Origin of the sequence: Bradyrhizobium sp. AS23.2, assembly GCF_001908185.1 — a bacterium.
Taxonomy (GTDB): domain Bacteria; phylum Pseudomonadota; class Alphaproteobacteria; order Rhizobiales; family Xanthobacteraceae; genus Bradyrhizobium.
The window spans coordinates 1-56,846 of the sequence record NZ_LGHM01000092.1; the positions used below are offsets into that span (position 1 = coordinate 1).

Genomic DNA, 56,846 nt, shown 5'->3' on the forward strand with positions numbered 1-56,846 from the left:
CGTTGCTGCGGCGGGGGAGGGCCGGCATCACGGCGGCCGGCGTCGGTGCGGAGGTCCTCCCGGGGCAGAGCCACGCGGATCAGCCGCTCGATATCGCGGAGATAGCTGAGCTCCTCGCCGCCGGCGACCAGCGAAATCGCGGTGCCGTCGGCGCCGGCGCGCGCGGTGCGGCCGATGCGGTGCACATAGGTCTCGGGCACGTTGGGCAGGTCGAAATTGATGACGTGGCTGATGCCGTCGACGTCGATGCCGCGGGCGGCGATGTCGGTGGCGACCAGGGTGCGGATCTCGCCGGAGCGGAACTGGGCGAGCGTGCGTTCGCGATGGTTCTGCGACTTGTTCCCATGGATGGCATTCGCGGCGATCCCGGCCTTGGCCAGCGTCTTCACCACCTTGTCGGCGCCGTGCTTGGTGCGGGTGAAGACCAGCGCGCGGTTGATCGGCTCGTCCTGCAGCAGCTTGGTCAGGAAGGCGGGCTTGGCCGAGAAGTCGACCTGGAGGATGCGCTGGTTGATGCGCTCGGCGGTCGAGGAGACCGGGGTGACCGCGACGCGGGCGGGATCACGCAGCATGGCGTCGGCGAGCTCGGCGATGTCCTTCGGCATGGTGGCCGAGAAGAACAGCGTCTGCCGCTTGATCGGCAGCTTGGCGACGATTTTGCGGATGTCGTTGATGAAGCCCATGTCGAGCATGCGGTCGGCCTCGTCGAGCACGAGGAACTCGACGCTTCCAAGCTTCAGCCCGTTGCTCTGCACGAGGTCGAGCAGGCGGCCTGGTGTCGCGACCAGGACCTCGACGCCCTGCATCAGCGAGCGGACCTGGCGGCCCATTGGAACGCCGCCGATGGCGAGCGTGGAGGACAGGCGGATGTGGCGGCCATAGGCGTTGAAACTGTCGAGGATCTGTCCGGACAGCTCGCGGGTGGGCGACAGCACCAGGACGCGGGTGGTCTTGGGCTGCGGCTTGATACGGTGCTCGAGCAGGCGGTGCAGGATCGGCAGCGCGAAGGATGCGGTCTTGCCGGTGCCGGTCTGGGCGATGCCGACGACGTCGCGGCCGGTCAACGCCAGCGGGATGGTCTGGGCCTGGATGGGGGTGGGGGTGACGTAGTTCTCTTCACGAAGAGCGCGCGCGATGGGTTCGGCGAGGCCGAAGTCCTGAAACGAAGTCAAAAGATGGGTTCTTTCCATGTCAAAAGCGGGCGCCCGACGCAGTCCGCGGGGCGCGCGCAAAAGGGTGTCGAGAAGACACCTGCGTGTTTGGGGTGTCGGATGGCTTGGTGAGATGGGGCAAGCCAGAGGCCCGAAAGGGCTTAAGAACACGCGGCTCGCTACGACCCCTTGATTCGCAAGAGGTCTCGCTGGGTCATATGGAACATCGAGGGGGCGCTTTCAAGGCAAGCTCGCCTCAAACGGCGATTGCGGTGCAAAAATAGTTGTGCCGGAAATTTAGACAGGAGCACAAGTTTGCTCAAAAAATGAACTGCTTGCCGCATTAGCATACATTCTATTCGCTCAAATTTTGAGCAGTTGGACCGCGGTCGAATTTAGATTGCGGCAAAATTGTCTATTCTGACCAATAGGTTGGCAGGTGCCCAGCCCATGGCATGGTTCTTGCGATTCCATTAATCGCAGGCGGCCGTGGGGGCCGTTTCGCAGCGTTTTTCACGCCTGCGTCAGGGAGATGATACACTCATGCCTACCAAATCCACTCGCGATATAGCGGCGTCATTTACCCGCCGCGGCGTGCTCGCCGCGACCGCCGGACTGATGCTCGGTCTGGCTTCCATTTCAGGTGCGAAGGCCGCGGACGACACCATCAAGGTCGGCGTCCTTCATTCTCTCTCGGGCACCATGGCCATCAGCGAAACCACGCTGAAGGACACCATCCTCTTCCTGATCGATGAGCAGAACAAGAAGGGCGGTGTGCTCGGCAAGAAGCTCGAGGCCGTCGTCGTCGACCCTGCTTCGAACTGGCCGCTGTTCGCCGAAAAGGCGCGCGAGCTGATCACCAAGGACAAGGTCGCGGTCGTGTTCGGCTGCTGGACCTCGGTGTCGCGCAAGTCGGTGCTCCCGGTGTTCAAGGAGCTGAACAACATCCTGTTTTACCCCGTGCAGTACGAGGGCGAGGAGAGCGAGCGCAACGTGTTCTACACGGGTGCGGCGCCGAACCAGCAGGCGATCCCGGCCGTCGACTACCTGATGAAGGAAGAGAAGGTGAAGCGCTGGGTGCTCGCAGGCACGGACTACGTCTATCCGCGCACCACCAACAAGATTCTGGAAGCCTATCTGAAGTCGAAGGGTGTCGCCCAGGAAGACATCATGATCAACTACACGCCGTTCGGACATTCCGACTGGCAGACGATCGTGGCCGACATCAAGAAGTTCGGCTCGGCCGGCAAGAAGACCGCGGTGGTCTCGACCATCAACGGCGACGCCAACGTTCCCTTCTACAAGGAGCTCGGCAACCAGGGCATCAAGGCGAAGGACATCCCGGTGGTCGCGTTCTCGGTGGGTGAGGAAGAGCTCGCCGGCATCGACACCAAACCGCTGGTCGGCCATCTCGCCGCCTGGAACTACTTCGAGTCGATCAAGACTCCCGCGAACGAGAAGTTCATCAAGGAGTGGCAGGCCTACACCAAGAACCCGAAGCGTGTGACCAACGACCCGATGGAAGCGCACGTGATCGGCTTCAACATGTGGGTGAAGGCCGTCGAGAAGGTGAAGTCGACCGATCCGGACAAGGTGATCGAAGCGCTTCCCGGGACCGAGGCGCCGAACCTGACCGGCGGCGTGTCGAAGATGCTGCCGAACCACCACATCACCAAGCCGGTGTTCATCGGCGAGATCAAGGGCAACGGGCAGTTCGACGTGGTCTGGAAGACCCCGGGTCTTGTCGCCGGCGATGCATGGTCGAAGGAGCTCGACGGCTCAAAGGACCTGATCGGCGACTGGGTCGGCAAGAAGTGCGGCAACTTCAACACCAAGACCAACAAGTGCCTCGGTTCGGGCTCCTGATCCGGATCTGACGGTTCATTGCACGACGGGAGAAGGCGACTATTCCGCCGCCTTCTCCACCACTTCTGCCGGGATGATTCACTGTGCCAACCAATTTGTCTGCCCGCTTCTGTACCTTTGTCCTCTCGTTGTTTCTGATCGCGTTCGCGCTGCCCGCCTTCGCCGGTCCGTTCGAGGATGCGGTCGCCAAATTCGCCAATGACGATTTTTCCGACACCGAAGAGGCGATCGGCGTGGTCGCGAGCAGCGGCAACACGCTGGCCTTTCCGATCATCAGCGCGCTCCAGGACGGCCGCCTCATGGCCGATCCGGACAGCAAGAAGGTTTACGTCACCGGAGCCGACGGCAAGTCGATCGATGCCGCGACCGGCCAGCCCGTGGCCAGCGTTCCCGACAGTGCGAGTGCGGTTCGTCTCAACAACCGCCTGCGCCGCAGCGTCGACGCTGCGCTCGGCAGCCTGACGCTCCAGTCGCCGAATCTCGGAACGCGGCTGCAGGCCGCGCAATCCGTCTTCAAGTCGCATGAAGAGACCGCGCTCGAGGCCGTCGACGGCGCGCTCGCCAAGGAAACCAACAAATCAGTCAGGGTGGCGCTGGGCGAAGCCCGCGCGGCGATCCTGTTGTTCAAGTCCGACGCCACCGAGGTCGAGAAGCTCGAGGCGGTCGCCACCCTCAAGGCGCGAGGTGACCAGGAGGCGCTGGCGCTGCTCACCGGCATGGGCGACCAGCCGGAGTCGGTGACCAAGGCTGCCGCGAGCGCGATTGGCTCGATCCAGAATTCGCTCGCGGTGTGGTCCACCGTGCAGAATGCCTGGTACGGCCTCTCGCTCGGCTCGGTGCTGCTGCTCGCCGCGATCGGGCTCGCCATCACCTTCGGCGTGATGGGCGTCATCAACATGGCGCATGGCGAAATGGTGATGCTGGGGGCCTACACCACCTTCGTGGTGCAGGAGGTCATCCGCACCCGCTTTCCCGGCCTGTTCGACTATTCGCTGTTCATAGCCGTGCCGCTGGCCTTCCTGGTGTCGGGCGCGATCGGCGTGCTGATCGAGCGCAGCATCATCCGCTTCCTCTACGGCCGCCCGCTGGAGACCCTGCTTGCGACCTGGGGCCTGTCGCTGGTGCTCCAGCAGGCCGTGCGCACCATGTTCGGTCCGACCAACCGCGAGGTCGGCAACCCCTCCTGGATGAGCGGCGCGTTCGAGCTCGGCCAGATCACCATCACCTATAACCGGCTGTGGATCCTCTGCTTCACGCTGGCGGTGTTCGCGATCCTGCTTGCGATGCTGCGCTACACCGCGCTCGGTCTCGAGATGCGTGCGGTGACACAGAACCGCCGCATGGCGGCCTCGATGGGCATCGCCACCTCGCGCGTTGACGCGCTCACCTTCGGTCTCGGCTCGGGTATCGCCGGCATCGCCGGCGTGGCGCTGTCGCAGATCGACAATGTCAGCCCAAATCTCGGTCAGAGCTACATCATCGACAGCTTCATGGTCGTGGTGTTCGGCGGCGTCGGCAATCTCTGGGGCACGCTGGTCGGCGCCTTCACGCTCGGCATCGCCAACAAGTTCCTGGAGCCGATCGCCGGCGCCGTGCTCGGCAAGATCGCCATCCTGGTTCTCATCATCCTGTTCATTCAAAAGCGGCCGCGCGGCCTGTTCGCGCTCAAGGGCCGTGCGGTGGAAGCATGACCCCCCACATGCTGACCCGATCGCTGGACCGTGGCGCGGCGATCTTCCTCGCCGTCGTCGCCGCCTGCGGCATCCTCATCCCGCTCTCGAACCTGCTGCTGCCCGCGGGGTCGTTCCTGCAGGTGCCGACCTATCTCGTCGCACTGTGGGGCAAGTATGTCTGCTACGCGATCCTGGCGCTCGCGATCGACCTGATCTGGGGCTATTGCGGTATCCTCTCGCTCGGCCACGGTGCGTTCTTCGCGCTCGGCGGCTACGCCATGGGCATGTACCTGATGCGGCAGATCGGCGCCCGCGGCGTCTACGGCAACCCGATCCTGCCGGATTTCATGGTGTTCCTGAACTGGCAGAAGCTGCCATGGTACTGGTACGGCTTCGATATGTTCTGGTTCGCGGCGCTGATGGTGCTGTTCGTGCCCGGCCTGCTCGCCTTCTGCTTCGGCTGGCTCGCCTTCCGCTCCCGCGTCACCGGCGTGTACCTGTCGATCATCACGCAGGCGATGACCTATGCGCTGCTGCTCGCCTTCTTCCGCAATGATTTCGGCTTCGGCGGGAACAACGGCCTGACCGACTTCAAGGACATCCTGGGCTTCAACGTCCAGGCCGAAGGCACCCGCGCTGCGCTGTTCGCACTGAGCTGTCTGGCGCTGATCGTCGGTTTCCTGATCTGCCGTTTCATCGTCTCGTCAAAGCTCGGCAAGGTCTTGATCGCGGTGCGTGATGCGGAATCGCGCACGCGCTTCCTCGGTTACCGCGTCGAGTCCTACAAGCTGTTCGTGTTCACGGTCTCGGCCTGCATGGCGGGCGTTGCTGGCGCGCTCTACGTGCCGCAGGTCGGCATTATCAATCCGAGCGAATTCGCGCCGGGCAATTCGATCGAGGCGGTGATCTGGGTCGCGGTCGGTGGTCGCGGCACGCTGGTCGGCGCGGCGCTCGGTGCCGTCGTCGTCAACTACGCAAAGACGTTCTTCACCTCCGGCGTGCTCGCGCCCTACTGGCTTTTCATGCTGGGTGCACTGTTCATCCTGGTGACGCTGCTGCTGCCGAAGGGCATCGTCGGCACCTTCATCGCCTGGTGGGAATCGTCGAACGAAAAACGCACCGCGGCGGCCATCGCGAGCGCGGCGGTCGAGGACGGCGTGGCCGAACCGAAGATGGTGGAGTAGGCGTAGATGAACGTCATGGACACCCGCGCGACTTCCGCGATGCTCTATCTCGACGGCGTGCACGTCTCCTTCGACGGCTTCCACGCCATCAACAATCTGTCGCTGACGCTCGCGCCCGGCGAGATGCGCGCGATCATCGGCCCGAACGGCGCCGGCAAGACCACGATGATGGACATCATCACCGGCAAGACCAAGCCGGACGAAGGTACGGTGCTGTTCGACGGCGTCACCGACCTGGCGCGCCTGGATGAGACCCGCATCGCCGAGCTCGGCATCGGCCGCAAATTCCAGAAGCCGACGGTGTTCGAGAGCCAGACCGTGCAGGACAACCTCCTGCTGGCGCTCAATGTCGATCACTCGGTGCGAGGCACGCTGTTCTGGCGCGGCAGCAAGGCGGAATCGGAGCGCATCGACAAGGTGCTGGAAACGATCCGTCTCACCGAGGCGCGCAACCGGCTGGCCGGCAGCCTCAGCCACGGTCAGAAGCAGTGGCTCGAGATTGGCATGCTGCTCGCACAGGATCCGAAACTCCTGCTAGTCGACGAGCCTGTCGCCGGCATGACCGACGTCGAGACGCACCTCACCGCCGAGCTGCTCAAGGAGATCAACAAGACCCACACCGTGATGGTCGTCGAGCACGACATGACGTTCGTGCGCGAGCTCGGCGTCAAGGTCACCTGCCTGCACGAAGGCACGGTACTGGCGGAAGGCACAATCGACCAGGTCTCGTCCAACGAGCGGGTCATCGAAGTCTATCTGGGACGCTGAGAGATGCTTGAGGTCAAGGATATCAACCTGTTCTACGGCGCGGCGCAGGCGCTGCGCGGCGTTTCGATCTCGGCCGAGCCCGGCAAGGTGACTTGTGTGCTCGGGCGCAACGGCGTCGGCAAGACTTCGCTCCTGCGCGCTATGGTCGGCCAGTATCCGATCTCCTCGGGCGCAATCGTGCTCGACGGCAGCGACATCACAGGCCTGAAGCCTTATGAGCGGGCGCGCAAGGGCATCGGCTTCGTGCCGCAGGGCCGAGAGATTTTTCCACTGCTGACGGTGGAGGAAAACCTGAAGACCGGCTTCGGCCCGCTCAAGCGCGAGGACAAGCACATTCCGGACGACGTGTTCTCGCTGTTCCCGGTGCTGCAATCCATGCTCGGTCGGCGCGGCGGCGATCTTTCCGGCGGCCAGCAGCAGCAACTCGCGATCGGGCGCGCGCTGGTGATGCGGCCGAAGCTGCTGCTCCTCGACGAGCCGACCGAAGGTATCCAGCCCTCGATCATCAAGGACATCGGCCGCGCCATCTCGTATTTGCGCAACCTCGGCAATATCGCCATCGTGCTGGTCGAACAATATCTCGACTTTGCCTGCGAACTCGGCGACAGTTTCGCCGTGATGGATCGCGGTGCGGTGAAATTCGCCTGCGACCGCTCCAATCTCGACGCGAGCGAAATCAGCCGCCAGATGGCGCTGTAAGCCAAGAAGCCGTAAACTACGAAATCTTGCCGCGACCGGCTGGGGAGGCGGATGCGCAGCGAACCTTCAGTCACGTCCACCGTATTCGAGGCCAACCGCGCCCGCGGCGCGGTGCGGTTCGACGTGCATGCGCGCGACGGCGTGACCCGGCGCGGCGTCTTGCATGAATCCGGCTCGCTGCGCGTGCGCTTTCCCTCGCCGGAAGATCAAGGTCTGTCCGGCGTGTTCGTCAACACCGCTGGTGGGGTCGCTGGCGGCGATCGCTTCGACATCGAGATCGCGGCGGCCGACGCCGCGCGCCTGACGCTGACGACGGCGGCGGCCGAGAAGGTCTACCGCGCCCCTGGTCCGGCGGCGCAGCTCAACATCGCACTGAAGATCGGTGCCGGCGCGCATCTGTCCTGGCTCCCGCAGGAGACCATCCTGTTCGACCGGGCGCGCGTGCAACGCCGCTTCGACATCGCGCTCGATGAAGCGGCCTCGCTCCTGCTCTGCGAGATCGTCGTGTTCGGCCGCACCGCCATGGGCGAGCGGATGGAGCAGGGCGAGTTCGTCGACCGCTGGCGTCTCTCCCGCGGCGGCAAGCTGGTCTTCGCAGAAACCGTCAGGCTCGATGGCAACATCGGCGCCAAACTTGCGCGATCGGCGGTCGCAAAGGGCGGCGCGGCAATCGGCACGGCGCTGATCGTTCCCGGCGACGAAGCTCTGGTCGAGCGCATCCGTGAGGCGTCGGAATCATTCTCCGGCGAGGTCGGGATATCCGCCTGGAATGGCTTTGCAATGGCGCGGTTCTGTGCCCAAGATGCGGCCCGCTTGCGCGCCGACATGATCGCCGTGCTGGCGCGCACCGGCGCGGCTTTGCCGCGGCTCTGGCTGAATTGATAACTGGCTGAATTGATGCGTTGAACGGAAGAGATTTCGCATGAACCTGTCTCCCCGCGAAAAGGACAAGCTTCTGATCTCGATGGCGGCCATCGTGGCGCGCCGCCGGCTCGACCGCGGCGTCAAGCTCAATCATCCGGAGGCGGTCGCGATCATCTCCGACTTCATCCTCGAAGGCGCGCGCGACGGCCGCACTGTCGCCGAGCTGATGCAATCCGGCGCGCAGGTGCTCACCCGCGACCAGGTGATGCCAGGCATCCCTGAAATGATCCACGACATCCAGGTCGAGGCGACGTTCCCGGACGGGACGAAGCTCGTCACCGTCCATGAACCGATCCGATAGTTCAAATTCGTCATTCCGGGGCGCCCGCAAGGCGAACCCGGAATCCAGAGATTGTTGATCGAGATTCTCAGATGCGCAATTGCGCATCATAGTTCGCGCCGAAGGCGCGCCCCGGAATGACGGAGGAAGACAGACATGATCCCCGGCGAACTCTTCATCCAGGACGGCGAGATCGAGCTCAATGCCGGCCGCAAGACCGTGACGCTGACGGTTGCCAACACCGGCGACCGACCGATCCAGGTCGGCTCGCACTACCATTTCTTCGAGACCAACCCCGCGCTGAAGTTCGACCGCAAGAAAGCCCGTGGCATGCGCCTCGATATCGCCGCCGGCACCGCCGTCCGCTTCGAGCCCGGCCAGACCCGCGACGTCCAGCTCGTCGCCATGGCCGGCAAGAAGACCATCTACGGTTTTCGTGGCGACGTGATGGGGAAGCTGTGAGGCATGCTGTCGGCCATCCGCCTCATCTCCGAAGCTGCCGATCTCGCCGCGCGCCGGCACAACGGCATGGCGCGCAAGGGGCGGGGCAGTGAGCCCTACATCAATCATCTCGCGGAGGTGGCGAATCTGCTTGCGACAGCGACGGATGGCGCGGATGCCGAGCTCGTCGCAGCCGGTTGGCTGCACGATACGATCGAGGACACCGACGCCACGCGCGAGGAGCTCGCTCAGAAATTCTCCGAGCGCGTCGCCTCCTTGGTGGTTGAGTGCACCGACGATATGAGCCTGCCGAAGCCGGAGCGGCGGCGGCGACAGATCGTCGATGCGTCAAAGAAGTCGGCCGGCGCCAAGCTGATCAAGATCGCTGACAAGATCAGCAACATCGGCGCGCGCATTCATTCCGATCCGACCACTGAAGAGCGCGACGATCTCGTCGACTACACCGGCTGGGCCGAGCAAGTGGTCGCGGGTTGCCGCGGCGGGAATTCATGGCTCGATCAGACATTCGACGATGCGGTGCAACGAGCGAGGGCCTCGCTGTGAGCCCTCACACAACATTCAAACGCAAATGGGGCTTGTGATGTCCGTCAAGATGAAGCGTTCCGTCTATGCCGACATGTTCGGGCCCACCACCGGGGACAAGGTCAGGCTCGCCGACACCGATCTCATCATCGAGGTCGAGAAGGACTTCACCACCTACGGCGAAGAGGTGAAGTTCGGTGGCGGCAAGGTGATTCGCGACGGCATGGGTCAGTCGCAGGTCACCAACAAGCAGGGCGCGGCCGACACCGTCATCACCAATGCGCTCATCGTCGATCACTGGGGCATCGTGAAGGCCGACGTCGCCATCAAAGACGGCATGATTTCGGCGATCGGCAAGGCCGGCAATCCTGACATCCAGCCTGGCGTGACCATCGTCATCGGTCCTGGCACCGACGTGATCGCGGGCGAAGGCAAGATCCTCACCGCCGGCGGCTTCGACAGCCACATCCATTTCATCTGCCCGCAACAGATCGAGCACGCGCTGATGAGCGGCGTCACCTCGATGCTGGGCGGCGGCACCGGCCCGTCGCACGGCACGTTTGCGACCACTTGCACGCCCGGCCCATGGCATATTGCCCGGATGATCCAGTCGTTCGACGCATTCCCCGTCAATCTCGGCATCTCTGGCAAGGGCAACGCCTCGCGGCCTGCCGCGCTGATCGAGATGGTCAAGGCCGGCGCCTGTGCGCTGAAGCTGCATGAGGACTGGGGCACGACGCCGGCGGCGATCGACAACTGCCTGTCGGTTGCCGACGATCACGACATCCAGGTGATGATTCACACCGACACGCTGAACGAATCCGGCTTCGTCGAGGATACGATCAAGGCGTTCAAGGGCCGCACCATCCACGCCTTCCACACCGAGGGCGCCGGCGGCGGCCACGCCCCCGACATCATCAAGGTCGCCGGCCTGAAGAACGTGCTGCCGTCCTCGACCAACCCGACGCGCCCCTTCACGCGCAACACCATCGACGAGCATCTCGACATGCTGATGGTGTGCCACCACCTCGATCCCTCGATTGCGGAAGACCTGGCGTTCGCGGAAAGCCGCATCCGCAAGGAGACCATCGCCGCCGAGGACATTCTGCACGATCTCGGCGCGCTCTCGATGATGTCCTCGGACTCCCAGGCCATGGGCCGCCTCGGCGAAGTCATCATCCGGACATGGCAGACCGCCGACAAGATGAAGAAGCAGCGCGGGTCGCTGCCGCAGGACCAGGGCAAGGACAGCGACAATTTCCGCGTGAAGCGCTACATCGCAAAGTACACGATCAATCCCGCGATTGCCCATGGCGTGTCGAAGCTGATCGGCTCGGTGGAGAAGGGCAAGCTCGCCGACCTCGTGCTGTGGTCGCCGGCCTTCTTCGGCGTCAAGCCGGACTGTATCGTCAAGGGCGGCACGATTGTCGCCGCTCCGATGGGTGATCCCAACGCCTCGATCCCGACGCCGCAGCCGGTACACTATCGGCCGATGTTCGGCGCCTTCGGCAAGGCGCGCACGGCATCCTCCGTCGTCTTCACCTCGAAGGCCGCGGTCACCGGCGGGCTGGCGCGCAAGCTCGGCATCGACAAGAAGCTCTATGCCGTCCAGAACACCCGCGGCAAGATCTCGAAGAAGAGCATGATCCACAACGACGCCACGCCCAACATCGAGGTCGATCCGGAGACCTATGAGGTGCGGGCCGACGGCGAGCTGCTCACCTGTGCCCCCGCCGAGGTGCTACCGATGGCGCAGCGATATTTCATGTACTGAAATAGCGTCTCGACGCATGTCCCAAGAGCATGTCCCAAGAGCATGTCCCGGGTGCATGCCCGGGGGCGGCTTTTCCGGTTTTGCTTCGATCCCGGCTGGTCTAATGTCCCGCCCGGTATCTTAACCTAGAAGAAAAGCCGGGAGGATTTCTCGTGATCTACGTCGTTGCCACCCTGACCATCAAGCCCGAAACTCGCGCCGAGTTCATTGCAGCCGCCACCGCCTGCATCAAGGAGACGCGGAAAGAGCCCGGCAATATCGCCTATGACCTGCATGAGAGCGTCACCGATCCGGCCAAGATGGTGTTCGTCGAGCAGTGGGAAAATGCCGAGGCTCTGGTGCCGCACCGTGCCATGGAGCATATGAAGACGTTTGGCCGCGTCGCGGTGAAGTGCTTTACGGCGCCGCCGAAGATCGAAGTGATCACGCCGGAGAAGGTCGACGTCCGCTAAGCAAGAAGAGGGAACAATCCCATGATCTATGTCATCGCCACCACGCCCATGAAGCCGGAAAATAAGGACGACTTCATCAGGGGGCACAAGGCCTGCACCGTCGAGACGCTCAAGGAGAAGGGCTGTCTCTCCTATGACGGTCATGTCAGTGTCAACAATCCGAACCTCTATGTGGTGGTCGAGCGCTGGGAGACCCGCGAGGACCTCAACGCACATGCGAGGGCGCCGCATATGAAGGTGTGGCGGGAGTATTCCGCGCAGATGAAGACCGCGCCGACGGTGATCGAGATCATCAGCGACGGCAAGGTCGAGAAGATCTGAGGAATGACGCACATGATCCGGGCAACTCAGGTCAAGGGGCAACACCGCTTCACGGAAGCGCCGGCGGACACGGTCGTGCTCGATTTCGACGATCGGCACCGTCGTCGTATGGCCATGACGGGGACGCGGGGTCTCGAATTCCTGCTCGACCTGGAAAACGCCGTTGCGCTCCGCGGCGGCGATGCACTGGTGCTGGAGGACGGCCGGCTGGTCGAAGTGGTTGCGGCGCCCGAGCCGCTGCTCGAGATCCGCGGCCGCGATCCGCACCACCTCATCCGTGTCGGCTGGCACCTCGGCAATCGTCATCTGCCGACACAGATCATGGCCAAGAGCCTGCGCATTCGCCGCGATCACGTCATCGAGGCCATGGTCAAGGGCCTTGGTGCGCGCGTGATCGAGATCGAGGCGCCGTTCGATCCCGAAGGTGGCGCCTATGCCGATGCGGGTCACGCGCACGGGCACGATGACCATGGCCATCACGATCACGGGCATCACCACCACGATCACCATGATCATCACGGCCATGAGCCCCACCATCATGATCATGCCGCGCATGATCATGGGCACGATCACCACCATCATCACGACGAGCATTGCGACCATCCTGACCATCACCACGGCCACAAGCATGCTCGTGACCACAAATGAGCTGGGCAGCGCCGGTAACCTGGCCGAGCGCGAGGCGGCGGCGCTGTACCGGCTGATGACGTGGCTGTCGCCGGCGTTTCCGGTCGGCGGCTTCTCTTATTCCAGTGGCATCGAGTGGGCGGTCGAGGCGGGCGACATCACTGACATCGCGACGCTCGCCGACTGGCTCGACGCGATGCTCGGCGACGGTTCGGGCTTTTGCGATGCGACCTTCCTGGTCCACGCCTTTCGCGCCGCGGAGGCGGGCGAGGAGGCCACTTTAAGCGATATCGCTGAACTCGCTGCGGCCTTCGTGCCGTCGCGCGAGCGGCAGCTCGAGACGACATCGCAGGGGCGCGCCTTCGTCGATATCGCGCGTGCCGCGTGGGATGCCGACGGGCTGGATGCCATGATCGCGGCGTGCAGCACGCCACTGGTCTATCCTGTGGCGGTCGGCGTCGTTGCCGCGATGCACGGCGTGCCACTGGCGCCGACGCTGCACGCGTTCCTGCATGCGCTGGTCTCGAACTGGATTTCCGCGGCCAGCCGGCTCATTCCGCTCGGCCAGACCGACAGTCAGCGCGTGCTGGTGAGGCTGGAAGCAGCCGTCGCCGCGACTGCAGATCGTGCGCTGAATGCGACATTGGACGATCTCGGCGGCGCTACGTTTCGCGCCGACCTCGCCAGCCTGCGGCACGAGACGCAATATACGCGGCTGTTTCGCTCGTGAGCAGTGCGGCATTTAACCAGTCGTCGTCCCAGCCCTGCCCGGGACGACGTTAAGAGAGAGCCAGCGACATGTCGAATTCTCACGGCCCCCTGCGTGTTGGTGTTGGCGGCCCCGTCGGATCGGGCAAGACTGCGCTGATGGACCTGCTCTGCAAGACCATGCGCGAGCACTACGACATCGCCGCGATCACCAACGACATCTACACCAAATGGGATGCGGAATTCCTTGTGCGCTCGGGCTCGCTGACGCCGGACCGCATCGCCGGCGTCGAGACCGGCGGCTGCCCGCACACCGCGATCCGCGAGGACGCATCGATGAATCTGGCCGCGGTGGCGGACATGCGCGCCAAGTTTCCCGGGCTTGACCTCGTTCTGATCGAATCCGGCGGCGACAATCTCGCTGCCACTTTTTCCCCGGAGCTCGCCGACCTCACCATTTACGTCATCGACGTGGCGGCCGGCGACAAGATCCCGTCCAAGGGCGGCCCCGGCATCACCCGGTCCGACCTCCTGGTCATCAACAAGATCGATCTTGCGCCCCATGTCGGCGCCTCCCTCGAGAAGATGGACACAGACGCCAGGCGCATGCGCGGCGAGCGTCCCTTCGTCATGACCAACCTGAAGAAGGGCGAGGGGCTCGACCGCATCGTCGGCTTCATCGAGGCCAAAGGCGGCCTGAAACGGGCAGGCTGACGGGCGCGGCGACGTGGCGCAGGCGCTTTCCGCTATTAACACCTGGGGCAGAGCCGCGACCTGCGGAACAAATCTCGGGCACGGCGATTAACTACCTTCGGTGCCCGGAGCAAAGCCGTTCTGGTCAGACCATCGGCCGGGCGTATTAAGCTTTACAGGCGACCCAAGTTGCGTAGCGATGCCTCCTCCGCCATTATCTCCGCCACTGGGGTTCACCCTGTTTCGGCACACGGCCGTTCAAGCGGCGTTCATATGCTCCGTGTTTATTGCCGACCTGCTGCTTCCACCTGAGTAGTCGCGTGGTCCGGCTGGGTTTCATCATCGGCTTCATCGCTCTGCTCGGGGCTCTGCTCTCCGGGCTTGCGGCCTATCGCGTCCACGACCAGGAGCTGGCGCTGGACCGGATCGCGCTGGCGCGCGCGATCGACGTTCACGCGAGCCTCGTCCAGGACCGGCTTACCGAGCGCGAGCTGCTTGCACGTGTCGCCTCAGGCCTATTCCGCGCGCCGTCGGTGATCAAGCCGAACATGCTGGAGCCGCTGCGCTCGGCCATTTATGCCTTCAAGACCGATTTCGTGGTGGCCGGGTGGATCGCCCGGCTCAGGCCGAACGAGCTTGCGGCAGCTCAGGCCGTGATTGCCGGGGCCGGATTCCCGAATCCGCAAATCCGTTCTTACGACGACAAGCCGATCGATCCTGCCAGCGTGACCCAGCCGATCGACGTGCTGATGGACCTCGAGCCGCGCAGCAACGAGACCAAGGCGCTGGCCGGTCGAAGCTATGACCAGGACCAGGTTCGCGGCGCCATGTTGACGCGTGCCCGGGTTGAGAAGCGGTCGGTTGCCTCCGATCCGGTTGACCTGCTGCGCGGCGTCGGGCCGGTCGGCATCATCCTGGCCGCTCCTGTCATTCCCGAAGGGGCAACGGAGCCGGCCGGCTTCGTCACCTTTTCCTACGAACTCGCCTCGCTGATGCTGACCAACGACGACTTGTCGCTGTTTGCGGTCGCGCTGAAGGATCCGCGCAGGGAGGGCGGTGAGCTCGTCGCCAACGATCAGGGCGTGGTCTCGGCACGCATGACGTCGGCAGATGGGCCGGCGCCGTCGGCGACGCGCACGGTGAGCTTCGGTGGTCGTGACTGGCAGCTCGGCTATTACGCGAAGACCAATTCGGCGCGGCGTGCGGAGCAGACCGCGATCATCGTTGGCGCGATCGGTTTTGCCATCACTGCCATGGTGTGCGGCCTGTTCGGCTATGTCGCCTACAACAATCTGCGACTCAGCCGGGAAATCCAGGTGCGGATCGGCTTCGAGCGGCGGCTGACGGCTGTGATCGACGAACTCAACCATCGGGTCAAGAACATCCTGGCGGTGATCCAGTCGATCGTGACGCGCACCTTGCGCCACGGCTCGGACATCGACGTCGCGCGCGAGCTGCTGATCGGCCGCATCCACGCCATGTCCAACGTGGTGTCGCTGCTCAGCGAGAGCCAGTGGCAGGGTGTCAAGCTGAAGGGCCTGTTCGAGGCGCGCGCCATCCCGCATGCCGATCGCATCGCCGTCACCGGCCCGGATATCGCAGTCAGTGCACGCGCCGCACAGAGTCTGTCGCTGCTGTTCTTCGAGCTCGCCTCGCATTCGGACGAAGGATTGTCGCTGGTCGGCAAGCATCCACACATCACTGCGATCTGGACGGTGACGGGGGGAGGCGCCCGACGATGTCTTCCATTTCCGCTGGGAGGAATTCAACACCAGCGAGGCGACGCGCCGGCCCGATTCGGATTTCGGCCTGATCCTGCTCGACCGCGTCGCGCCCGAGGCGCTCGGCGGCACGGCCAAGCGCTACTTTACCGACGTCTCCTATGTCTACGAGCTGATCGCGCCGATGGAGACGGTGGTCGACATGACAGAGCGCGACCGCACGGACAGAATCTCGGCGCCAGTGAGGCCTGTGCGATAGCCATCGCGCTTCCGGAGCGTTTTCGAGCAGAGCGGATACCGGTTCGCGTAAAGAAAACGCATCAAAATAAGAATATAGAGCCCCGTTCCGATTCCATCGGAAGGGAAATGGGCTCTAGCCGTTCGGTCGCAACACCAGGTCGACCAGATTGCGCGCGTAGGCCGGCGTGATCGGGGTTATGCCAAAGACGTAGCGGTAGAACAGGCTGCCATAGATCGCGTCGTAGAGATCCTCGGGCGGTCCCTCAGCCAGAATGCCGCCGTCTTTCTGGCCTTCGGCAATCATGTCCACCAGCGCGTCGCGGCGGAATTGCAGATAGCGCGCGTAGAACAGCTCTGCTGAGCCGGTCTTCGAGATGCATTCGGAAATGACGGCGAGCTGCACCTTGCCGAATTCGCCCTGGAGTGCATCGGCATAGGCCGCGGCATGGCGGCGCGCGCGCGCCGCGGGCGTGCCGGAACTCGCGGGCGGAAGCGGCAGCATTTGCGCGGCATGATGCAGGAAGGCGTCGATCAGCAGCGCTTCCCGCGACGGCCACCATTTGTAGATCGTCATCTTGGAGACGCTGGAGTGGCGCGCGACAGCGTCGATGGTGGTGGCGGCAAGGCCGGTGGCCGCCATCAGCGCATAGGCGCTTTCGAGAATGGCGTTGCTGGTCTCGATCGACCTCGGACGGCCGCGCCGGGGCGCGCCATCCGCCCCTTCACCCCCGCTTTTCGCCATCACCACGTCCGGTCTCCTCGTGCAGAAGCAACCTTGCTTCGCATAGCGCAGCCACAGCGCCGGGCCTAGCGGAATCGCGAAGAGCCGGGCAGCTCAAGCGCTTTCGAGCGAAGTGGAGACCGGTTCGCGTAAGGAAAACGCGTCAGAACAAGAGTCTGGAGCCCCGTTCCGATTCCATCGGAACGGAGGTGGCTCTAGGCCTGCTGTCGCAGCGCCGCAGGCAGGTCCTGCCGCTTCGACCAGGTGATGTAATAGGCGACCGCTGTCATCGCCGCGAAGCCAACGAGGCTCACCGCGATCTGCATCACCACCAGGTTCGGCCCGGTGATCAGAATGAGATGGCCGGCGAACGACAGGAACACGGCGATACAAAATACAGCGAGCCATTCCTCGCCGCATGTGATCACAGCCTGCAGCGGCCGCCATTTCAGTCCGGGATGATCGGCCGGAATGAGATGGGTTGCGATGAAGGCGAGCGCGAGGAAATGGACCACGCGATGGGGCGCGAGGTTTTCCTTGTCGGTCGGTGTGATGCTGTTGAGGATAAAGTCCGGCAAGGAGGCGGACAACGCCGGCGAATGGCGCATCAAGGTGACGGCCAGCGCGAATACGAGATAGGCACCTGCGAGGATCCGCAGCCAGGACATGCCGTGCAGCGCACGTCCGGGTGCGCCGGTTACGGCGAACCAGCCGCCCAGCACCATCAGCATCTGCCAGCACAGCGGATTGAAGGTCCATTCCTGGTCCGGGTAGACCCGGAAATTCCAGTCGAACCAGCGCGCCGCAACGTACAGCGCGATCGATGCTGCCAGCGTCAGGTTCGGCCGTCGCAGCAGCCCCCATAGCGCGAACGGAAAGAACGCCATCAGCGGGATCATCAGTTGCAGCAGGTCGAGGTTCAGCGGCTCTTCCTGGAGCACGAGGCCACTGACCAGGATACGCAGCGGGTGCTCGAGGATGCCTGAGATGTTGTATTCGTGGATGATCTCCGGCGCCATCGATTGCGAGGCGACATAGGCGATGGTGTCGATATAGATCACGAACAGCACGACATAGGCGGCGTAAAGCCGCCAGACGCGGCGAAAGATGCGCGTTGCGGCGACCACGTAGCCGCGCTCCAGCGCCATCCTGCCGTGGATGATGGCGACACCATAACCCACCACGAAGACGAAGAGATCAGCAGCACCGCTGAAGCCGAAATTTCGCAGCGTCAGCAGGTTGACGACGTTGTTCGGGATATGGTCGACGAAAACCGACCAGTTGGCGATGCCGAGCGTCAGATACAGCCTGGCGTCGTGATGGAATGCGGCGAGGTTCGCCTTGACGGACGGTTTCATCACGGAAAATGACTTTTGGAATCAGGGGCGCTGCTTTTAGCGGCAACCGCCTGCCTATCCGAGTAGCGTTTGCGTGAATGGGGCCGGATCGCCTTGGCTGACGAAAAATTGCGCAAGGCCAGCCCCTGAATTTCCAAGAACTCACGCGTCCGCGCGGGGGCGCAACTTTCTTAACGCGCTTGTCCCCGTTACTCGGCAGGCTCGGCCGATGCCTCGTCGGATGCGCCGGCGCGGCTCGCCATGATCCCGAGCGCGACGCCTCCAATCGCCAGGATCGGCAGCAGCCGCTTAACCCCGATGGCACGAACGATCTGGAGCCCTGTGGCGAGCAGCATGGGGTCGGTAAGCATGCTCTGTGCCGCCGACTTCGCGGCGCGTTCGGCTGCGATCTTGGCTCGTTTCTGTGCCTCCCGCTTGTAGCCCCAATAGATGCCAGCCACGGTGAGTGTCAGCAGGAAGAAGATGCCGGCGCCGGCAAGGCAGGCCTGCACTGGGCCGTATTTTTCGAGAACCGAGATGAAGGCGGCGGCACAAAGGAAGCATGTGGTGATGAACAGCGCGAATGCGGCGCCCGCGGCCAGGGAGGTCAGCCGGACCGTCGTACCAGTGGATGCACTGATGCTATCGATGATGCGCTGAAACATGGCCTTGCTCCTCAAATCCCCACAAGCCAACATCGGCGGTGCCGCAGCGCCGCCGTCTCAATATTCGTTCCGCGATCTTACCGGCGCCAGGCGATGCCGATCAGGAAGCCGATGCCGAGCGCGAGCCCGACGGTGGCGAGCGGTCGCTGCGTGATGGCGTCTTCCAGCGTCTCTTCGATCGAACCATAGGCGTCCTGCGCCGCTCCCATCATCGCGCTGCCGCGCTCCGACATGTCGTCGATCGCGGAATCCATGTTCTCGCGGGCCTGGCGATAGCCGCGGCGGGCCTGCTTGCTGGTGGAATTGGCAAAGGTGTTGAGCGCGTCAGTGATCTGATCGGTGAGGGCGGCGATGTCGCTTTTCACGGCTGCTACATCCTTCTCGAGGCGTTCTCTGGTGGCTTTGTCGGTCCAGTCTCTCATCCCGGCTTCGGCATTGCTCGTCGACATCTGGGGCTCCGAATTGTTGGCGGCTGGATAGCCGGAAAACGTTTCGTCTTCGGGTAAGTTCCGTTTGCGGAAAACGGTCAGGCCTGCGGCAGCTGCGGCGAATTCTCCGGCATCAGATGCTCCTTCAGGATCAGCCCGACGATCAGCAGCGGCGACGACAGGAACGCGCCCATCGGTCCCCATAGCCAGGTCCAGAAGGCCAGCGCGATGAAGACGGCGAGGGCATTCAGGGCCAGCCGGCGGCCGATGATGGTCGGCGTGACAAAGTGCCCTTCCATGAAGGTGATGCCGCCGAAGGCGAGCGCCGCCATCAGTCCGCCGCCGAGGGTCGGGAAGGCGACGAGCCCCACCACGACCAGGACGACGAACATCGCGACCGGTCCGATGATCGGGATGAAGTTGAGCCCAGCCGCGAGCGCGCCGAGTCCGGCCGGATTCGGCATGCCGGTGAGCGCGCAGACGATGCCGGTTGCGACACCCACGCCGATATTGATGACAGTCACCGTCAAAAGGTAGTTGCCGAGATGAACCTCGATCTCGTTGAGGATCCGCAGCGTGCGCAGCCGCGCATCGCGATCGCTGAACGTCATGATCAGCGCCCGCCGCAGGTCGCGCCAGCTTGCGATGAAGAGGATCAGGGTGACGAAGAACAGCAGGAATTCGGCGAAGGTCGGCGACAGGAATTCCAGCGTGGGCTGCACCCATTCGAATTTCGGCAGCTGGAAGCTTGGCAGCCCCTCCGAGCCGCCCACCATGGTTTGCAGCTCCCGCCACAGCGCAAGCGGGCGGTCGAACACGTGCAGCTTGTCCTTCAACTGCGCGCCCAGCTCGGGCAGGCGTGAGCTCCACTCCATCGCGGGCGCGGCAATCAGCGCGACCACGAAGGCGACGACCGTGGTCACCGCGACCACGATCAGGACCGCTCCGACCGCACGCGGCACGCGCCGTCGCTCCAGGAAGGATGCGGCCGGCGATAGCATGGTACCGGCGACAATGGCCATCACGACCGGGAGGAAGAACGCCTTGGCGACGTAGAGCACCGCGATCACGGCGATCAGGAGCAGGCCGGCGAGCGCGAAGGCGACGAACTCGGTGCGGCGGATTACCGGCGGCAGCTCGGCATGGCTGTCGGGAAGCGGGTCGCTTTCGTTGCTGACGGAAATCAGACGTTCGCTGGGAAGGACGCGCACAATATCTCTCCCGCACGGAGGCCTGAGATCCGCGCGCCCATTGATGACCGGAAAACGCGCGAGCCAGCCGTAGGTTCCATCGCGGCTTCGTGAAGAGCTCCTCGCTTGACTGTGACGTCACTGCCGCAGACTGCGCCGGAACTTGAGTTGGCCCAGCGGCGTTTGTTGGCAAGCCGCATCACCCAGATGCACCCATCCCACGGGGCAGCACATGACAAAGTTCTCTGCAGTCCGTCGCAGCTTCTCGCCGCGCGCCGTCAGCGCTTTTGCCTTCGCCACCGCCCTGCTTGCCGTACCCTTCGGCACCGCAAGCGCGCAGACGCTCCTCGGCTACGCGCCGATGCAGCGGCAGGCCTATTCGCAGGACCTGGGTTATTCGCAAGGCTATGCACAAGGCTATGTGAGTGAAGCGCCGCGGGCGGCCGATGCGGATGCCCAGCTGCCCGACCGGTTGCGCAAGCAGATCGTCAGCTTCGACCGGAGCGAGCCCGCCGGCACTATCGTGATCGATACCGGCAATACCTATCTCTATTATGTGCTCGGCAATGGCCGCGCGATCCGTTACGGCGTCGGCGTCGGCCGCGAGGGCTTCACCTGGGCGGGCGTGCAGAGCGTCAGCCGGAAGGCGGAATGGCCGGACTGGCAACCGCCGGCCCAGATGATCGCGCGCCAGCCTTATCTGCCACGCTTTGTCGCCGGCGGCCCCGGCAACCCGCTCGGCGCGCGGGCGATGTATCTCGGCTCGAGCGAATACCGCATCCACGGAACCAATGATCCAACCACGATCGGCAAGTTCGTCTCGTCCGGCTGCATCCGCATGACCAATGAGGACGTCACCGACCTGTTCAACCGAGTCAATATCGGCGCCAAGGTGGTGGTACTGCCGAAGAATGCCCCGTTGATGGCGAAAGGCGGCGACCCCGTGCGCAAGCGCCCGGCCGTGACGACCCTGCCTTCGGCTCCGCAGGCGCTGAACGTCTCGACGTCGGCGGTGAACTGAGAGTTGAGTGAGGTCATATGAAGAAGCGTTCGATCAGCAAACTGGCCGGTGGCGCGGCGGCGATGCTTGCCGTTGCTTCCCTCGGCCTCGCGCTGACGCCGTCGGCGCATGCGGAGGATTTCTTCTCGGCGCTGTTCGGTGGCTTCCGGATGCGGCCGCCGCCGGAGATCCGGATGCCGTTCCCCAACGACGACATGCCGCGCTATGACGCGCCACGCCAGCGGGCCTCCTATGGCGGTGGCACCGCCTATTGCGTGCGCGGTTGCGACGGTCGCTACTTCCCGGCGCAAGGAGCCGATGCCGAAAGCAAGGCGGAATCCTGCAAGAGCTTCTGCCCGGCTTCGGAAACCTCGCTGGTCTATGGCCGCAATATCGACGACGCCACGACCGATAACGGAAAATCCTATTCCGACCTGCCCAACGCCTTCCGCTATCGCAACGAGATCGTCGCGGGTTGCACTTGCAACGGCAAGGATCCGGTCGGGCTTGCGCAAGTTAAGGTCGAAGACGATCCCACCTTGCGCAAGGGCGACATCGTCGCGGGCGCGGATGGCCTGGTGGTCGCTAACCGCAACGCGAATGACCGCCGCGGCGTCGCGATGAACTTCTCCCCGCTCCCGGAATCGCTCCGTGCCAAATTCCGTCATGTGCCGGTGGTCGCGAAGGAGTAGGAGCCGGGCATTGGCTGAGTTACCGCGCTAGCAGCGCAACAAAGATTGTCGTCCCGGACAAGCGGAGCGCCGATGCGGGACCCATAACCACAGGAAGTGGTTTGGGGCTAGCTGATGGTTGCCAGCCTTCGCCTTGCTTCTTCCTGTGGTTATGGGTCCTGGCGCCCGTGCGCAATTGTGCGCTAGGGCCGGGACGACACCGAGCGTGTAGCGCCTGCGTGCCCTACGCCGCGCGGATTTTGCCCAGGAAGCCGCCGACCTGCTCGCCGAGCTGGCGACTCTGGGTTTCCAGCGTTTCCGACGCCTGCTTGACGTTCTCCGCCGCACCGGCCGCGGTGTCGGCATCGGCCTTCACGCCGGTGATGTTGTCCGAGACGTTCTTGGTGCCTTGCGCCGCGTATTGCGTGCTGCGGGTGATTTCCTGGGTTGCCGCGCCCTGCTCCTGCACGGCGGCGGCGATGGCGGTGGCGACTTCATTGACCTCGCCGATGATGCCGCCGATCGCCTGGATCGCATTGATGGCATCGCCTGCGACCCTCTGGATGTCGGCGATCTGCTCGGAGATGTCGTCCGTCGCCTTCGCGGTCTGGCTCGCCAGCGACTTCACCTCGGAGGCGACTACGGCAAAGCCGCGGCCGGCCTCGCCGGCGCGCGCGGCCTCGATCGTGGCATTCAATGCAAGAAGGTTGGTCTGCGCCGCGATGGTGTTGATCAGGCCGACGACTTCGCCGATGCGGTTGGCCGAGTTCGCGAGGCCCTGGACGGTGCCGTCGGTGTCGCGCGCCTGGTTGACGGCGCGGCTGGCGATTCCTGCGGCGTGAGCGGCCTGCTGACTGATGTCGTTGATCGAGGCGCTCAGTTCCTCGGCCGCCGAGGCCACGCTGTCCACGCTCATCGAGGCATCGCCCGAGGCCTTGCCGGCGATCTGCACCCGCTCATTGGTCTGGCGTGAGACCGCGGAGAGTTCCGAGGCAGTCTTGCTCATTTCGCTGGAGGCCTGGCTCAACTGCGCGAGGGTCTCGCGCACCAGGCCCTCGAATTCTCCGATGGAGGCCTCGATCGTGCGCTGGCGCACCGCGGCGCCTGCGTTGTGTTCGCGTTCCTGGGCCTCGATCTGCAGCTTGTCGGTGGCCTGCTGCTTGAAGGTTTCAAGAGCGCCTGCAAGCGCGCCGATCTCGTCCTTGCGGTCGAGATAGCCGCTGTCGACGGCGAGGTCGCCGCCGGCGACCTTGAGCATGGCGTCGCGGATGTTGTGCAGCGGGCGGATGACGCGGCGTGTGACCGTGAGCATCGCCCCGACGGTCAGAAGCGCGGCGAAGACCAGCATGGCGATCTGGACTGCGAGCGCGCGGCTCGCCGCCGCGTACTGAACCGCAGCATAGTCACGCGCCTCGTCGAGCGCGCGCTCGGCCACCGTCACCGCCGTGCCCATGCGCTGCGATGTCAGCTGCGTCCACTGGTCCGCGGTCATGTCGGTCTTCGACCCCACCACGATCTGGTCAATCAGCCGGTCACGGAGGGCAAGATAGTCGGCGTTGAAATAGGCGGCCTTGGCAGCGTTCATCGCGTTGGAGAGCTCCGGCGACAGCTTCATGCCGAGCGTCGCGGAATCGAGCCCGCTCCAGGCGTTCTCGATGGCGCCGACGAATTTGGTGTAGGTCTGCTGCGCTTCCAGCGGCAGGCTGCCGGTCGCCACCAGTCCGGTCGAAACCAGGTCTGAGGCCTCTCCGGCGGTATTGCGCAACAGCCAGGCCGCCTGCTTGATCGACAGCAACTGGTCGATCAGTGGATCGTTGTGATTGACGACCCCCGTCAGGTGCGCAGAGATCTCCTCCAGCGTCGCGAGCAGCACGCCGGTCTGGTCCGTGTAGTCCTTCGACAAGGCCGCCCGCCGCGCCTTTTTCGGCTTGCGCATCTCGTCCCAGGCCTCACTCTGGAGCGTCACCAGCTTGTCGACCTGCTGGTTCAGATTGCCGAGCAGGGTGGTCTGCTCGGCGAACGGGATCGAGGGCAGCAGCGCCGCGGTGGCGCGGATCGCCGGCATCTCGGCGTCGTGGATGCCGCGGAGGAATTTCTCGATCCCCGGCGACACCGGCGCTTCGCCGTTCAGGACGCGGGGCGTCGAGGATCGATCGGTGCGGAGGTTGTGCATCGCCTTGAACGCGTTCGCGGAGGCCTCGGCTACGGCCGCGATGTGTCCGGTCCCACGCAGCCGCTCCCAGGACTGCCAGGCGCTCGTCACCAGCAGCGCCACCACGCAAGCCGCGAGAAGAGCGATGACGGACTGCAGCAGCGCCGAAACGGTCACACGTCGAAGCATGATGAATCCCCCCGAATCCGTCATATTTCCCAAAAAGGAATAAACAGAGTTGAAACGCCCGCGGGGTTCGCGTTGACGGAGGCCTGCGGCGAGGGCGCTGAATGGCAGGCGTTAACGGATCGTTACCGCCGTGCTGTCCCCGGCGTCGTCCCGAAAATTTCAGGCAGCCAGCGGGGGCTGTAGAAATGCGGAAGTACCGGAAATTGTAAGGGGTTGCCTGGCAGGAACCGGCGCCGGAGGTGGGCGTTAGCACAGCATTGGAAATTGAAGGGGGCTTTGCGATGCTGGTCGGCGTACTCGTCACCTTTCTCGTCGTCATTCTCGTGCTCTATCTCATCAACATGCTGCCGATTGACGGCCGCGCCAAGCAGATCGCACGCGTGATCGTCATCATCATCGGCGTGGTGTCGCTGCTGAAATATCTGACGGTGTTCTAGTGGGGCAGGTTAGGTCGCTACGGTTCTCAATAAGAAAGCCCCGGCCGAGCCGGGGCTTCGTTCGTGCTGCGGTTAGTGCAGCGACTTGAGCCAATCGTCGACGTCCTGACGAACCTGGTCTTTGGCCTTGCCGTAGCGCTCCTGGAGCCGACCCTCGAGCTGTTCGCGGCGACCCTCGATCAATTTGAGGTCATCGTCAGTGAGTTTGCCCCACTTCTCCTTGGCCGAACCCTTGAACTGCTTCCAGTTTCCTTCGATGCGGTTCCAGTCCATGAGCATCTCCCGTTGCTGACGGCTCGACAACGCGACCGGCGCGCCGCCGTTCCCCAGCTCGCCGCGACCTTTCGCCCAACAAAAAAAGCCCCGGCTGGCGCCGGGGCTTTTGACATTCCAGCGACCGGGCTTAACCCGCAGCCTTGTTAGCTAAGAGCCTTGTTAGCTAAGAGCCTTGGCCTCGCGGCGGCGGGCGGTGAGGATGTATTCGGTGTAGCCGTTCGGCTGCTCGCGGCCCTTGAAGATGAGGTCGCAGGCGGCCTTGAAGGCGACGCCGTCGAAGGCAGGCGCCATCGGCTTGTAGATCGCGTCGCCGGCATTCTGCTTGTCGACGACGGCGGCCATGCGCTTGAGCGATTCCATCACCTGCGCTTCGGTGATGACGCCCTGGTGCAGCCAGTTGGCGAGATGCTGGCTGGAGATGCGCAAGGTCGCGCGGTCTTCCATCAGGCCGACATCGTGGATGTCGGGCACCTTGGAGCAGCCGACGCCCTGGTCGATCCAGCGCACGACATAACCAAGGATGCCCTGGCAGTTGTTGTCGATCTCCTGCTTGACGTCATCGGGCGCCCAGTTCGACTTCGACACCGGAATGGTGAGGATGTCGGAGAGTTTTGCGCGCGGCCCGCCCTTGGTGAGCTCCTGCTGGCGCGCGATGACGTTGACCTGGTGATAGTGCAGGGCGTGCAACGTCGCCGCGGTCGGCGAGGGCACCCAGGCAGTGGTGGCGCCGGCCTGCGGATGGGCGAGCTTCTGCGCCAGCATGTCCGCCATCTTGTCGGGCGCGGCCCACATGCCCTTGCCGATCTGAGCGTGGCCGGGGAGGCCATCGATCAGGCCCATGTCGACGTTCCAGTCCTCATAGGCCTTGATCCAGGCCTGCGCCTTCATCTCGTTCTTGCGGATCATGGGACCCGCTTCCATCGAAGTGTGGATCTCGTCGCCGGTGCGGTCGAGGAAGCCGGTGTTGATGAACATGATGCGCTTGGAGGCGCGCTGGATGCAGGCCTTGAGGTTGACGGTGGTACGCCGCTCCTCGTCCATGATGCCGACCTTGAGCGTGTTTTCCGGCAAGCCCAGCATCTTCTCGACGCGGTCGAAGATCTCGCAGGTCAGCGACACCTCGTCGGGGCCGTGCATCTTCGGCTTGACGATGTAAGCCGAGCCGGTGCGGCTGTTCCTGACCTTGGAATTGCCCTTGAGGTCGTGGATGGCCAGAAGCCCGGAGACGGCGGCGTCGAGCAGGCCTTCCGGAATCTCCTCGCCCTTCTCGTCCAGCAGCGCATCGGTGAACATGTGGTGACCGCAGTTGCGCATCAGCAGCAGGCTGCGACCATGCAGCTTGATCTCGCCCATGCCATCAGGCGTCTTGTAGCTGCGATCGGTGTTGAGCGAGCGCGTCATCGTCTTGCCGCCCTTCTCGAAGTCGGCAGACAACGTGCCGTTCATGAGGCCGAGGGTGTTGCGATAGACCAGCACCTTGTCCTCGGCGTCGACCGCGGCGACCGAGTCCTCCATGTCGAGGATGGTGGAGACCGCGGCTTCCATGATCATGTCGGCGACGCCGGCCGGATCGTCCTTGCCGATCGCGCTGTTGCGATCGATCTTCACCTCGACATGCAGGCCGTTGTTGACGAGCAGCACCGCGCTCGGCGCAGCCGCATCGCCCTGGAAGCCGGCGAACTGCGCGGCGTTCTTCAGCGCGGTGGCATTGCCGCTTTTCAGCTTCACCGCAAGCTGGCCCGCGACGACGCTATAGGCGGTGACGTCGGTGTGGCTGCCGGTCGCCAGTGGCACGGCGGCGTCGAGGAAGGCTTTCGCTTTCGCGATCACCTTGTCGCCGCGCGCCTTGTTGTAACCCTTGCCGCTTTCGGAAGGATCGTGCGGGATCGCGTCGGTGCCGTAGAAGGCGTCATAGAGCGAGCCCCAGCGCGCATTCGCGGCGTTCAGCGCATAGCGCGCATTGGTGAGAGGCACGACGAGCTGCGGGCCGCAGATCTGGCCGATTTCTTCGTCGACATTGGCGGTCTCGACCTTCTGCGTCGCCGGTTCGGGGACGAGATAGCCGATCTCCTTCAGGAAGGCGGTGTAGGCATCGAGGTCGAACGCCTTGCCCTTGTTGGCGCGGTGCCAGTCGTCGATCTTGGCCTGCAGCGTGTCGCGCACCGCCAGCAGCGCGCGGTTCTTCGGCCCCAGGTCCTTGATGATGGCGGCAACCCCGGCCCAGAACGCATCCGGCGCGATCCCCGATTTCGGGGCCGCTTCCTTGGCGATGAAGTCAAACAGGACGGGAGCGATCTTCAATCCGTGGGCGTCGACGCGTTTCATGGTGGGCTTTCTTGTTCGAAATGGCTGTTTTTTGGCTGCTTTTGACCCGACAGCAGCAAAATGCGCCCATAAAGGGCGGCTTTCGGAGCCCTATTAGCCCCAAAATCGAGGCCGTGAGAAGACCCCTAAAGGTTTGTCAAAATGTCAAGACGAGGTGCGGGCGGCCCCACACACCGTTGTCATTCCCCGCGAAGGCGGGGAATCCAGTACGCCGCGGCTTCTCCGTATCCCAACGCTGGTCAAGCCGGGCGACGACAGCGGGGTAGGACAGTCCTCAAATATTCGCGGCGAGATCCACGACCTCGTCGAACAACACGCCGGTCGTCTTCAGCATGCGCTCGATCTCGTCCGCCGCGTCCGCAACCGTCCGCGTCGACGTGTCGATCACGAGCTCGGCCGCCTGCGGGGCTTCGTAGTCGTTGCCGATGCCGGTGAACGACGCGAGAGCGCCGGCGCGGGCCTTCTTGTAGTGGCCCTTGGGATCGCGCTCTTCGCAAATCTCTGCAGGCGTCGCGACATGGATCTCGCGGAATGCGGTGTCGGCGATGCGGCGCGCCGCGGCGCGGTCCTCGCGTGCGGGTGAGACGGCGGCGACAATCGCGATATGGCCGTTGCGGGCGAGATGCGTCGCGACCTCGGCGAGGCGGCGGATGTTCTCGCTGCGATGAGCGGCGGAGAAGCCGAGATCGCTGTTGAGCCCAGCTCGCAGCGTATCGCCGTCCAGCAGGATCGGAGAGCCGCCATTGGTGAACAGCCGCCGCTCCAGTGCCTTCGCCAGCGTCGACTTGCCCGAAGCCGGCAGGCCCGTGAGCCAGACCACCGCGCCGTTATGGCGGTAACGCGCGGAGCGTTCGTCGGGCCGCAGCGCCGATTCCACCGGCACGATGTCCACGGGCACGGCGCGCTGGCCGGCATCGACGGACAGAACGAGGCCGCCGCCGGCGATGCGCCCGGACACCTCGATCACGAGCCGACCGGTCCGCGGATTTTCCGTGTAGGGATCGACCGCGATCGGATTGGACAGCGAGATGTCGATCTCGCCGACATGATTGCGGCCGATCGCCTTGTTCTCGACGCTCGACAGCTCGCCGGGATCAACCGCCTTCTCGATGGCGACGACGGTGGCGCGGCTTTCCTTCGGTCCACAGCGGACCAGGAGCTGGTCGCCCTTGGCGAGCGGCTTGTCATGCAGCCAGAAGATGCGCGCGCGCAACCGCCGCGTCTCGCGGGGAGCGGTGCGGGCATGAGCAACGATGTCGCCACGCTCGATGAACAATTCACGGTCGAGCGTGATGCCGACCGAGCGGCCTGCGCCCTGCCGGCCCGCGACCGGCGTCACCGGCCAGCTTTCGACGGTCTTGATCCTTGCGATCTTGCCGGCCGGCATGATCACGATCTCGTCGCCGGCAATGAGGCTGCCGGATTCGATACGGCCGGAGACGATGCGGCGATCGTCGAACTTGTAGATTGCCTGCACCGGCAGGCGCAGCGCCAGCGCTTCAAGCGGTCGCGCCGGCTCGAGCCGGTCGAGCGCCTCGACCACGGTCGGGCCCTTGTACCAGCCGATGCGGTCGGTCCTTTCGGCAACACCATCGCCGTCGCGCGCCGAGATCGGGATCACTGCCGTGGGCCTCACGCCGAGGCCTTGCAAATGCGCCGAGATCTCGTCGCTGATCTCCTTGAAACGTTCCGCGGAGAAGTCGACGCGGTCCATCTTGTTGACGACGACCGCGACCTGCTTCACGCCGAGCAGGTGCAGGAGATAGCCGTGCCGCCGGGTCTGGTCGCGCACGCCTTCAAGCGCGTCGATGATCAGCACTGCGCCGTCGGCCTGCGAGGCGCCGGTGATCATGTTGCGGAGGAATTCGGCGTGGCCGGGGGCATCGATCAGCACGATGTCGCGCGAATTGGTGCGGAAGCGGATCTGCGTGGTGTCGATCGTGATGCCCTGGTCGCGCTCGGTCTGCAGCGCATCGAGCAGGAACGACCATTCGAACGGCATGCCGCGCCGCGCGCTGACGGCTTTGAGCATCTCGAGCTTGCCCTCGGGCAGGCTGCCGGTCTCATGCAGGAGGCGGCCGACCAGCGTCGACTTGCCGTGGTCGACATGGCCGACGATGACGATGCTGACCTGAGGACGCGTGGTGCCGTTCGGAGTGGCGGGCGAAGCCGTGGTGACGATCATGTTCATAACCGCGTAGCGTCCTTGATCAGAGATAGCCGGCGACGCGCAGGCGCTCGAAGGCGTCCTCGGTCTCGTGGTCGAGCGCACGGCCGGCACGCTCCGGCACTTTGGTCTGCTCGAGTTCGATCAGTATCTCGTCGATATTGGACGCCGTCGAAGCGACCGGATTGGTGATGTCCTGATCACCCAGTGAGCGATAGCGCTTGCCGTTCTGGGAGAGGTAGAGCGGGATGATCGGAATGTTCTCGCGCTTGGTGTAGGCCCAGATATCAGCCTCGGTCCAATGCAGGATCGGGTGGATGCGCAAATGCGCGCCCGACGGCGGCGAAGCGTTGAACTGGTCCCAGAACTCCGGCGGCTGGTCGCGGACGTCCCAATTGCCTTCCAGGCCGCGCGGCGAGAACACGCGCTCCTTGGCGCGCGTTGCCTCCTCGTCGCGGCGGATGCCGGCGATCAGGCCGTCAAAGCCGAATTTGCCGAGCGCCATCTTGAGGCCCTCGGTCTTGCGCGCGGCGGAACGGGCGGCCGGCGGCAGCGTTGGGTCGACGGCATCGATGGGAGGGCAGGGCTCGACACGCAGATCGAGATCCCACTCCTTCCCGTAATGATCGCGGAAGCGATACATCTCCGGAAACTTCTTGCCGGTGTCGACATGGAGAGCCGGGAACGGCATCCGGCCGAAGAACGCCTTGCGCGCCAGCCAGATCATGACGTTGGAGTCCTTGCCGAGCGACCACAGCAGGGCAATCTTCTTCAGGCGGGCGAAGGCCTCGCGGAAGATGTAGATGCTCTGGGCTTCGAGTTGGTCGAGATGATCCATGCTCGGGGCAAGGTCAGCGGAAAATTCTTGCGCGTGCACGCGTTCGGCCACCGCCGGGCTGCTCAATCGATCAGCAACGGAATCGTCCTTGAGAAGATGCATCTCTGCCACTTTGCGTTTGGAGGAGAAAATTCCATACTTGTGATGCAGAAGAGAAGAAGAAATTTTCTCTTTGCGCGCTCGAAACGACACATATATAGAAAATAATTCCAGTCAACCCCGGATGTGGGGAAGCGAGTATCGTATGCGGTTCTTGCCGGTGTTCCTCGATCTCAAGGCCGGTCCGGTGGTTCTCATCGGCGCGGGCGAGCTTTTGCGTGCAAAATTGCGCGTGCTCGCGGCGGCCGGTGCGCGCATTCGCGTGCATGCGATCGACGATAATCACGACTTGAACCTCAGCTCTGAAGATGCGGCGCGTATTGAAATCGCGACGGGCGATCCGCTCGCGGCCGATCTTGCCGGCGTCATCGCCGTCGTCTGCGCCGGCGCGGGCGATGTCGGCGTTGCGATGTCGGTTCGCGCCAAGGCGCTCGGCCTGCCTGTCAACGTCATGGACGATCTCGAACATTCCAGCTTCATCTTCCCGGCGATCGTCGACCGCGGCGACGTCGTGGTCGCGGTCGGCACCGGTGGCACGTCACCGGTGGTGGCGCGGCGCGTGCGCGAGAAGATCGAGGCGCTGCTGCCAGCGCGTATCGGCGAGCTCGCCGAGTTCATCGGTGGCTTCCGCAAATCCATCAACGAGCGCATCGCCGAGTTTCCACTGCGCCGCCGTTTCTGGGAGCGCGTCATCGACGGTCCGATCGGCGCCTCCGTGCTCGCCGGCCGCAAGGGCGAAGCCGATGCGGCGATCAAGGCGATTTCCGATCCATCCGCGTTTGCGCGCGCCGACAAGCCCGAAGGCTCTGTTACGCTTGTCGGCGCCGGTCCGGGCGATCCCGATCTTCTCACCATCAAGGCGCTGCGCGCGCTCCAGGACGCCGATATCGTCTTCCACGACGAGCTGGTCTCACCTGAAATTCTCGACCGCATCCGCCGCGACACCACGCGCGTTCCGGTCGGCCGCCGCGTCGGCAAGCCCGGTATCGGCCAGGACGCCATCAACAAGCGCATGATCGAAGCCGCGCAATCCGGCCAGCGTGTCGTGCGGCTGAAGGGCGGCGATCCCTTCGTGTTCGGCCGCGGCGGCGAAGAGGTGGAAGCGTTGCGCACAGCGGGCGTTGCCTATTCGATCGTTCCCGGCATCACCGCGGGGCTCGGCGGCGCCGCCGATTTCGAGGTGCCGCTCACCTACCGTCATGAAGCGACCCGCATCACCTTCCTCACCGCGCACAAGGCGCGTGATGCCGAGACGGTGGACTGGTCGACGCTGACCGACACCAAGATGACCGTCGTGGTCTACATGGGCATGACTGCTGCGCCGGCCATACGCGCCGGCCTCTTCGCCGCCGGCCGCTCGCCGGAGACTCCGGTCGGCGTGTTCGCCCGCGTCACGCGTCCCGACGCGCAAGGCGCGATCGGCACGCTGCGCGATCTGCCCGAGCTCGTGCGGCGGACCAATGGCGGTCCCGCCATTCTCATCATCGGCGATGTGGTCCGGCATGCCGGTTCCCTTCGCCGCCAAACCCCCAAGAAAAACTCAGCTCAAATCATCTCTGACCTACTGGATGCAGCCGAATGACCTCCCCGCTTGAACAGAAGAAGATCAAAATCGCCGGCCCCTCGGTCGTGACCGCCAACCGCACCTGGGACGGCATCGTGGTTTATCGCACCGCCGCCAAGGGGTGGTCCGCAGACTTGTCGGAAGCCGCGATCGTGCGCAGCTCCGATGACGCCAAAGCGTTGCTTGCGGAGTCCGTGGCTGATGACGTCGGCGCGATCGGTCCCTATATCGCGCCGGTGCAGGTTGGCGAGGACGGCAAGATCGAGCCCGGCAATCTGCGCGAACAGATCCGCTGCACCGGCGTGACCATCGGACAGCCGGTCCAGGTTTAAGGCATTCTCTCATGTATGCTTACGACGAAATCGACCGCACGCTGGTCAACGAGCGCGTCTCGGAATTCCGCGACCAGGTGAAGCGGCGCCTCTCGGGCGAGCTCACCGAGGACGAGTTCAAGATCCTGCGCTTGCAGAACGGTGTATATCTGCAGCTGCACGCCTACATGTTCCGCGTCGCGATTCCCTACGGAACGCTGGCAACGAACCAGCTGCGCGCGCTCGCGCATGTCGCGCGGAAATACGATCGCGGCTACGGCCATTTCACCACGCGGCAGAACATCCAGTTCAACTGGATCAAGCTCGCCGAGCTGCCGGATGCGCTGGCTGATCTGGCCAAGGTCGGCATCCATGCGATGCAGACCTCCGGCAACAACATGCGCAACGTCACCTCGGACCAGTGGGCCGGCGTCGCGCCCGGCGAGATCGAGGATCCCCGCATCTGGTCGGAGCTGATCCGCCAGCACACCACGCTGCATCCCGAATTCTCGTTCCTGCCGCGCAAGTTCAAGATCGCGATCACCGCATCGGACCACGACCGTGCCGCGATCAAGATCCACGACATCGGTCTCAGGCTGATCAGGAACGAGAAGGGCGAGACCGGCTTCGAGGTGCTCGTCGGCGGCGGTCTCGGCCGCACGCCATTCATCGCCAAGACCATCAAGCACTTCGTGCATGGTCGTGATATCCTGAGCTACATCGAGGCGATCCTGCGGGTCTACAACCAGTATGGCCGCCGCGACAACATCTACAAGGCGCGCATCAAGATCCTGGTGCACGAGCTCGGCATCGAGAAATTCTCCCGCGAGGTCGAGGAGGAGTGGCAGCACATCCGCAACTCCTCGCTCCAGATCGACGACGAGGTGATCGAGGACATTCGCTCGCGTTTCACCTATCCGGCCTACGAGAAGTTGCCGCACATGCCGGACGAGCTGCGGCAGGCTGCGGCCGATCGCGATTTCGAGGCGTGGCGCAAGAACTCGGTGGCTCCGCACAAGGTGCAGGGCTACTCCATCGTCACGATCTCCCTGAAGCCGACCGGCGGGCCGCCCGGCGACGCCACGGCCGAGCAGATGGATGCGCTCGCCGATCTCGCCGACAAATATTCCTTCGGCGAGATCCGCGTCGGCCACGAGCAGAACCTCGCGCTGCCGCACGTCGCCAAGCGCGACCTGCCGGCGTTGTGGAAGACGCTCGACAAGCTCGGGCTTGCGACGCCGAACGTCAACCTGATCACCGACATCATCGCCTGCCCCGGTCTGGATTATTGCTCGCTGGCGAATGCGCGCTCGATCCCGATCGCGCAGGAGTTGACGCGGCGCTTCGCCAATCACGAGCTCGCCAATCTGATCGGCCGGCTGCACATCAACATCTCCGGCTGCATCAACGCCTGCGGCCATCACCATGTCGGCCATATCGGCATTCTTGGCGTCGAGAAGAACGGCGAGGAGGTCTATCAGATCACCATCGGCGGCCGCGCCGACGAGAGCGCCGCGCTCGGCAATCTGATCGGCCCCGGCGTCAAGTTCGACGAGGTCGCCGACGTCATCGAGGACATTGTGGAAGCCTATCTTGCGCTGCGCGAGCGGCCCGAAGAGCTGTTCATCGACACGGTGAAACGCCTCGGCGTCGAACCCTTCAAGGAGCGCGTCTATGCCACTCGTTAACGGCGGAAAGATCGTCGACGACAGCTTCGTCAAGCTTGCCGTCGACATGCCGCTGCCCGAGGGCGGCGACATCCTGGTGCCGGCCGAGCGCTTCGTCAGCGATGCGGATGCGTTGCTCAAGCGCGCCGGCAAGGTCGGCGTGATCTGGCCCAACAACCGCGACATCGACGAGCTCGTGCCGTATCTCGGCAAGGTCGCGGCTGTCGCGCTGGTGTTCCCGACCTTCCGCGACGGGCGCGCCTACAGCCAGGCTCGGCTACTGCGCGAGCGGTACAATTACCGCGGCGAATTGCGTGCGACCGGCCAGATCCTGCGCGACCAGTTCGTGTTCATGCTGCGCGCCGGCTTCGACTCTTTCGAGGTGAAAAAGCAGGCCGACGCGGAAGCCTTCATGCAGACCGCGAAGCGCTATTCGGTGTTCTACCAGCCGACCGGCGACGGTCGTGTCACGGCGCTGCACCGGCGCATGCAGTTGCGTCACTCCGAAGGTGTCGGCACGTGAGCGCAATCGCGCCTCAGATCTCGTCCGTCTCTGCGCTGCCTTCGGCGGATGAGCTCGATCGTGACTTGCGCGATGCCTCGCCCGCGGAAGTCATCGCTGCGGCCCTGAGGACCGTCGGGCGCGAGAAGCTTGCGCTGGTGTCGTCCTTCGGCACGGAATCGGCGACGCTGCTCAAGGTCATGGCGGACGTTGATCCGGCGATCCCGGTGATCTTCCTCGACACCGGCTGGCTGTTCGAGGAGACGCTTGCTTATCGCGACACGCTGATCGCAACCCTCGGATTGAAGGATGTCCGCTCGATCAAGCCGGCCGAGGAGGCGCTGTCGCGCGAAGATCCCGACCGCGACCTCTGGTTCTCCGATCCCGACGCCTGCTGCCGTATCCGTAAAGTGGAACCGCTGTCTCGCGCGCTAAAGCCTTTCTCGGCCTGGATCAACGGACGCAAGCGCTTCCAGGGCAATGCGCGCGCCGACATTCCGGTGGTCGAGCACGACGGCGCGCGGTTGAAGTTCAATCCCTTCGCCAACGTCTCGCGTGAGGAACTCGATGCGATTTTCGTCCGCGCCAAATTGCCGCGTCACCCACTGGTGGAGTCCGGTTTCCTGTCGGTTGGGTGTATGCCTTGCACGAGCAGAACGACTGAGGGCGAGGATGCACGAGCCGGCCGCTGGCGCGGCCGCGCCAAGACAGAATGCGGCATCCACACGATGAAGACTTCGTAGCACAGTCGAGCTGCCACGCTGCGAACAAGAAAATCCGGTTCCGTTGACTTGAGAGCGTTTCGCCACGAGTTTCGCCTGCATGCCTTCGCTGACATTGAAGTCGTCGAAGTGAATGGAGATGGACATGATGCGCCGTATCGTTCCGCTCGCTGCAGGACTCCTCTGGGCAAGCTCGGCTCTCGCCGCTGACATCAATCTGCTGAATGTGTCGTACGATCCGACGCGCGAGCTTTATGTCGAATTCAACAAGGCGTTCGCGAACGCCTATCAGAAGGAGACCGGCAAGAGCGTCGAGATCAAGCAGTCACACGGCGGCAGCGGATCGCAAGCACGCGCGGTGATCGACGGATTGCAGGCCGATGTGGTGACGCTCGCGCTCGCCTATGACATCGACGCCATCGCCGCCAAGGGCCTCACCGCGGGCGACTGGCAGAAGCGTCTTCCGCAGAATTCATCGCCGTATACGTCGACCATCGTGTTCCTGGTGCGCAAGGGCAATCCGAAGGGCATCAGGGACTGGGACGATCTGCTCAAGCCGGGCGTTGCCGTGATCACGCCGAACCCGAAGACCTCGGGCGGCGCACGCTGGAATTATCTGGCAGCCTGGGGCTTCGCGCAGAAGAAATACGGCTCGGCCGACAAGGCCAAGGACTTCATCGGAAAACTCTATCAGCAGGTGCCGGTGCTCGATACCGGCGCCCGCGGCGCCACCGTGACCTTCGTTGAGCGCGGCGTCGGCGACGTGCTGCTTGCCTGGGAGAACGAGGCGTATCTCGCCTTGAAGGAATTTGGTCCGGAGAAATTCGAGATCGTGGCGCCGCCGCAATCGATCCTCGCCGAGCCGCCGGTCGCGATCGTCGACAAGGTTGCCGACAAGAAGGGCACCCGTAACGGCGCCGATGCCTACCTCCAGTACTGGTACACGAAGGAAGGTCAGGAGATCGCCGCGCGCAACTTCTACCGTCCGCGCGATGCCGGGATCGCCAAGAAGTATGAAAACTCCTTCGCAAAGGTCGAGCTGTTCACGATCGACGATGTGTTCGGCGGCTGGCCCAAGGCGCAGAAGGAACATTTTGCCGACGGTGGCGTCTTTGATCAGATCTACAAGAACTGATCGGGCGCTGTCTTAAGAGGCTTTAGCAGGGGGCCTGGTGAGCGCAATCGCAGCACGACGCCGGACATTGCCGGGCTTCGGTCTCACGATGGGACTGACGCTGTCCTGGCTGTCCGTCATCATCCTGATTCCGCTCGCGGGGCTGTTCCTGAAATCGTTCGAGCTGAGCCCAGAGCAGTTCTGGGCCATCCTCTCCAGCCGCCGCACCCTGAATGCGCTTCGCGTCTCCTTCGGGCTCGCCTTTGCGGCGGCCTGCGTCAATCTGGTGATGGGCAGCATCATCGTCTGGGCGCTGGTGCGCTACCGCTTTCCGGGCCGGCGGCTGTTCGATGCCATCGTCGACGTGCCCTTTGCGCTGCCGACGGCGGTTGCCGGCGTCGCGCTGACCTCGCTGTTCGCCGAGAAGGGCTGGCTGGGCGCGCCGCTCGCGGCGCTCGGCATCAAGGTGGCGTTCACGCCGCTCGGCATCTTCATCGCCATGATCTTCATCGGCATCCCCTTCGTGGTGCGCACGGTGCAGCCGGTGCTCCAGGATCTCGATCCTGAAATCGAGGAGGCCGCGGGCAGCCTGGGAGCGAGCCGCTGGCAGACGATCATTCGCGTGATCCTGCCCTCGCTGGCCCCGGCGCTGCTCACCGGTCTCGCGCTCGCCTTCGCCCGCGCCGTCGGCGAGTACGGCTCGGTGATCTTCATCGCCGGCAATCTGCCGAACGTGTCCGAGATCGCGCCGCTCCTGATCGTGATCCGGCTCTCCGAATTCCGCTACGCCGATGCGACCGCGATCGCGGTGGTCATGCTCGTCGTCTCCTTCGTCATCATCTTTGCCGTCAACCGGCTCCAGCGCTGGGCGCAGAGCCGGATCCCGGCGCGTTGAGGTGGGATGCGATGACGATGCAGATCGCAGACTCCGTCTCGCTGGTCTCGCCCGATGCACGCGCGCGTGCGCACGGCGCCGCCGCGCACGACAACCTTCGGACCGAACCGAGGGCGGTCCGAATCGTCATCATCGCGCTGGCGATGATCTTTCTCTCCGTCTTCGTCGTGCTCCCGCTGGTCGTCGTATTCGCGCAAGCGTTCTCGAAAGGCATTCTCGCTTATCTCGCCGCGCTCGCCGAGCCGGAGGCGCTTGCTGCGATCCGGCTGACGCTGCTGGTCGCGGCGACCTCGGTCGGCCTCAATCTCGTGTTCGGCCTGGTCGCCGCCTGGGCCATCGCTAAGTTCGAGTTCAAGGGCAAGACCTTCCTGATCACGCTGATCGACCTGCCGTTCTCGGTGAGCCCGGTGATCTCGGGCCTCGTCTTCGTGCTGCTGTTCGGCGCGCAAGGCTATTTCGGTGGCTGGCTGCGCGATCACGACATCCAGATCCTGTTCGCGGTCCCCGGCATCGCGCTCGCCACCACCTTCGTGACCTTCCCGTTCGTGGCGCGCGCGCTGATCCCCCTGATGCAGGAGCAGGGCACGCAGGAGGAGGAGGCCGCGATCTCGCTTGGTGCCTCGGGATTGCAAACCTTCTTCCGCGTCACGCTACCCAACATCAAATGGGGCGTGCTCTACGGTGTCCTGCTCTGCAATGCGCGCGCGATGGGCGAGTTCGGCGCGGTCTCGGTCGTCTCCGGCCATATCCGCGGCGAGACCAACACCATGCCGCTGCTGGTGGAGATTCTTTACAACGAGTACCAGTTCGTCGCTGCGTTTGCGATCGCCTCGCTGCTGGCGATGCTGGCGCTGATCACGCTGATCGCCAAGACCGTTCTGGAACGCCATCTCGACGAAGGACAAGACATCAGTGACCATTGAAGTCAGGAATCTCGTCAAGAAATTCGGCAGCTTCGCAGCCCTCGACGGCGTCGATCTCAAGGTCGACAATGGCGAGCTGCTGGCTCTGCTAGGGCCCTCCGGCTCGGGCAAGACCACGCTGCTGCGGATCATCGCGGGGCTCGACTGGCCCGACTCCGGCGAAGTCTCTTTCAATGGCGAGGACGCGCTGGCGCAGGGCGCGCGTGAACGGAACGTCGGCTTCGTGTTCCAGCACTACGCGCTGTTCCGCCACATGACGGTGTTCGAGAACGTGGCGTTCGGCCTGCGCGTGCAGCCGCGCGCCATCCGTAAGGATGAGTCCACCATCCGTGCGCGCGTCAAAGAGCTGCTCGATCTCGTGCAGCTCGACTGGCTCGCCGACCGCTATCCAAGCCAGCTCTCCGGCGGCCAGCGCCAGCGCATCGCGCTCGCCCGCGCGCTCGCGATCGAGCCGCGCATCCTGCTGCTCGACGAGCCCTTCGGCGCGCTCGATGCCAAGGTGCGGAAGGAGCTGCGCAAATGGCTGCGCTCGCTGCACCACGAGATCAACGTGACCTCGATCTTCGTCACTCACGACCAGGAGGAGGCGCTGGAAGTCGCCAACCGCGTCGTGGTGATGGATAAGGGCAAGATCGAGCAGATCGGCTCGCCCGATGATGTCTATGAGACCCCGGCGACAGCGTTCGTGCACGGCTTCATCGGCGAGTCCATCGAGCTGCCGGTCGAGGTCGAAGGCGGCGTTATCAGGCTCGGCGACCGGTCGCTTCCCCTCGCGGCGGAAGGGCTGGCGCCTGGCGCGTCAAAACTGTTCGTGCGGCGACATGACATGCTGGTCGGCCCGCCCGGCAGCGGCGCCTTCGAGGGCGCCGTGCAGCATGTCCGCAATTTCGGCCCGGTGCAGCGGGCCGAGGTCGCACTATCAGGCGGCGAGACCATCGAGATCGACGCCCCCCCGCGACAAGGAACTGCGCGCCGGCGACACGATCGGCTTAGAGCCCCGCCGCTACCGGATATTTGCGAGCGGCTGAGCCGGCCCATCGGGTCAAATTTTCCTAAATATTCACCTTTCAGCCACTGTTGGTATGCAACAACGGCCCCTCATTTGGGGGCTCCTGCACATGCGCGCTGCGGCCGCGATACTCATCACTTTGCTTCTTGCCGGCTGCGCCGGCAACGAAGCGCCGGTCCAGCAGCCGTCCATGTATGCGGACATGTCGGTCCCGGGCTCCAGGCTCGATGGGCAGGCGGCTGCGATCATGATCTCGCAATACCGCCAAAACAACGGCCTCGGCACCGTCGTCATCGATCCCGACCTGATGCGGCTTGCCGAATCCCAGTCCGGCGCCATGGCGGCGGCCAACAAGATGGACCATGACGTCCGCGCGCCCCTGGCCAAGCGGCTCAGCGCCGGCGGCTATCCGGCGAGCGTGGCGGTCGAGAACGTCTCGGCCGGCTATCATACGCTGGCGGAAGCGTTTTCCGGCTGGCGCGACTCGCCCCCGCACCGCGCCAACATGCTCAAGAGCGGTGTCACAAAATTGGGCATAGCGGCGAGCTACGCTCCGGGCACCAAGTACAAGGTGTTCTGGACCATGATCCTGGCTTCGACGGACCCGCGATAAGCCAGACTTGATCCCGGGATGCATTGACGCCGCGGCAGACTGTCGTCACGCTAGCTCGCCTCTTGCTATTGTTCCCGCATGACCGATCATAGCCCGGAAGTCGCAACAGTCCCCGCGAAGGCGCAGCGCGTCCTGGTCCTCCAGGGCGGCGGCGCGCTCGGCTCCTATCAGGCCGGCGCCTACCAGTCGCTGTGCCATTTCGGCTTCGAGCCGGAATGGGTTGCCGGCATTTCGATCGGCGCGGTCAACGCCGCCATCATCGCCGGCAACGAGGGGCAGACACGCGTCGATCGGCTCAAGGAATTCTGGGAGATGGTCTCCGCGCCGGTGCCGTGGAAGCCGATCGGCAAGAGCGACCATAGCCGCGAGCTGTTCAATTCGACCAGCGCGGCGCTGATCGCGACCTTCGGCGTCCCCGGCTTCTTCGTCCCCCGCGTTCCGCCCGCGCCGCTCTGGCCGCCGGGCCATCCGGAAGCGGAGAGCTATTACGACACCGCGCCGCTGAAGAAGACGCTGGAACGCCTGGTCGATTTCGATCGCATCAACGATCTGAAGACGCGCCTGTCGGTCGGTGCCGTTGGCGTCACTTCGGGCAACTTCAAATATTTCGACAATTACGAGTTCAAGAAGCTCGGCAAGAAGATCGGCCCCGAGCACATCATGGCCTCCGGCGCGCTGCCGCCCGGCTTTCCGTCCGTCATCATCGATGGCGAGCATTATTGGGACGGCGGCATCGCCTCCAACACGCCGCTTGACTACGTGCTCGATGCCGAAATCGCGCGCGACATGCTGATCTTCCAGGTCGATCTGTTCAGCGCGCGCGGCGACTTGCCGACCTCGTTGCTCGAAGCGGCCGAGCGCGAGAAGGACATCCGCTACTCCAGCCGCACGCGCATGAACACGGACAAGAACAGGCAGTTGCACAACGCCCGCAGGGCCGTGCGCGACCTGATCGGCAAGCTGCCCGACTATCTGAAGAACGATCCGTCCGTCGAATACCTCGCCAAGGCGGCGCGCGAAAGCACTGTGACCGTGGTGCATCTGATCTATCGCAGCAAGAACTACGAATCCTCGTCCAAGGATTACGACTTCTCGCATGTTGCCATGGTCGAGCACTGGGAAGCCGGCGTACGCGACGTGCATCTGTCGATGCGCCACAAGGACTGGCTCGAAAAGCCTCAATCCGGCGAGACCATGGTGACCTACGATCTCACGGGGGACGTTACCGCGCCCTCGGCAAAAAGGAGCGAATAAAATGGGTAGTCTGTCAGGCAAGAATGCCGTCGTGACCGGGTCGACCAGTGGCATCGGGCTTGCTTATGCGCGTGCCTTCGCGGGCGCCGGCGCCAATGTCGTCATCAACGGCTTCGGCTCGCCGGAGGACATCGAGAAGGAGCGCTCGAAGATCGAGTCCGACTTCAAGGTGAAAGCGGTCTATTCGCCCGCCGACATGACCAAGCCGGCGGAAATCGCCGAGATGATCGCACTCGGAGAGAAGAGCTTCGGTTCGGTCGACATTCTCGTCAACAATGCCGGCATCCAGTTCGTCTCGCCCATCGAGGAATTCCCGATCGAGAAGTGGGACCAGATCATCGCGATCAACCTGTCATCGGCCTTCCACGCCATTCGCGCTGCTGTCCCCGGCATGAAGAAGAAGGGCTGGGGCCGTATCATCAACACGGCCTCGGCGCACTCGCTGGTCGCCTCGCCCTTCAAGTCGGCCTATGTGTCGGCCAAGCACGGCATCGCGGGCCTGACCAAGACCGTGGCGCTGGAAGTCGCGACCCACAAGATCACCTGCAACTGCATCAGCCCCGGCTATGTCTGGACGCCGCTGGTGGAAAAGCAGATCCCCGACACAATGAAGGCGCGCAACCTGACGCGCGAGCAGGTCATCAACGACGTGCTGCTCGACGCGCAGCCGACCAAGGAGTTCGTCACCTCCGAGCAGGTCGCCGCGCTGGCGCTGTTCCTGTGCGGCGACGATGCCGCGCAGATCACCGGCACCAACCTCTCGATCGACGGCGGCTGGACCGCCGAGTAGGGGCTCGATGCCGTAGGGTGGGCAAAGGCGCGTTAGCGCCGTGCCCACCATCCTTCCGCGATTGAGCAGACATGGTGGGCACGCTCCGCTTTGCCCACCCTACGATTCCGTCGTCCGCCCGAGTCTCAATGGCTCCAGGCCAGAGCGGTGACGATCGCGGATGACAGGTTCAATTCCGCGAACATGATCTTGCCGGCGACCACGACGAGGACGCTGGCGAGCGCCAGGCGCAGCACCGTCTCCGGCACGCGGGTCGCGCTGTAGCTGCCGAGGATGATGCCGGGCAGCGATCCCATCAGCAAAACGCCCATCAGGCCCCAGTCGACCGAGCCGAGCAGCCAGTGTCCGGTCCCGGCCACCAGCGTCAGCGGCACGGCATGGGCGATATCGGAGCCGACGATGGTCGCCATCGGCAGGCGCGGGTAGAGCAGCAGCAGAACGGTGACGCCAACGGCGCCGGCGCCGACCGACGAAATCGAGACCAGTACGCCGAGCACGATGCCGGTGCTGACGGTCGCGATCGCCGTGGTGCGCTCGTCGATGTGCTCCAGTCTTCTGCGGTAACGCTCCAAGATCGACTTGCGGAAGATCAGCGAGATCGCCGTCAGCGTCAGGGCAAAGCACAGCACCAGGTTGACCAGGTCGCGCTCGGCATCGCTTCTGAGATCGAGCTTCCACAACACCAACAACGTCAGGGCGCTTGCCGGAATGCTGCCGCAGGCGAGCCGCAGCACCGCAGGCCAGTGCACGCTGCGCGACCAGCCATGCACGACGCAGCCGCCGGTCTTGGTGGCGGCGGCATAGAGCAGATCGGTGCCGACAGCGGTCGTTGGATGAATGCCGAACAGCAGGATCAGGAGCGGCGTCATCAACGAGCCGCCACCTACGCCGGTCATCCCGACCAGCAGGCCGACGCCGAATCCGGAGGCGACGTAGAGCGGATCAATCATGGTTAGAGAATCTTAGGTTTATCTCGTCAGTTGGGCAATATGACGTAGAATAAATTTTCCCTGAAGTGCAACTACATGGCGCGAATAAGAAAAATAATACCCTTCAACGGGAGCGCGTAGGCATTTCATCCAAACTGCCAATCTCTCGCGAAATGGGCGTTTTGTACCGCCGGCGAGCTGAGGCGGGTCCCAACGGTATCCGCAACCGGTCCATCCAGATGGCGCAGTCATCGGGATGCCGCGTTGTGACGGCTCATTCAGTCCGATGAGTGGCCGTCGGGATGTGTGGCGAATATGGAGAACGTCGATAGTGTCGCCACGAACCCGGTAGAAGATTCGAAATGGGTAACGGACCACCAATGATGCGCGGATTTCCGAACGTTGTGCGACGCTCGGTGCCGAGAACGGTGCGCGCTGAATGCGCGTCGATGACGTCGGCGAGTCGTCGTGCAATGGCTTCTGCGACCGCGGGACTTGCGCTGGTCGTATAGTAGTTCGCGATGTCGCTGAGATCAGAAAGGGCCTGTCGCGAATAAACGAGCTTCATCCGCAACGGAATCTTGCGAAGGCCGCTGTGATCTCGGCTTCGGTCGCGGTCTCGCCGCGATCAATGGCCGCCATGGCCGCATCGATGATCTTTAGCTCTTCCTGGCTAGCCGAATATTCGCCACTGCCAAGTTCGTTTTCAATCTCACTGGCAATAGCGATCAACTCGTTCTGGGCCTCTTCAGGCCAAGATTGAGCGCGGTGGAGGAGATCTCTCAGGTCGGGCGCAGCCATGAGCCAAATTCTAGCAGATAGAAGGTGGCTTACCAACGTCTCTATAGAGGGGATCGGAATTTTCCAAACGCCAGAACGTGCAGGCCCAGCCGCTGCCGCACGATCCCGAACAGCAGCACCGTCTCGAAGGTGAGCGAGATCGAGGTCGCCGCCGCGGCGCCATGGCCGCCGAAGCGCGGCACCAGCGCGATGCAGAGGACCACATTCATCAGGAACGCCAGCGCGTAGGCCAGCGCGCAGATCTTCTGTTGTCCGAGCATGTTGAGCAGACGCTCGACCGGTCCGATCGCGGCGCGCACCACCAGCCCGATCGCGGCGACGAACATGATGTCGTAGCCGACCACGAATTGCGGCCCGAACAGCCAGAGCAGCGGCCTGCCGAGCGCGAGGAGAACGATGGTCGCCGCCAGCGACGGCCAGAACGTCCAGTTGATGGCATGCACCACATAGGCCGACAGGCGCGCCTTGTCACCGAGCGCGTTGTATTCGGCGAAGCGATGCGCTGTCGTCGCCGACATCGCATAGTGGATGAACGAGACCAGCGCGAGCGTCTTCACTACGGCGAAGTAGACGCCGACCTCCTCGGCGGGACGGAATTGCTCAAGCACCAGCACGTCGGTGTAGGAGAGCAGCAGGTAGAAGCTTTCGACCAGCAGGATCGGCAGCGACACGGCAAGCCAGCCGCTGATATCGTAGGCCTTGGGGCCGGGCTCGATATGGTCGGCGAGCTTGCGGTTCAGCGCCACCATCTGGCCGGTCATCGCGATCCACACTGCGCCGGCGCTCGCGACCATCGCGGCCACTGCGCCGAGATGACAGCCGAGCAGGAAAGCGCAGGCCGTGATGCCGATGATCAGCGCCTGGCGGATGATGAATTGCGGCATCAAGCCGAGCTGCATCCAGTCGTGCGAGCGCGCGATGCCGTCCTGGGTGTTGGCGACGACGAAGGCGGGCAGCGTCATGCAGCCGATATAGAGCGGCAATTCCTCGGCCGGATCGATCCATGGCGAGAGAAGTTTGACGATGCCGGCAAGCGCAAGCGATAAGAGCGTGGAGACGGCGAAGGTCAGCCAGCGGCTGCCGGTGAGGAAGCCGCGCAGCAGCCTATGATCGCCGCTGGTGCGGTACTCCGGAATGATCTTCTGTGCGGAGGCCGAGATGCCGAAATCCATCATACTGCCGAGCAGCAGCACCCAGGTCCAGACATAGACATAGACGCCGTAGTCGGACGTGCCCATCCAGCGCGCGAGCAGGACCTGTGAGAAATAGGCAAGACCCGCGCTGATGACGCGGATGATGAAGATGGTGCCGGCAAGCCGTCGCGTCAGCGAAGCCTCGCTCGATCCGCCCGCCAGCTTGCCGCGCAGCCGCGCGATCAACCCGGCCGGTCCGGTCGTTGCGGGTTCAGCATCCATCACGGCCAATTCGAGATCCCCAGGCGTTCCGCATGCTGCGGCAGGCTTCGACCTAGCAACCATTCGTTAAGATACGGTTGGGTCACCGATGTTAGCCTGGGAGGTGTGCGCATGAACGAGCGCGGCCGTCAGGGGCGTATGAGGTCGGCGCTTTGCCCCGGCAGCGAACCTGCAGAGGTCCGAGAAGGGCCAGCGATCATCAGCTGGAAAAAGCAAGCGCCTGGCCGCCTCCATGCTGGCCCACTCAGGACGAGAACCACGGCCCGGCATGAGTCAGGCGGCCCTTTGGGGCCGCCTGACTTAGCCTCAGAGCGGGTGAGCTATTGGCAGAGATGCCGGAGACCGTCAGCACCCTTGAAATAGGTGCCGGGCCTGCAGACGATGCCGTTGCGGGCGGCATACGTATTCCAGTCGCCGTGCCAGGCCATTTCGCCGTACATGGCGTTGGAATTGCCCCAGCCGCCAACGGCAGCGCCGGCCGCCGCGGGCTGGTGATACGCTGCTGCTCGCCGAAGTGATTGCCTATACCGATAGACGGGGGTACTCCCGGTTCCAAGACCCGTGCAGCTGGAGAATTCAGCTTCGCAGGCGTCCGGATTGGAGAGGGCGGCCTGCGCTAGTGCAGCAGGACTGGACAGGGCGGATGCCGCAATCACGACAGCGCCAAGAACTTTTAAATTCATCATGGCTTGCTCCTCGCGGTTGGACGGTAGCGCAAGATGCCCCGTCTGGCAGCAGACTACCGACGTTTGCAAGCCTGACTATGCTACTTCGGCAAAAACGGAACCGCCAGGATTGGGACTGCTCCGGGTCACGAACGGTAATGCTCTGGCTGATCGTAAGATTTCCGCTTGAGCGTCAGACGCTGACGTCTGCGCCTTTTCGAGTATATGTTCTCGTGTGCAATTGTGCACGGGGGCCGGGACGATGGGGGGACATCACTCCAGGTTCGTATTGAACTCGTACGACTTCTCCGGCCCAACCAGCGTGAACTTCAGCGCCGCGCCCTCGGGCTTGGCGCCCGGCGGAAGCCCGTCGAGCTCGAATGAGAAGCGCTTCACACCGGGCGGGCTGTGCTCGACCGGCGCGGGGATCGGCAGCGACCAGTCGGGCGTCGGACCTTCCACGAACAGATTGACGTTGCGGCCATCAGGCACAGCCACGTCGACCACCACATTCTTGGTCCCGTCACGCTTGATGTCGCGGATGGTGAGCGGATTGGGATCACCGATATTGGCGGGCTTTGGCACGGTGTCCAGCGCTGCACGCAGATTTGCGTCCTCGGTGGAAGCCACGCTGTTGAAACCGAGCTCGGCATTGGCGTCGACGGGAATGCAGAGCTTTTCGCACACCGCGTAGTTGATCTCGGCCCGCAGCGTCACCGGCTTGTCGGCGGCCTTGGCGACGATGCGCAAGGGCAGCACGATCTGGTCGTGATAGCCGATCGAATGGCCGCCCGCGCCGTCATCGAACTTCAACGGCGCCGGCCACATCACGGTCACCGCCTCGACATTTTCCGATTTGGAGAAGTCGAACCGCGGTGGAACGCCGGAGTCTCCGGGCGTGCGCCAGTAGGTCTTCCAGCCGGGCTGAAGCTGGAACGCGATACCGCCGAGCAGGACCGCGCCGCTGCGCGATCCCGCGAGCAGCCGCACCGCGGAATGTCCGTCGCGCTGCCATGGCGAAGCGTCGTCGGCACGGGCTTCAAGCGCCAGCAACGACGCAAGCAGGGTTGTCGCGACGCCAATCGCCGCACGCATGGGAACTCTTGTGAGCATGGCACGTCTTTACAGGGTCACCCCAGGGCAAACCATTGAATTGCTTGTGATGGATGCATTTGTATCAAGTCTCTGCAAGCCTTGATTTGACAGCAGCCCGGCCCGATATCAGGATAGGAATTGAAACCGGAGTGCTTTACCGATGGCTCCCGCAGGCAAAAGGACGGGCGAAAGCACCCGCAGGGCAGGCCCCGCGCTCCCCAATTCGGCCGGTTATCTCGACGGCCGGCTCCTGATTGCGATGCCCGTGATGGGCGATTCTCGCTTCGAGCGTTCGGTGATCTATCTCTGCGCCCATTCGGCGGAAGGCGCGATGGGCATCATCGTCAATCATCCGGCCGGCAGCATCGATTTTCCTGAGCTCTTGCAGCAACTCGGCATCATCAAGAAGGGCGAGCACATCAAGTTGCCGGAGAATGCCGAAAGCATGAAGGTGCTGCGCGGCGGCCCGGTCGATACCGGGCGCGGCTTCGTGCTGCATTCCAGCGACTTCTACATCGAGAACGCGACGCTCAGGATCGACGACGGCGTCTGCCTCACGGCAACCGTCGATATCCTGCGGGCGATTGCCAACGGCTCGGGCCCCAAGCACGCCATCCTCGCACTCGGTTACGCCGGCTGGGCACCGGGCCAGCTCGAGACCGAGATCCAGAGCAACGGCTGGCTCCATTGCGACGCGGATGCTGACCTGATCTTCGGCGACGACGTCGACGAAAAATACGCCCGCGCCCTGCGCAAGATTGGCATCGACCCCGGCATGCTCTCGAACGAGGCGGGGCACGCGTAGCTGTCGCAACTCTCTGCGGTGTCGTGCGTCACGTCACGCTCACTGTCATGCCCCGCGGAGGCGGGGCATCCAGTACGCCGCGGCCTATCGGTTCGATCACAGCCGCCTCGGAGTACTGGATTGCCCGGTCAAGCCGGGCGATGACCACCATCTAGAGCCTCAATCCTACTCCGCCGCCTGGTGCTGCACTGTCGGCTCGGTGCCGGCAACCGTCGCGCGGCGCATGTCGCGGGGCTGGGACTGGTCGTAGCGGCGGACGCGGTGCATGGTCTGGCGGTTGTCCCACATCACGAGATCATGCAGCTTCCATTTGTGGACGTAGACGAACTCCGGTTGCGTCGCGTGCTCGTTCAGGTCGCGCAGCAGCAGCCGTCCCTCGGGCACGCTCATGCTCACGACCTTGCCGGCATGCGATGAGAGATACAGTGACTTGCGGCGATGGACAGGATGCGTGCGCACCAGTCGCTGCAGCACCGGCTTGAACATCTGCTTCTCTTCATCGGAGTACTCGGTGAAGCCGAGCGAGCTGCGCGAATACATCAGCGAGTGCTCGCAGACGAGGTCATCGATCTCCGCCTTGGTCTCGGCGTCGAGCGCGTCATAGGCCGCGCGCATGTCGGCGAATTCGGTGTTGCCGCCCTTGGGATTGACCACGCGCGCCGACAGCAGCGAGAATTTTGCGGGGATGGGGCGGAACGAGCTGTCCGAATGCCACAGGCAATTGCCGAGGTTGAACAGATGCGTGCGGCTGTCCTTGGCGAGTGGCTTGCCGTCCTTGCCGATGTTGGAGACGTCGTTGAGGCCTGACTGGAGCCGGTAATCCTTCTCCTTGGTCACGGTGCCGCCGCGTGCATCCTCTCGTTGGCCGAAATTCAGCGCGAAGGCCATCTGCTGTTCGTCGGTGATGTCCTGGTCGTGGAAGACGAGCACCGCATATTTGTCCATGGCGGACTCGATCTCGAGTGCCTCATCCGGTGTGAGAGGCTTTCGCAGGTCGAGGCCCGAAACCTCGCCGACAAAATGCTTCTGAAGCTGCCGGATGGCGATCGTCATGGCGTCTCTCCCCGAAAGACGAGCGGTTGCTCCGCTCTGTCTGTGAAAAAGCTACTCTCGCGTCGGGTGATGTCAACGCTCTGCGCGCATGGCTCTTACGCGTTCCGCGCCATCAGGCCGCCGTCGACTGGGATCACCGCGCCGGTAAGGAAAGAAGCCGCTGGCAGGCACAGGCTCAGCGTCATGTGCGCGACTTCTTCCGGATCGCCGTAGCGGCCGAGTGCAGTGCGGCGTTTGGCATAGATGGTCTTGTGCTCTTCCGAGATCCGGTCGGTGATGGCGGTGCGGATCGGCCCCGGACAGATGCAGTTGACGGTGATGCCTTCGCGGCCGAGCTCCACCGCGAGTGAGCGGGTGAGGCTCGCCACGCCGCCCTTCGCCGCCGAATAGGGGCTATGCAGTGCTGTGGCGCCGAGCGCCTCGGTCGAGGCGATGTTGACGATGCGCGGGGACTTTGACTTGCGCAAATGCGGCAGCGCGGCGCGGATGATGCGCGGATGCGCCGTCAGCATTACCGCGATGCCCCTGGCCCAGGCGTCTTCGTAAGTCTCGTCGTCGATCGCGACGCGCACGGAGATGCCGGCATTGTTGACGACAATGTCGATCCCGCCGAAATGCGTGGCGACGTCGCCAACCACGCGCTTGATCTCGCCGCCGTCAGCGACGTCGAGCTTCCACGCCTTCGCCGAACCGCCGCTCGCCGCGATCTCCTTCGCGACCGCCTTCGCGCCCTGCTCGTCATAATCGGTGACGGCGACGTTCGCGCCTTCCGCTGCAAACACGCGCGCGGTCGCGCGCCCCATGCCGCTCGCCGCGCCGGTGACGAGAACGGTCAGGCCCTTCACGGACCGGCTGAGCTGCTTGAATTCGGACATGCTGTTTCCTCGCGGCGTCTTGTTTGTTGTTATGCGATTGACAAGGCTGGCATCGATCCGCAGACAGGTCAAACAAGCAAAACAAAAGGGGAGGCCGCGATGGCGAACGAGCTCGATTTTTCAGGCAAGCAGGTGCTGGTCGTCGGCGGTTCCAGCGGTATCGGCAACGGCATCGCGCAGGCCTTTCGCGCCAGGGGCGCGCAAGTTGCAGTTTGCGGCACGCGTGCCCAGCCTGCCGAATATTCGGTTGAGGAAGGCTCCGATCTCACGGGTCTTTCCTATGCGCAGCTCGATGTCGGCAATGCCGGCGCGATTGAAGCGTTCAAGCCGACCTTCGACCGGCTCGATATCCTGGTGCTCGCGCAAGGCGCGGTGATCTATCGCCGCGGTGAATTCGAGATGAGCGGCTTCCGCAAGGTCGTCGAGGTCAATCTGATGAGTCTGATGGCGTGCGCGACACGGTTTCATTCCATGTTGCGGGATTCCAAGGGCGCGCTGATCATGGTGTCCTCGACCGCGGCGTATCACTCGACCATGGGCAATCCCGCGTACAACGCCTCGAAGACCGGCGCGGTCGGATTGACGCGCACGCTGGGCGAGGCCTGGGCCGAAGATGGCATCCGCGTCAACGGCATCGCGCCCGGCCTCGTCGATACCAAGATGACGAAGGTGACAACCGACAATCCCAAGCGGCTCGAAGGCGCGCTGGCGCGCATCCCGCTGCGGCGATTGGGCACGCCGGCGGACATGGCGGGCGCGGCCTTGTTCCTGGCCTCGCCGCTCTCGTCCTACATCATCGGCCAGACCCTCGTCGTCGATGGTGGCCTCATTCTTTGAGATCAACATCCCAGGCCAAAGGGAACTGCGCCGCGCCTGATCGGTTACTTGATCAGTTACTTGGGCTGCCCCCCGAGGAGGATCATCATCATGGACACGGATAGGATTGTCGGATCGGCCAAGGAATATGCCGGACGCGCGGAAGGCGCGATCGGAGAGATGGCGGGCGATGCGAACACACAGGCGTCGGGCAAGGCGCGGGAAGCCGCAGGCACGGTGCAGAATCTCTACGGCCAGGCCAAGGATGCCGTACGTGACGCCACCGACACCGCCACGAGCTACGCCAAGGATGTCTACGAGAACAGCGGCGACACCTTCCGCGACGGCTCGCAGGCATTGTCCAGGAAAGTGCGGGACAATCCGCTCGGCGCTCTCTTGGTCGCCGGCGGTATCGGCTTCGCGCTCGCGCTCCTGATGTCGCGGCCTGCACGCCGCCCGCCGCCGCGCTGGCGCTATTACGGCTGAGCAGCCCTGCACGTCATTCCGGGGCGCGCCTCTTGGCGCGAGCCCGGAATCCATTCGTCAGCATCGATGGTGGTGCTATGGATTCTCAGATGCGCAATTGCGCATCATAGTTCGCGCTTCGCGCGCCCCGGAATGACATCTCAAATCAGAGAAACGATTACCGGAACACTTCCGCCGATCGTCCGACATTGCCTGGCGGGCGCAGAATCGCGGGGTTTGGATTCGGGTTGCGCGGCCCTGGCGCCGGCGCCAATTGACGCGGCGGTGGCGACGGAGAGCCGAAGCCGAAGAAATCACGGAATGACGGCGTTGCCTGCGCGGGCTGCTGCGGCTGTAGCTGTACCGGCGGCTTCTTCGGCGCGGGCTTGGGCGGCGCAATCGCGGCGGCCGCACCGGGAGCGGCCGATGCACTGGGATGAGCACCGCCGTCGGGGGGGCGTCGCAGCCATCGGCGTATCGCCCTTGGCCTGCTCGCGGCCGACTTCGCGGCGCGGCCAGGCATAATCGTCGGCACGGCCTGCCGGGGCCGTCAGCGGCTCACCCTTCACCATCGTCTTCGCTGCGAGCGCATCGACGGCCGCCGGACGCGAGCCCGGGCCGCCCAGCAATTGATCGGTCGAAATCGAGGCTGCAACCAGCGGCACGATCGGTCCTGCCAGCGGCCGCGGCGCGGGCTTGCCGGGCTCCGCACTGGTGTCGGGCGTTGCCGGTTCGCTCGGCAGCGCGATCGGGCCGGAGCGTCCGGCGAGCAGGCGCGTGATCTCGCGTTCGACATAGTGCGCGAGTTTGCGCGCGCCGGGCTTGGTGAAATAGACGCCGTCAGCGCTGCGGAGCTGACGGATCTGGCCTTCGAAGTCCGGGCCCTTCTGGAGGAAGCGGCCGGCTTCGTCGACAAAGCCGTCCCAGACATCGACATAGGTGATGCCGGCCTTGCCCGCGCCTTCGCGATAGAGCGAATCCAGGAACAGCATGTCCGCCGTGCCCTTCGGTCCGCGGATCGCGGGCAGGCCGACCCAGAGCACCGGCACGCCCTTGGCCTTGAGGACGTTGGTCAGTTCCTCGATCTTCTTGCTGTAGAGCTCGACCCAGTTGTCGTCGCGGAATTCGTAAAGGCCGTTCGGGTTGCGTGCGGTCCGTTCGGGCGCTGCGGCCGACGGCGCATCGGCGTTGTCAGCGTCGTCCTGGGGCAGGTCGGTATCCGCTGCCGGCTTGTCCTCGGGCTTGGCATCGCCGGGCTTGCCTTGCGGCTTGGCGCGCGCGCCCTTGTCGTTCTTCTTGTCCTTGTCCGAGGCCTTGTCTGACTTGTCGGGCGCAGCCTCGCGGATCGCGACGCGATCGTTGAGGCCGAGCATGACGACGATCACGTCAGGCTTTTCGGTTTCGAGGATGCCCTTCGCCGCGACCGCCCAGTCCGAGGGCTCGCCGCGCGGCTGGTACTTGATCAGGCCCGACGTCGTCTTGTGCTTGCGGATCACGCCCATGTCGGGCTGCTCGGTGTATGCGTCTTCGAGGCCATAGGCGAGCCAGTCGGCCATGGCGTCGCCGATCACCAGCACGTTCTTCTCGGGGATGGTGTCGCGCTTGGCCGGCGCCGGCGCGCGCGAAAAGTCCTGGCGCGGCGCCTGCTGTTGTTGCTGCTGCTGCTGCTGCTGGAACGGTGCAAAGAAATCACCGCCGAACCAGCCGCCGCCACGGTGTGGCTGCGGCGCCGCGCGCTGCGGCGGGCCGCCGAAGCCGCCGAAGCCGGGGAAGTTGAAGAACTGCGCCGAAGCGGGTCCTGCGATCGACACCAGGATCGCAAGCGCCGTCCCCAGCGCGATCAGCGGGCCGGTCTCGGTCAGCGCCTTGAAGAATGATTTCGGCTTCGACATGCGATCTCGGGCGCGCGCAACGGGTCTTGGAATAGGCTCGTTATAATAACGGAATCGGGCCGCAAACGGGCAGATTCTCTTCGCAGATTCCCGGTTCATACACCGGGGATCGGCCACCCCCGTCAAGGCTATCGGCCAAAATCCCGGTTCAGGGTTACTTTCGGGGCGATTTTACCGCCCGCGCAGCCGCTCCAGCACGTCGGAGGAGGCAAATCCGTCCGCGGGCACTCCGATCGAGGCCTGGAAGTTGCGCAGCGCCTCCCGGGTCTGGCCGCCGAATTGGCCGTCCGGGGTGCCCTTGTAGAAGCCGCGTTGGGCCAGGAGTTGCTGGAGTTCCAGCCGCTCGGTGCGCGACAGTTCCCGCTCCTGGCGTGGCCAGGGCTGCACGAAGGGCTGGCCGCCGCGCAGGCGGTCGGCGAAATGGCCGATCGCCATCGCATAGGCTTCGGCCGGGTTGTACTTCATGATGACGCGAAAATTCTGCAGCATCAGGAAGCCCGGTCCCTGCGCGCCGGCCGGCGCGAGCAAATAGGCTTTCTCAGCCGGGTGCGGGAAGGGCTGGTTGGTCGGGCGCTTGAGCCCGAGCTTCTCCCATTGCGCGATCGTCATCGCCTTGGCGCGATCGGCCAGCATGTAGTTGAAGCCCTGGGGCACCACGACCTCGTAGCCCCAGGTCTGGCCGCTCTGCCAGCCGTCCTTCTTCAGATTGTTGGCGGTGGAGGCGATCAGGTCGGTCGGATTGTCGACGACGTCACGCCGTCCGTCGCCATCGCCGTCCACGGCAAAGCGCTTGAAGGCGGTCGGCATGAACTGCGTCGGGCCGAAGGCGCCGGCCCAGGAGCCGCGCATCTGCTCAGGGCGCAGATCACCGCGGTTGAGGATCTCCAGCGCCGAGAGGAATTCGTCCTTGAAATAGGCCTGGCGGCGGCCGATGCAGGCGAGCGTCGCGGTGGATTGCAGCACGCTGCGGTCGCCCATCTGCGTCGAGTAATTGGACTCGATGCCCCAGATCGCGGCGATGATGTAACGGTCGACGCCATAGGCCTTTTCGGTGGCGTCGAACTGCGCCTTGTATCTGGCGAGGACTTCCTTGCCCTTGGCGAGGCGGTTGTCGTTCACGAGGATGTCGAGATAGTCCCAGATCGACTTGGAGAATTCCGGCTGCGAATCCATCAGGTCCATGATGCGCAGGTCGGGCGCGAGGCCTGCGGTGAAGCGCTGAAAGTTGTCCTGCGTGATGTTGCGGCGTGCGGCATCGGGCCACATCCCCGCGACGCAATTGTTGAAATTGCCCGCTGCCTCGCGGATCGCCGCCGCCGCCATCAGCGGGTGGCCGGAGGCGCCGTCCTCGCCGCTCCAGGGTTGAGCTCCCGTCTGGGCGCCGCCGGGTGCCGGTTGCGAGGGCGCCGGATTCGGGCCGGAGAAAATACCGCCGAACAGGTTCGACAGGCCGTTCTGCGCCTGGGCGTGCGCGCAAGCCGGCAGCAGCAAGGCGGCCGCAATCATCGTTGCGCTGGCCACGAATCCAGCACGTCTTGCCAGCCCTGCCTCTGATTGCATCGTATCCCACCTGTCCGGCCGAAAATCCGCCTTCAGGAGGCCCGGCTACGGTTGCCAATAGCTTAACAAACGTGAAATTTTGGTGGCGGCCTTTTTCTTAACTCTGCGCTGGCGAGGCCCCACATCCGCCTTTGTTAGCGGCTGCAAACAGGCTAGCAAGATGCCATTGCTCCCTTCACGTGTGTCCTCAGGTATTCGATCAATCACATGAAAATTCGCAAAGCCGTATTCCCCGTCGCCGGCCTCGGCACCCGTGTCCTGCCCGCCACCAAGGCGATGCCGAAGGAAATGCTGACCATCGTCGACAAGCCGCTGATCCAGTACGTCTATGACGAGGCCAGGGAAGCCGGTATCGAGCACTTCATCTTCGTCACCGGCCGCAACAAAAATGTCATCGAAGATCATTTCGACAAGATGTTCGAGCTCGACGCGACGCTCGCTGCGCGCGGCAAGAAGGCCGAGCAGGAGATCCTGGCGCAGAACCAGCCCGAAGCCGGCGCCGTCAGCTTCACCCGCCAGCAGGCACCGCTGGGCCTTGGCCACGCGGTCTGGTGCGCGCGCGACATCGTCGGCAACGAGCCGTTCGCGGTCGTGCTGCCCGACGAGCTCGTGCTCAACACGCCCGGCTGCCTGAAGCAGATGATCGAGACGGCGGCCTCGCTCGGCGAGAAATCCAATCTGATCGCGGTCGAGGCGGTGCCCGACCATTTGACCCATCAATACGGCATCTGCGGCGTCGGCAAGCGCACCGGCAAGATGTTCGAGGTCGATGGCATGGTCGAGAAGCCGGCCAAAGGCACCGCGCCTTCCAACCTCTCCATCACCGGCCGCTACATCCTCCAGCCGGAGATCTTCAAGATCCTGGAGACCCAGGAGCGCGGCGCCGGCGGTGAGATCCAGCTCACCGACGCCATGATCGGCCTCGCCAAGTCGCAGAAATTCTACGGCGTCGAGTTCGAGGGCGAGCGCCATGATTGCGGCTCCAAGCCCGGCTTCCTCCGCGCCAACATCGCCTACGGCCTCAAGCGGCCCGAGCTGCGTGACGGGCTGATCGCGGAAATGAAGAAGTATCTCGGGCAGTAGGCTGAGCGCTACGCCTCCTCGTCATTGCGAGGAGCGAAGCGACGAAGCAATCCAGACTGCTTCCGTGGAGGAAGTCTGGATTGCTTCGCTTCGCTCGCAATGACGGCGGTGAGTAGCGGGCCTCACGCCGCCAGCGACAGCTTCGGAAGGCTTGCGACCACGGACTGGTTACGCCCGCCGGCTTTCGCCGCATAGAGCGCCTTGTCGGCGGCGGCGACCAGGATCGACCAATCCATACCGGCGGCGGGAACGAGGCTGGCGATGCCGCAGGAGACGGTTGACGTCGCCTGGTCATCGGACCAGCCCTGCACCTTGCCGCGGATCGTCTCCGCGATCTTGAAGGCGTCGGTGGCCGAAATGTTCGGCAGCAGCACCGCGAATTCCTCGCCGCCATAGCGCGCGGCGCAGTCGCCGGCCCGCCGCACCGAGTCGGAAATGCAGATGGCGATGCCGACCAGCACCTGGTCGCCCGCCTGGTGGCCGAACGTGTCGTTGTAGGCCTTGAAGTGATCGGCATCGATCATCAGCAGCGCGACCGGCGCCTTCTGGCGCATCGCGCGCCGCCATTCACCGTCGATGACCTGATCGAACTTGCGGCGGTTCTTCAGGCCGGTGAGCGCGTCCGTCGTCGCCATCTCCTCGAGCTTGTTTTCGGCTTCGGCGCGCCGGGCCATCTCGCGGGCGAGCAGGATGGCCGAGCCCAAGACGAACAGCGCGAGCACCAGCACCACGGCGCCGATGCGAAGCGCCTCCCTCTGCCAGAGCGCGAACACGGCGGTCAGGGGCTTGCCCGCCACCACGAACAGCCGCCCGCTATCGCCACTGCGCGCATAGAGCCGCGGCGTCGAATCGACCGGGCCCTCGCCTGAATAGGATGCGCCGACCCGGAGATTGTCGGCCTTCCAGGCCCGGCGGTCATTCAGGTTCGTGCCGATGATGTCGAGATCGAACGGCCGCCGCATCATGATGGTGCGGTCGCTCCTCAGCACGGTGATGGTGTCCTCGGGATCGAGGCTCAGGCGCTCGAACAATTCGTGGAAATAGCTGAAGCGGATCGAGCCGGCGACGACCCCCATGAAGCCGCCGTCGGTATCGTTGATGCGCCGACTGAGCACGATGGAATAGGCGCCGCGGAACAGCATGGGACGGCTGATGAAGAGCCCGGCGGCGCCGGGATTGTCGCGATGAACCGTGAAGTAGTCCTCGCTGCCGCGATTTTGAGGAACCGGGTCGAGCGTGGAGGCATCGATCGTCAGATTGCCGTCGGCGTCGAACACCTGGATGGCGCCGAAATGTTTTGCGGTCGTGGCGTGATCGAACAGGATGAGCTGGCGGATCGACTTGGAGACCGTGTTGATCTCGGGCAGCAGCATGTTGCTGGCGACGGCCTTCAGGGACAGGTCGTAGATATCGATGTTGCGGCTGATGTCGGCGTCGATGGAGGTGGCGAGGTTTTCCAGCGTCTGGC

53 protein-coding genes and 3 pseudogenes (1 of these 56 running past the window's edge) are annotated in these 56,846 nt (G+C 64.0%); 35 read left to right on the plus strand and 21 right to left on the minus strand.

Annotated features, from left to right (window positions below):
• Positions 1-1,190, minus strand: a 1,190-nt coding sequence (locus tag AC630_RS20130) for a DEAD/DEAH box helicase (RefSeq protein ID WP_074120265.1), incomplete at its 3' end; no start/stop codon positions are given.
• Between the two features lie 504 nt (positions 1,191-1,694).
• Between AC630_RS20130 and urtA the strand changes: the two genes are divergently transcribed.
• From urtA to AC630_RS20210, 16 genes and pseudogenes are all read left to right on the plus strand, one after another.
• A complete protein-coding gene (gene urtA / locus AC630_RS20135; RefSeq protein ID WP_074120218.1) occupies positions 1,695-3,017 on the plus strand; it encodes an urea ABC transporter substrate-binding protein in 1,323 nt (440 codons plus the stop codon).
• An 83-nt stretch (positions 3,018-3,100) separates the two neighbouring features.
• Positions 3,101-4,708, plus strand: a complete 1,608-nt coding sequence (gene urtB / locus AC630_RS20140) for an urea ABC transporter permease subunit UrtB (protein ID WP_074120219.1) — start codon at positions 3,101-3,103, stop codon at positions 4,706-4,708.
• The gene (gene urtC / locus AC630_RS20145; protein ID WP_074120220.1) at positions 4,705-5,874 is read left to right on the plus strand and encodes an urea ABC transporter permease subunit UrtC; all 1,170 of its coding nucleotides are present in this window, start codon (positions 4,705-4,707) and stop codon (positions 5,872-5,874) included. The genes urtB and urtC overlap by 4 nt, the downstream gene beginning before the upstream one ends.
• A gap of 6 nt (positions 5,875-5,880) precedes the next feature.
• Positions 5,881-6,642 (plus strand): urea ABC transporter ATP-binding protein UrtD, encoded by a 762-nt coding sequence (gene urtD / locus AC630_RS20150; protein ID WP_074120221.1) that lies wholly within the window; start codon positions 5,881-5,883, stop codon positions 6,640-6,642.
• Between the two features lie 3 nt (positions 6,643-6,645).
• Positions 6,646-7,341 (plus strand): urea ABC transporter ATP-binding subunit UrtE, encoded by a 696-nt coding sequence (gene urtE, locus AC630_RS20155; RefSeq protein ID WP_074120222.1) that lies wholly within the window; start codon positions 6,646-6,648, stop codon positions 7,339-7,341.
• Positions 7,342-7,392: 51 nt separating this feature from the next.
• Positions 7,393-8,223, plus strand: coding sequence for an urease accessory protein UreD (locus AC630_RS20160; protein ID WP_074120223.1), 831 nt, complete (start codon positions 7,393-7,395; stop codon positions 8,221-8,223).
• Between the two features lie 40 nt (positions 8,224-8,263).
• A complete protein-coding gene (locus AC630_RS20165) occupies positions 8,264-8,566 on the plus strand; it encodes an urease subunit gamma (protein ID WP_027553946.1) in 303 nt (100 codons plus the stop codon).
• A 135-nt stretch (positions 8,567-8,701) separates the two neighbouring features.
• Positions 8,702-9,007: an urease subunit beta gene (locus tag AC630_RS20170; RefSeq protein ID WP_026202067.1), complete on the plus strand. Its 306-nt coding sequence runs from the start codon at positions 8,702-8,704 to the stop codon at positions 9,005-9,007.
• Between the two features lie 3 nt (positions 9,008-9,010).
• The gene (locus AC630_RS20175; protein WP_074120224.1) at positions 9,011-9,550 is read left to right on the plus strand and encodes an HD domain-containing protein; all 540 of its coding nucleotides are present in this window, start codon (positions 9,011-9,013) and stop codon (positions 9,548-9,550) included.
• 37 nt (positions 9,551-9,587) lie between these two features.
• Positions 9,588-11,303 carry an urease subunit alpha gene (gene ureC, locus AC630_RS20180; RefSeq protein ID WP_074120225.1) on the plus strand — a complete coding sequence of 572 codons (1,716 nt, stop codon included), beginning with the start codon at positions 9,588-9,590 and terminating at the stop codon, positions 11,301-11,303.
• A 152-nt stretch (positions 11,304-11,455) separates the two neighbouring features.
• Complete coding sequence (locus tag AC630_RS20185) at positions 11,456-11,755, plus strand: putative quinol monooxygenase (RefSeq protein ID WP_074120226.1); 300 nt, start codon at positions 11,456-11,458, stop codon at positions 11,753-11,755.
• 21 nt (positions 11,756-11,776) lie between these two features.
• Positions 11,777-12,076, plus strand: a complete 300-nt coding sequence (locus AC630_RS20190; protein ID WP_074120227.1) for a putative quinol monooxygenase — start codon at positions 11,777-11,779, stop codon at positions 12,074-12,076.
• Positions 12,077-12,088: 12 nt separating this feature from the next.
• Positions 12,089-12,724, plus strand: a complete 636-nt coding sequence (locus AC630_RS20195) for an urease accessory protein UreE (RefSeq protein WP_074120266.1) — start codon at positions 12,089-12,091, stop codon at positions 12,722-12,724.
• Entirely contained in the window at positions 12,705-13,433 is a 729-nt protein-coding gene (locus AC630_RS20200) for an urease accessory protein UreF (RefSeq protein ID WP_074120228.1), read from the plus strand. The genes AC630_RS20195 and AC630_RS20200 overlap by 20 nt, the downstream gene beginning before the upstream one ends.
• Before the next feature lie 68 nt (positions 13,434-13,501).
• The gene (ureG, locus tag AC630_RS20205) at positions 13,502-14,125 is read left to right on the plus strand and encodes an urease accessory protein UreG (RefSeq protein ID WP_074120229.1); all 624 of its coding nucleotides are present in this window, start codon (positions 13,502-13,504) and stop codon (positions 14,123-14,125) included.
• 299 nt (positions 14,126-14,424) lie between these two features.
• A pseudogene (locus AC630_RS20210) lies at positions 14,425-16,084 on the plus strand (CHASE domain-containing protein).
• A 114-nt stretch (positions 16,085-16,198) separates the two neighbouring features.
• Here AC630_RS20210 and AC630_RS20215 read toward each other — a convergent pair.
• From AC630_RS20215 to AC630_RS20235, 5 genes are all read right to left on the minus strand, one after another.
• The gene (locus AC630_RS20215) at positions 16,199-16,807 is read right to left on the minus strand and encodes a TetR/AcrR family transcriptional regulator (RefSeq protein WP_074120230.1); all 609 of its coding nucleotides are present in this window, start codon (positions 16,805-16,807) and stop codon (positions 16,199-16,201) included.
• A gap of 194 nt (positions 16,808-17,001) precedes the next feature.
• A complete protein-coding gene (locus AC630_RS20220; RefSeq protein ID WP_074120231.1) occupies positions 17,002-18,144 on the minus strand; it encodes an OpgC domain-containing protein in 1,143 nt (380 codons plus the stop codon).
• Between the two features lie 188 nt (positions 18,145-18,332).
• Positions 18,333-18,788, minus strand: coding sequence for a hypothetical protein (locus AC630_RS20225; protein WP_074120232.1), 456 nt, complete (start codon positions 18,786-18,788; stop codon positions 18,333-18,335).
• 77 nt (positions 18,789-18,865) lie between these two features.
• Positions 18,866-19,237 carry an ElaB/YgaM/YqjD family protein gene (locus AC630_RS20230; protein WP_074120233.1) on the minus strand — a complete coding sequence of 124 codons (372 nt, stop codon included), beginning with the start codon at positions 19,235-19,237 and terminating at the stop codon, positions 18,866-18,868.
• 77 nt (positions 19,238-19,314) lie between these two features.
• A complete protein-coding gene (locus AC630_RS20235; protein ID WP_074120234.1) occupies positions 19,315-20,427 on the minus strand; it encodes an AI-2E family transporter in 1,113 nt (370 codons plus the stop codon).
• A gap of 211 nt (positions 20,428-20,638) precedes the next feature.
• Here AC630_RS20235 and AC630_RS20240 point away from each other — a divergent pair, with 211 nt between their 5' ends.
• Both AC630_RS20240 and AC630_RS20245 read left to right on the plus strand, forming a co-directional pair.
• Positions 20,639-21,427 (plus strand): L,D-transpeptidase, encoded by a 789-nt coding sequence (locus tag AC630_RS20240; RefSeq protein WP_074120235.1) that lies wholly within the window; start codon positions 20,639-20,641, stop codon positions 21,425-21,427.
• A 17-nt stretch (positions 21,428-21,444) separates the two neighbouring features.
• The gene (locus AC630_RS20245; RefSeq protein WP_074120236.1) at positions 21,445-22,098 is read left to right on the plus strand and encodes a DUF2865 domain-containing protein; all 654 of its coding nucleotides are present in this window, start codon (positions 21,445-21,447) and stop codon (positions 22,096-22,098) included.
• Positions 22,099-22,321: 223 nt separating this feature from the next.
• On the opposite strand, the gene AC630_RS20250 is transcribed toward AC630_RS20245, so the two are convergent.
• The gene (locus tag AC630_RS20250; RefSeq protein ID WP_074120267.1) at positions 22,322-24,418 is read right to left on the minus strand and encodes a methyl-accepting chemotaxis protein; all 2,097 of its coding nucleotides are present in this window, start codon (positions 24,416-24,418) and stop codon (positions 22,322-22,324) included.
• Positions 24,419-24,699: 281 nt separating this feature from the next.
• Here AC630_RS20250 and AC630_RS44010 point away from each other — a divergent pair, with 281 nt between their 5' ends.
• Positions 24,700-24,855, plus strand: a complete 156-nt coding sequence (locus AC630_RS44010; RefSeq protein WP_143198176.1) for a Thivi_2564 family membrane protein — start codon at positions 24,700-24,702, stop codon at positions 24,853-24,855.
• 72 nt (positions 24,856-24,927) lie between these two features.
• Here AC630_RS44010 and AC630_RS20255 read toward each other — a convergent pair whose 3' ends face one another.
• From AC630_RS20255 to cysD, 4 genes are all read right to left on the minus strand, one after another.
• Positions 24,928-25,128 (minus strand): CsbD family protein, encoded by a 201-nt coding sequence (locus tag AC630_RS20255; RefSeq protein WP_027553924.1) that lies wholly within the window; start codon positions 25,126-25,128, stop codon positions 24,928-24,930.
• A gap of 162 nt (positions 25,129-25,290) precedes the next feature.
• Complete coding sequence (locus tag AC630_RS20260) at positions 25,291-27,456, minus strand: malate synthase G (RefSeq protein WP_074120237.1); 2,166 nt, start codon at positions 27,454-27,456, stop codon at positions 25,291-25,293.
• 274 nt (positions 27,457-27,730) lie between these two features.
• Complete coding sequence (gene cysC, locus AC630_RS20265) at positions 27,731-29,647, minus strand: adenylyl-sulfate kinase (RefSeq protein WP_074120238.1); 1,917 nt, start codon at positions 29,645-29,647, stop codon at positions 27,731-27,733.
• 19 nt (positions 29,648-29,666) lie between these two features.
• Positions 29,667-30,461: a sulfate adenylyltransferase subunit CysD gene (gene cysD, locus AC630_RS20270; protein ID WP_074120268.1), complete on the minus strand. Its 795-nt coding sequence runs from the start codon at positions 30,459-30,461 to the stop codon at positions 29,667-29,669.
• Between the two features lie 244 nt (positions 30,462-30,705).
• Between cysD and cysG the strand changes: the two genes are divergently transcribed.
• The 12 genes and pseudogenes from cysG (at position 30,706) to AC630_RS20330 (ending at position 41,924) form a co-directional block, all read left to right on the plus strand.
• Complete coding sequence (cysG, locus tag AC630_RS20275; protein ID WP_074120239.1) at positions 30,706-32,142, plus strand: siroheme synthase CysG; 1,437 nt, start codon at positions 30,706-30,708, stop codon at positions 32,140-32,142.
• Complete coding sequence (locus AC630_RS20280) at positions 32,139-32,456, plus strand: DUF2849 domain-containing protein (RefSeq protein WP_074120240.1); 318 nt, start codon at positions 32,139-32,141, stop codon at positions 32,454-32,456. The genes cysG and AC630_RS20280 overlap by 4 nt, the downstream gene beginning before the upstream one ends.
• An 11-nt stretch (positions 32,457-32,467) precedes the next feature.
• Positions 32,468-34,123, plus strand: a complete 1,656-nt coding sequence (locus AC630_RS20285) for a nitrite/sulfite reductase (RefSeq protein ID WP_074120241.1) — start codon at positions 32,468-32,470, stop codon at positions 34,121-34,123.
• Positions 34,110-34,625: a DUF934 domain-containing protein gene (locus AC630_RS20290; protein WP_074120242.1), complete on the plus strand. Its 516-nt coding sequence runs from the start codon at positions 34,110-34,112 to the stop codon at positions 34,623-34,625. Before AC630_RS20285 ends, AC630_RS20290 begins: the two co-directional genes overlap by 14 nt.
• Positions 34,622-35,347, plus strand: a complete 726-nt coding sequence (locus tag AC630_RS20295) for a phosphoadenylyl-sulfate reductase (RefSeq protein WP_074120243.1) — start codon at positions 34,622-34,624, stop codon at positions 35,345-35,347. The genes AC630_RS20290 and AC630_RS20295 overlap by 4 nt, the downstream gene beginning before the upstream one ends.
• A 112-nt stretch (positions 35,348-35,459) precedes the next feature.
• Positions 35,460-36,461 carry a sulfate ABC transporter substrate-binding protein gene (locus AC630_RS20300; RefSeq protein ID WP_143198178.1) on the plus strand — a complete coding sequence of 334 codons (1,002 nt, stop codon included), beginning with the start codon at positions 35,460-35,462 and terminating at the stop codon, positions 36,459-36,461.
• Between the two features lie 37 nt (positions 36,462-36,498).
• On the plus strand, positions 36,499-37,335 hold the full coding sequence (gene cysT, locus AC630_RS20305) for a sulfate ABC transporter permease subunit CysT (RefSeq protein ID WP_074120244.1): 837 nt from the start codon (positions 36,499-36,501) through the stop codon (positions 37,333-37,335).
• 11 nt (positions 37,336-37,346) lie between these two features.
• On the plus strand, positions 37,347-38,258 hold the full coding sequence (gene cysW / locus AC630_RS20310) for a sulfate ABC transporter permease subunit CysW (RefSeq protein ID WP_074120245.1): 912 nt from the start codon (positions 37,347-37,349) through the stop codon (positions 38,256-38,258).
• A pseudogene (locus tag AC630_RS20315) lies at positions 38,248-39,286 on the plus strand (sulfate/molybdate ABC transporter ATP-binding protein). The gene cysW and the pseudogene AC630_RS20315 overlap by 11 nt, the downstream one beginning before the upstream one ends.
• 90 nt (positions 39,287-39,376) lie before the next feature.
• The gene (locus tag AC630_RS20320) at positions 39,377-39,880 is read left to right on the plus strand and encodes a CAP domain-containing protein (protein ID WP_074120246.1); all 504 of its coding nucleotides are present in this window, start codon (positions 39,377-39,379) and stop codon (positions 39,878-39,880) included.
• A gap of 78 nt (positions 39,881-39,958) precedes the next feature.
• Positions 39,959-41,134 (plus strand): DUF3734 domain-containing protein, encoded by a 1,176-nt coding sequence (locus tag AC630_RS20325; protein WP_074120247.1) that lies wholly within the window; start codon positions 39,959-39,961, stop codon positions 41,132-41,134.
• Position 41,135: 1 nt separating this feature from the next.
• A complete protein-coding gene (locus AC630_RS20330) occupies positions 41,136-41,924 on the plus strand; it encodes a 3-hydroxybutyrate dehydrogenase (RefSeq protein WP_074120248.1) in 789 nt (262 codons plus the stop codon).
• 125 nt (positions 41,925-42,049) lie between these two features.
• Here AC630_RS20330 and AC630_RS20335 read toward each other — a convergent pair whose 3' ends face one another.
• The 5 genes from AC630_RS20335 to AC630_RS20355 form a co-directional block, all read right to left on the minus strand.
• The gene (locus tag AC630_RS20335) at positions 42,050-42,874 is read right to left on the minus strand and encodes a sulfite exporter TauE/SafE family protein (RefSeq protein ID WP_074120249.1); all 825 of its coding nucleotides are present in this window, start codon (positions 42,872-42,874) and stop codon (positions 42,050-42,052) included.
• Between the two features lie 543 nt (positions 42,875-43,417).
• Positions 43,418-43,654 (minus strand): hypothetical protein, encoded by a 237-nt coding sequence (locus AC630_RS20340; protein WP_074120250.1) that lies wholly within the window; start codon positions 43,652-43,654, stop codon positions 43,418-43,420.
• A gap of 41 nt (positions 43,655-43,695) precedes the next feature.
• Positions 43,696-45,078, minus strand: a complete 1,383-nt coding sequence (locus tag AC630_RS20345; protein WP_074120251.1) for an oligosaccharide flippase family protein — start codon at positions 45,076-45,078, stop codon at positions 43,696-43,698.
• 311 nt (positions 45,079-45,389) lie between these two features.
• A complete protein-coding gene (locus tag AC630_RS20350; RefSeq protein WP_074120252.1) occupies positions 45,390-45,755 on the minus strand; it encodes a hypothetical protein in 366 nt (121 codons plus the stop codon).
• Positions 45,756-46,007: 252 nt separating this feature from the next.
• Positions 46,008-46,847, minus strand: coding sequence for a protein-disulfide reductase DsbD domain-containing protein (locus AC630_RS20355; RefSeq protein WP_074120253.1), 840 nt, complete (start codon positions 46,845-46,847; stop codon positions 46,008-46,010).
• Positions 46,848-46,989: 142 nt separating this feature from the next.
• On the opposite strand from AC630_RS20355, the gene AC630_RS20360 reads away from it, so the two are divergent.
• On the plus strand, positions 46,990-47,634 hold the full coding sequence (locus tag AC630_RS20360) for a YqgE/AlgH family protein (protein WP_074120254.1): 645 nt from the start codon (positions 46,990-46,992) through the stop codon (positions 47,632-47,634).
• 165 nt (positions 47,635-47,799) lie between these two features.
• Here the strand turns inward: AC630_RS20360 and AC630_RS20370 are convergent, their stop codons facing one another.
• Together AC630_RS20370 and AC630_RS20375 are read right to left on the minus strand one after the other, a co-directional pair.
• Positions 47,800-48,687: a TauD/TfdA dioxygenase family protein gene (locus AC630_RS20370; protein WP_074120256.1), complete on the minus strand. Its 888-nt coding sequence runs from the start codon at positions 48,685-48,687 to the stop codon at positions 47,800-47,802.
• A gap of 95 nt (positions 48,688-48,782) precedes the next feature.
• The gene (locus tag AC630_RS20375) at positions 48,783-49,562 is read right to left on the minus strand and encodes an SDR family NAD(P)-dependent oxidoreductase (RefSeq protein ID WP_074120257.1); all 780 of its coding nucleotides are present in this window, start codon (positions 49,560-49,562) and stop codon (positions 48,783-48,785) included.
• A 99-nt stretch (positions 49,563-49,661) separates the two neighbouring features.
• On the opposite strand from AC630_RS20375, the gene AC630_RS20380 reads away from it, so the two are divergent.
• Positions 49,662-50,399, plus strand: coding sequence for an SDR family NAD(P)-dependent oxidoreductase (locus AC630_RS20380; RefSeq protein ID WP_074120258.1), 738 nt, complete (start codon positions 49,662-49,664; stop codon positions 50,397-50,399).
• A 90-nt stretch (positions 50,400-50,489) separates the two neighbouring features.
• On the plus strand, positions 50,490-50,864 hold the full coding sequence (locus AC630_RS20385; RefSeq protein ID WP_074120259.1) for a CsbD family protein: 375 nt from the start codon (positions 50,490-50,492) through the stop codon (positions 50,862-50,864).
• A gap of 157 nt (positions 50,865-51,021) precedes the next feature.
• Here the strand turns inward: AC630_RS20385 and AC630_RS20390 are convergent.
• Both AC630_RS20390 and AC630_RS20395 read right to left on the minus strand, forming a co-directional pair.
• A pseudogene (locus AC630_RS20390) lies at positions 51,022-52,735 on the minus strand (SGNH/GDSL hydrolase family protein).
• A gap of 171 nt (positions 52,736-52,906) precedes the next feature.
• Positions 52,907-54,295: a lytic murein transglycosylase gene (locus AC630_RS20395; protein WP_074120260.1), complete on the minus strand. Its 1,389-nt coding sequence runs from the start codon at positions 54,293-54,295 to the stop codon at positions 52,907-52,909.
• 207 nt (positions 54,296-54,502) lie between these two features.
• Here AC630_RS20395 and AC630_RS20400 point away from each other — a divergent pair, with 207 nt between their 5' ends.
• Positions 54,503-55,378: a UTP--glucose-1-phosphate uridylyltransferase gene (locus AC630_RS20400; protein WP_074120261.1), complete on the plus strand. Its 876-nt coding sequence runs from the start codon at positions 54,503-54,505 to the stop codon at positions 55,376-55,378.
• A gap of 122 nt (positions 55,379-55,500) precedes the next feature.
• Here the strand turns inward: AC630_RS20400 and AC630_RS20405 are convergent, their stop codons facing one another.
• A protein-coding gene (locus tag AC630_RS20405; protein ID WP_074120262.1) for a sensor domain-containing diguanylate cyclase crosses the window boundary here: on the minus strand, positions 55,501-56,846 show its 3' portion. The gene runs 154 nt beyond the window's last position; 1,346 of the gene's 1,500 nt are visible here — the last part of the coding sequence; its start codon lies off the right edge, out of view — the gene reads right to left on this strand; its stop codon occupies positions 55,501-55,503.

Coding starts and splice junctions, on each gene's coding strand:
- urtA (WP_074120218.1), top strand. CDS start 1,695: ATGCCTACCAAATCCACTCGCGATATAGCGGCGTCATTTACCCGCCGC.
- urtC (WP_074120220.1), top strand. CDS start 4,705: ATGACCCCCCACATGCTGACCCGATCGCTGGACCGTGGCGCGGCGATC.
- urtD (WP_074120221.1), top strand. CDS start 5,881: ATGAACGTCATGGACACCCGCGCGACTTCCGCGATGCTCTATCTCGAC.
- urtE (WP_074120222.1), top strand. CDS start 6,646: ATGCTTGAGGTCAAGGATATCAACCTGTTCTACGGCGCGGCGCAGGCG.
- AC630_RS20160 (WP_074120223.1), top strand. CDS start 7,393: ATGCGCAGCGAACCTTCAGTCACGTCCACCGTATTCGAGGCCAACCGC.
- AC630_RS20165 (WP_027553946.1), top strand. CDS start 8,264: ATGAACCTGTCTCCCCGCGAAAAGGACAAGCTTCTGATCTCGATGGCG.
- AC630_RS20170 (WP_026202067.1), top strand. CDS start 8,702: ATGATCCCCGGCGAACTCTTCATCCAGGACGGCGAGATCGAGCTCAAT.
- AC630_RS20175 (WP_074120224.1), top strand. CDS start 9,011: ATGCTGTCGGCCATCCGCCTCATCTCCGAAGCTGCCGATCTCGCCGCG.
- ureC (WP_074120225.1), top strand. CDS start 9,588: ATGTCCGTCAAGATGAAGCGTTCCGTCTATGCCGACATGTTCGGGCCC.
- AC630_RS20190 (WP_074120227.1), top strand. CDS start 11,777: ATGATCTATGTCATCGCCACCACGCCCATGAAGCCGGAAAATAAGGAC.
- AC630_RS20195 (WP_074120266.1), top strand. CDS start 12,089: ATGATCCGGGCAACTCAGGTCAAGGGGCAACACCGCTTCACGGAAGCG.
- AC630_RS20200 (WP_074120228.1), top strand. CDS start 12,705: ATGCTCGTGACCACAAATGAGCTGGGCAGCGCCGGTAACCTGGCCGAG.
- ureG (WP_074120229.1), top strand. CDS start 13,502: ATGTCGAATTCTCACGGCCCCCTGCGTGTTGGTGTTGGCGGCCCCGTC.
- AC630_RS20215 (WP_074120230.1), bottom strand. CDS start 16,807: ATGGCGAAAAGCGGGGGTGAAGGGGCGGATGGCGCGCCCCGGCGCGGC.
- AC630_RS20220 (WP_074120231.1), bottom strand. CDS start 18,144: ATGAAACCGTCCGTCAAGGCGAACCTCGCCGCATTCCATCACGACGCC.
- AC630_RS20225 (WP_074120232.1), bottom strand. CDS start 18,788: ATGTTTCAGCGCATCATCGATAGCATCAGTGCATCCACTGGTACGACG.
- AC630_RS20230 (WP_074120233.1), bottom strand. CDS start 19,237: ATGTCGACGAGCAATGCCGAAGCCGGGATGAGAGACTGGACCGACAAA.
- AC630_RS20240 (WP_074120235.1), top strand. CDS start 20,639: ATGACAAAGTTCTCTGCAGTCCGTCGCAGCTTCTCGCCGCGCGCCGTC.
- AC630_RS20245 (WP_074120236.1), top strand. CDS start 21,445: ATGAAGAAGCGTTCGATCAGCAAACTGGCCGGTGGCGCGGCGGCGATG.
- AC630_RS20250 (WP_074120267.1), bottom strand. CDS start 24,418: ATGCTTCGACGTGTGACCGTTTCGGCGCTGCTGCAGTCCGTCATCGCT.
- AC630_RS44010 (WP_143198176.1), top strand. CDS start 24,700: ATGCTGGTCGGCGTACTCGTCACCTTTCTCGTCGTCATTCTCGTGCTC.
- AC630_RS20255 (WP_027553924.1), bottom strand. CDS start 25,128: ATGGACTGGAACCGCATCGAAGGAAACTGGAAGCAGTTCAAGGGTTCG.
- AC630_RS20260 (WP_074120237.1), bottom strand. CDS start 27,456: ATGAAACGCGTCGACGCCCACGGATTGAAGATCGCTCCCGTCCTGTTT.
- cysC (WP_074120238.1), bottom strand. CDS start 29,647: ATGAACATGATCGTCACCACGGCTTCGCCCGCCACTCCGAACGGCACC.
- cysD (WP_074120268.1), bottom strand. CDS start 30,461: ATGGATCATCTCGACCAACTCGAAGCCCAGAGCATCTACATCTTCCGC.
- cysG (WP_074120239.1), top strand. CDS start 30,706: ATGCGGTTCTTGCCGGTGTTCCTCGATCTCAAGGCCGGTCCGGTGGTT.
- AC630_RS20280 (WP_074120240.1), top strand. CDS start 32,139: ATGACCTCCCCGCTTGAACAGAAGAAGATCAAAATCGCCGGCCCCTCG.
- AC630_RS20285 (WP_074120241.1), top strand. CDS start 32,468: ATGTATGCTTACGACGAAATCGACCGCACGCTGGTCAACGAGCGCGTC.
- AC630_RS20290 (WP_074120242.1), top strand. CDS start 34,110: ATGCCACTCGTTAACGGCGGAAAGATCGTCGACGACAGCTTCGTCAAG.
- AC630_RS20300 (WP_143198178.1), top strand. CDS start 35,460: ATGGAGATGGACATGATGCGCCGTATCGTTCCGCTCGCTGCAGGACTC.
- cysW (WP_074120245.1), top strand. CDS start 37,347: ATGACGATGCAGATCGCAGACTCCGTCTCGCTGGTCTCGCCCGATGCA.
- AC630_RS20320 (WP_074120246.1), top strand. CDS start 39,377: ATGCGCGCTGCGGCCGCGATACTCATCACTTTGCTTCTTGCCGGCTGC.
- AC630_RS20325 (WP_074120247.1), top strand. CDS start 39,959: ATGACCGATCATAGCCCGGAAGTCGCAACAGTCCCCGCGAAGGCGCAG.
- AC630_RS20330 (WP_074120248.1), top strand. CDS start 41,136: ATGGGTAGTCTGTCAGGCAAGAATGCCGTCGTGACCGGGTCGACCAGT.
- AC630_RS20335 (WP_074120249.1), bottom strand. CDS start 42,874: ATGATTGATCCGCTCTACGTCGCCTCCGGATTCGGCGTCGGCCTGCTG.
- AC630_RS20340 (WP_074120250.1), bottom strand. CDS start 43,654: ATGGCTGCGCCCGACCTGAGAGATCTCCTCCACCGCGCTCAATCTTGG.
- AC630_RS20350 (WP_074120252.1), bottom strand. CDS start 45,755: ATGATGAATTTAAAAGTTCTTGGCGCTGTCGTGATTGCGGCATCCGCC.
- AC630_RS20355 (WP_074120253.1), bottom strand. CDS start 46,847: ATGCTCACAAGAGTTCCCATGCGTGCGGCGATTGGCGTCGCGACAACC.
- AC630_RS20360 (WP_074120254.1), top strand. CDS start 46,990: ATGGCTCCCGCAGGCAAAAGGACGGGCGAAAGCACCCGCAGGGCAGGC.
- AC630_RS20370 (WP_074120256.1), bottom strand. CDS start 48,687: ATGACGATCGCCATCCGGCAGCTTCAGAAGCATTTTGTCGGCGAGGTT.
- AC630_RS20375 (WP_074120257.1), bottom strand. CDS start 49,562: ATGTCCGAATTCAAGCAGCTCAGCCGGTCCGTGAAGGGCCTGACCGTT.
- AC630_RS20380 (WP_074120258.1), top strand. CDS start 49,662: ATGGCGAACGAGCTCGATTTTTCAGGCAAGCAGGTGCTGGTCGTCGGC.
- AC630_RS20385 (WP_074120259.1), top strand. CDS start 50,490: ATGGACACGGATAGGATTGTCGGATCGGCCAAGGAATATGCCGGACGC.
- AC630_RS20395 (WP_074120260.1), bottom strand. CDS start 54,295: ATGCAATCAGAGGCAGGGCTGGCAAGACGTGCTGGATTCGTGGCCAGC.
- AC630_RS20400 (WP_074120261.1), top strand. CDS start 54,503: ATGAAAATTCGCAAAGCCGTATTCCCCGTCGCCGGCCTCGGCACCCGT.